This window comes from Peribacillus sp. NPDC097675 (genome assembly GCF_050277655.1).
Lineage (GTDB): Bacteria > Bacillota > Bacilli > Bacillales > DSM-1321 > Peribacillus.
Genome location: NZ_JBNNSK010000017.1, coordinates 1 through 57,671, shown reverse-complemented (window position 1 = coordinate 57,671; position 57,671 = coordinate 1). Strand labels below are relative to the sequence as shown.

45 protein-coding genes, 1 pseudogene and 3 riboswitches (1 of these 49 running past the window's edge) are annotated in these 57,671 nt (G+C 37.9%); of the genes and pseudogenes, 36 read left to right on the top strand and 10 right to left on the bottom strand.

What is annotated here, in order from left to right:
* The 9 genes from groL to ACQKL5_RS19765 form a co-directional block, all read left to right on the top strand.
* On the top strand, positions 1-626 hold the end of the coding sequence (gene groL / locus ACQKL5_RS19805) for a chaperonin GroEL (protein WP_402959449.1). Its footprint begins 1,006 nt before the window's first position; only the last 626 of its 1,632 coding nucleotides appear in the window; the start codon falls outside the window, past its left edge; it ends in the stop codon at positions 624-626.
* A gap of 272 nt (positions 627-898) precedes the next feature.
* Complete coding sequence (locus ACQKL5_RS19800) at positions 899-1,057, top strand: helix-turn-helix domain-containing protein (protein WP_427610584.1); 159 nt, start codon at positions 899-901, stop codon at positions 1,055-1,057.
* Positions 1,058-1,084: 27 nt separating this feature from the next.
* Positions 1,085-2,698, top strand: coding sequence for a hypothetical protein (locus tag ACQKL5_RS19795; RefSeq protein WP_427610583.1), 1,614 nt, complete (start codon positions 1,085-1,087; stop codon positions 2,696-2,698).
* Positions 2,699-2,996: 298 nt separating this feature from the next.
* Positions 2,997-3,554 carry a hypothetical protein gene (locus ACQKL5_RS19790; RefSeq protein ID WP_427610582.1) on the top strand — a complete coding sequence of 186 codons (558 nt, stop codon included), beginning with the start codon at positions 2,997-2,999 and terminating at the stop codon, positions 3,552-3,554.
* A complete protein-coding gene (locus tag ACQKL5_RS19785) occupies positions 3,554-5,287 on the top strand; it encodes a DNA primase family protein (protein WP_427610581.1) in 1,734 nt (577 codons plus the stop codon). The genes ACQKL5_RS19790 and ACQKL5_RS19785 overlap by 1 nt, the downstream gene beginning before the upstream one ends.
* 119 nt (positions 5,288-5,406) lie before the next feature.
* Positions 5,407-5,598, top strand: a complete 192-nt coding sequence (locus ACQKL5_RS19780; RefSeq protein ID WP_427610580.1) for a helix-turn-helix transcriptional regulator — start codon at positions 5,407-5,409, stop codon at positions 5,596-5,598.
* Between the two features lie 64 nt (positions 5,599-5,662).
* The gene (locus ACQKL5_RS19775; protein ID WP_427610579.1) at positions 5,663-6,835 is read left to right on the top strand and encodes a tyrosine-type recombinase/integrase; all 1,173 of its coding nucleotides are present in this window, start codon (positions 5,663-5,665) and stop codon (positions 6,833-6,835) included.
* 416 nt (positions 6,836-7,251) lie between these two features.
* Positions 7,252-7,761, top strand: a complete 510-nt coding sequence (locus ACQKL5_RS19770) for a JAB domain-containing protein (RefSeq protein ID WP_427610578.1) — start codon at positions 7,252-7,254, stop codon at positions 7,759-7,761.
* Between the two features lie 409 nt (positions 7,762-8,170).
* Positions 8,171-9,217, top strand: a complete 1,047-nt coding sequence (locus tag ACQKL5_RS19765) for a DNA cytosine methyltransferase (protein WP_427610577.1) — start codon at positions 8,171-8,173, stop codon at positions 9,215-9,217.
* 42 nt (positions 9,218-9,259) lie between these two features.
* Here ACQKL5_RS19765 and ACQKL5_RS19760 read toward each other — a convergent pair whose 3' ends face one another.
* Positions 9,260-9,766, bottom strand: a complete 507-nt coding sequence (locus ACQKL5_RS19760; protein WP_427610576.1) for an HNH endonuclease — start codon at positions 9,764-9,766, stop codon at positions 9,260-9,262.
* 777 nt (positions 9,767-10,543) lie between these two features.
* On the opposite strand from ACQKL5_RS19760, the gene ACQKL5_RS19755 reads away from it, so the two are divergent.
* Both ACQKL5_RS19755 and ACQKL5_RS19750 read left to right on the top strand, forming a co-directional pair.
* Positions 10,544-11,098 (top strand): lecithin retinol acyltransferase family protein, encoded by a 555-nt coding sequence (locus ACQKL5_RS19755; RefSeq protein ID WP_427610575.1) that lies wholly within the window; start codon positions 10,544-10,546, stop codon positions 11,096-11,098.
* Positions 11,099-11,521: 423 nt separating this feature from the next.
* Positions 11,522-12,208 (top strand): DUF1643 domain-containing protein, encoded by a 687-nt coding sequence (locus tag ACQKL5_RS19750; protein WP_427610574.1) that lies wholly within the window; start codon positions 11,522-11,524, stop codon positions 12,206-12,208.
* An 885-nt stretch (positions 12,209-13,093) separates the two neighbouring features.
* On the opposite strand, the gene ACQKL5_RS19745 is transcribed toward ACQKL5_RS19750, so the two are convergent.
* Together ACQKL5_RS19745 and ACQKL5_RS19740 are read right to left on the bottom strand one after the other, a co-directional pair.
* Positions 13,094-13,285, bottom strand: a complete 192-nt coding sequence (locus ACQKL5_RS19745) for a tyrosine-type recombinase/integrase (RefSeq protein ID WP_427610573.1) — start codon at positions 13,283-13,285, stop codon at positions 13,094-13,096.
* 220 nt (positions 13,286-13,505) lie between these two features.
* On the bottom strand, positions 13,506-13,673 hold the full coding sequence (locus tag ACQKL5_RS19740; RefSeq protein ID WP_427610572.1) for a hypothetical protein: 168 nt from the start codon (positions 13,671-13,673) through the stop codon (positions 13,506-13,508).
* A 586-nt stretch (positions 13,674-14,259) separates the two neighbouring features.
* Between ACQKL5_RS19740 and ACQKL5_RS19735 the strand changes: the two genes are divergently transcribed.
* From ACQKL5_RS19735 to ACQKL5_RS19725, 3 genes are all read left to right on the top strand, one after another.
* Complete coding sequence (locus ACQKL5_RS19735) at positions 14,260-14,544, top strand: hypothetical protein (RefSeq protein WP_427610571.1); 285 nt, start codon at positions 14,260-14,262, stop codon at positions 14,542-14,544.
* A 239-nt stretch (positions 14,545-14,783) separates the two neighbouring features.
* On the top strand, positions 14,784-15,359 hold the full coding sequence (locus ACQKL5_RS19730) for a histidine phosphatase family protein (protein ID WP_402961452.1): 576 nt from the start codon (positions 14,784-14,786) through the stop codon (positions 15,357-15,359).
* Positions 15,360-15,579: 220 nt separating this feature from the next.
* Complete coding sequence (locus tag ACQKL5_RS19725) at positions 15,580-16,008, top strand: hypothetical protein (RefSeq protein ID WP_427610570.1); 429 nt, start codon at positions 15,580-15,582, stop codon at positions 16,006-16,008.
* 132 nt (positions 16,009-16,140) lie between these two features.
* Here the strand turns inward: ACQKL5_RS19725 and ACQKL5_RS19720 are convergent, their stop codons facing one another.
* On the bottom strand, positions 16,141-16,713 hold the full coding sequence (locus ACQKL5_RS19720; protein WP_427610569.1) for a tyrosine-type recombinase/integrase: 573 nt from the start codon (positions 16,711-16,713) through the stop codon (positions 16,141-16,143).
* A gap of 345 nt (positions 16,714-17,058) precedes the next feature.
* On the opposite strand from ACQKL5_RS19720, the gene ACQKL5_RS19715 reads away from it, so the two are divergent.
* The 3 genes from ACQKL5_RS19715 to ACQKL5_RS19705 all read left to right on the top strand — a co-directional run bounded on the left by ACQKL5_RS19715 (position 17,059) and on the right by ACQKL5_RS19705 (position 19,151).
* Positions 17,059-17,421: a hypothetical protein gene (locus ACQKL5_RS19715; protein ID WP_427610568.1), complete on the top strand. Its 363-nt coding sequence runs from the start codon at positions 17,059-17,061 to the stop codon at positions 17,419-17,421.
* Between the two features lie 152 nt (positions 17,422-17,573).
* Positions 17,574-17,840 (top strand): CPCC family cysteine-rich protein, encoded by a 267-nt coding sequence (locus ACQKL5_RS19710; protein ID WP_427610567.1) that lies wholly within the window; start codon positions 17,574-17,576, stop codon positions 17,838-17,840.
* 381 nt (positions 17,841-18,221) lie between these two features.
* A complete protein-coding gene (locus ACQKL5_RS19705; protein WP_427610566.1) occupies positions 18,222-19,151 on the top strand; it encodes a DUF2268 domain-containing putative Zn-dependent protease in 930 nt (309 codons plus the stop codon).
* A 388-nt stretch (positions 19,152-19,539) separates the two neighbouring features.
* On the opposite strand, the gene ACQKL5_RS19700 is transcribed toward ACQKL5_RS19705, so the two are convergent.
* Positions 19,540-20,748 (bottom strand): MFS transporter, encoded by a 1,209-nt coding sequence (locus ACQKL5_RS19700; RefSeq protein ID WP_427610565.1) that lies wholly within the window; start codon positions 20,746-20,748, stop codon positions 19,540-19,542.
* A 13-nt stretch (positions 20,749-20,761) separates the two neighbouring features.
* On the bottom strand, positions 20,762-22,006 hold the full coding sequence (locus ACQKL5_RS19695; RefSeq protein WP_427610598.1) for a helix-turn-helix domain-containing protein: 1,245 nt from the start codon (positions 22,004-22,006) through the stop codon (positions 20,762-20,764).
* A 195-nt stretch (positions 22,007-22,201) separates the two neighbouring features.
* On the opposite strand from ACQKL5_RS19695, the gene ACQKL5_RS19690 reads away from it, so the two are divergent.
* Positions 22,202-22,360, top strand: coding sequence for a hypothetical protein (locus tag ACQKL5_RS19690; protein ID WP_427610564.1), 159 nt, complete (start codon positions 22,202-22,204; stop codon positions 22,358-22,360).
* 23 nt (positions 22,361-22,383) lie between these two features.
* On the opposite strand, the pseudogene ACQKL5_RS19685 reads toward ACQKL5_RS19690, so the two are convergent.
* Positions 22,384-22,669, bottom strand: a pseudogene (locus tag ACQKL5_RS19685) (hypothetical protein).
* 194 nt (positions 22,670-22,863) lie between these two features.
* Between ACQKL5_RS19685 and ACQKL5_RS19680 the strand changes: the two are divergent.
* From ACQKL5_RS19680 to ACQKL5_RS19660, 5 genes are all read left to right on the top strand, one after another.
* On the top strand, positions 22,864-24,420 hold the full coding sequence (locus ACQKL5_RS19680) for an ABC-F family ATP-binding cassette domain-containing protein (protein WP_427610563.1): 1,557 nt from the start codon (positions 22,864-22,866) through the stop codon (positions 24,418-24,420).
* Positions 24,421-24,782: 362 nt separating this feature from the next.
* The gene (locus ACQKL5_RS19675) at positions 24,783-27,674 is read left to right on the top strand and encodes an endo-1,4-beta-xylanase (RefSeq protein WP_427610562.1); all 2,892 of its coding nucleotides are present in this window, start codon (positions 24,783-24,785) and stop codon (positions 27,672-27,674) included.
* A gap of 249 nt (positions 27,675-27,923) precedes the next feature.
* On the top strand, positions 27,924-28,907 hold the full coding sequence (locus ACQKL5_RS19670) for a DUF305 domain-containing protein (RefSeq protein WP_427610561.1): 984 nt from the start codon (positions 27,924-27,926) through the stop codon (positions 28,905-28,907).
* A gap of 1,064 nt (positions 28,908-29,971) precedes the next feature.
* The gene (locus ACQKL5_RS19665) at positions 29,972-31,192 is read left to right on the top strand and encodes a quaternary amine ABC transporter ATP-binding protein (protein WP_427610560.1); all 1,221 of its coding nucleotides are present in this window, start codon (positions 29,972-29,974) and stop codon (positions 31,190-31,192) included.
* Positions 31,189-32,916, top strand: coding sequence for a glycine betaine ABC transporter substrate-binding protein (locus tag ACQKL5_RS19660; protein ID WP_427610559.1), 1,728 nt, complete (start codon positions 31,189-31,191; stop codon positions 32,914-32,916). The genes ACQKL5_RS19665 and ACQKL5_RS19660 overlap by 4 nt, the downstream gene beginning before the upstream one ends.
* Positions 32,917-32,969: 53 nt before the next feature.
* On the opposite strand, the gene ACQKL5_RS19655 is transcribed toward ACQKL5_RS19660, so the two are convergent.
* Positions 32,970-33,164 (bottom strand): hypothetical protein, encoded by a 195-nt coding sequence (locus tag ACQKL5_RS19655; protein WP_427610558.1) that lies wholly within the window; start codon positions 33,162-33,164, stop codon positions 32,970-32,972.
* Between the two features lie 685 nt (positions 33,165-33,849).
* Between ACQKL5_RS19655 and ACQKL5_RS19650 the strand changes: the two genes are divergently transcribed.
* The 6 genes from ACQKL5_RS19650 (at position 33,850) to essA (ending at position 43,812) form a co-directional block, all read left to right on the top strand.
* Positions 33,850-34,140, top strand: coding sequence for a WXG100 family type VII secretion target (locus ACQKL5_RS19650; RefSeq protein WP_427610557.1), 291 nt, complete (start codon positions 33,850-33,852; stop codon positions 34,138-34,140).
* Positions 34,141-34,232: 92 nt separating this feature from the next.
* Positions 34,233-34,472 carry an EsaB/YukD family protein gene (locus ACQKL5_RS19645; protein ID WP_427610597.1) on the top strand — a complete coding sequence of 80 codons (240 nt, stop codon included), beginning with the start codon at positions 34,233-34,235 and terminating at the stop codon, positions 34,470-34,472.
* Positions 34,473-34,541: 69 nt separating this feature from the next.
* Positions 34,542-35,912: a type VII secretion protein EssB gene (gene essB / locus ACQKL5_RS19640; RefSeq protein ID WP_427610556.1), complete on the top strand. Its 1,371-nt coding sequence runs from the start codon at positions 34,542-34,544 to the stop codon at positions 35,910-35,912.
* A 33-nt stretch (positions 35,913-35,945) separates the two neighbouring features.
* A complete protein-coding gene (gene essC / locus ACQKL5_RS19635) occupies positions 35,946-40,394 on the top strand; it encodes a type VII secretion protein EssC (protein WP_427610555.1) in 4,449 nt (1,482 codons plus the stop codon).
* Positions 40,395-40,412: 18 nt separating this feature from the next.
* A complete protein-coding gene (gene esaA, locus ACQKL5_RS19630; protein WP_427610554.1) occupies positions 40,413-43,343 on the top strand; it encodes a type VII secretion protein EsaA in 2,931 nt (976 codons plus the stop codon).
* Positions 43,330-43,812 (top strand): type VII secretion protein EssA, encoded by a 483-nt coding sequence (gene essA / locus ACQKL5_RS19625; RefSeq protein WP_427610553.1) that lies wholly within the window; start codon positions 43,330-43,332, stop codon positions 43,810-43,812. The genes esaA and essA overlap by 14 nt, the downstream gene beginning before the upstream one ends.
* Positions 43,813-44,047: 235 nt before the next feature.
* Here the strand turns inward: essA and ACQKL5_RS19620 are convergent, their stop codons facing one another.
* Together ACQKL5_RS19620 and ACQKL5_RS19615 are read right to left on the bottom strand one after the other, a co-directional pair.
* Positions 44,048-44,992, bottom strand: coding sequence for an ABC transporter substrate-binding protein (locus tag ACQKL5_RS19620; RefSeq protein ID WP_427610552.1), 945 nt, complete (start codon positions 44,990-44,992; stop codon positions 44,048-44,050).
* Positions 44,989-45,546 (bottom strand): hypothetical protein, encoded by a 558-nt coding sequence (locus ACQKL5_RS19615; RefSeq protein ID WP_427610596.1) that lies wholly within the window; start codon positions 45,544-45,546, stop codon positions 44,989-44,991. The genes ACQKL5_RS19620 and ACQKL5_RS19615 overlap by 4 nt, the downstream gene beginning before the upstream one ends.
* A gap of 158 nt (positions 45,547-45,704) precedes the next feature.
* Positions 45,705-45,924: riboswitch (cobalamin riboswitch) on the bottom strand.
* 188 nt (positions 45,925-46,112) lie between these two features.
* On the opposite strand from ACQKL5_RS19615, the gene ACQKL5_RS19610 reads away from it, so the two are divergent.
* The 7 genes from ACQKL5_RS19610 to ptsG all read left to right on the top strand — a co-directional run bounded on the left by ACQKL5_RS19610 (position 46,113) and on the right by ptsG (position 57,313).
* Positions 46,113-47,069 (top strand): AAA family ATPase, encoded by a 957-nt coding sequence (locus ACQKL5_RS19610; RefSeq protein ID WP_427610551.1) that lies wholly within the window; start codon positions 46,113-46,115, stop codon positions 47,067-47,069.
* Positions 47,070-47,077: 8 nt separating this feature from the next.
* The gene (locus ACQKL5_RS19605) at positions 47,078-48,253 is read left to right on the top strand and encodes a DUF58 domain-containing protein (protein WP_427610550.1); all 1,176 of its coding nucleotides are present in this window, start codon (positions 47,078-47,080) and stop codon (positions 48,251-48,253) included.
* Positions 48,243-50,456, top strand: coding sequence for a DUF4129 domain-containing transglutaminase family protein (locus ACQKL5_RS19600; protein ID WP_427610549.1), 2,214 nt, complete (start codon positions 48,243-48,245; stop codon positions 50,454-50,456). The genes ACQKL5_RS19605 and ACQKL5_RS19600 overlap by 11 nt, the downstream gene beginning before the upstream one ends.
* 35 nt (positions 50,457-50,491) lie before the next feature.
* A riboswitch (purine riboswitch) is annotated at positions 50,492-50,593 on the top strand.
* Positions 50,594-50,733: 140 nt separating this feature from the next.
* Positions 50,734-52,290, top strand: a complete 1,557-nt coding sequence (gene guaA / locus ACQKL5_RS19595) for a glutamine-hydrolyzing GMP synthase (protein WP_427610595.1) — start codon at positions 50,734-50,736, stop codon at positions 52,288-52,290.
* 235 nt (positions 52,291-52,525) lie between these two features.
* Positions 52,526-52,627: riboswitch (purine riboswitch) on the top strand.
* A 104-nt stretch (positions 52,628-52,731) separates the two neighbouring features.
* Positions 52,732-54,063, top strand: a complete 1,332-nt coding sequence (locus ACQKL5_RS19590; protein WP_427610548.1) for an NCS2 family permease — start codon at positions 52,732-52,734, stop codon at positions 54,061-54,063.
* A gap of 143 nt (positions 54,064-54,206) precedes the next feature.
* The gene (gene glcT / locus ACQKL5_RS19585) at positions 54,207-55,049 is read left to right on the top strand and encodes a glucose PTS transporter transcription antiterminator GlcT (protein WP_427610547.1); all 843 of its coding nucleotides are present in this window, start codon (positions 54,207-54,209) and stop codon (positions 55,047-55,049) included.
* Positions 55,050-55,243: 194 nt separating this feature from the next.
* Positions 55,244-57,313 (top strand): glucose-specific PTS transporter subunit IIBC, encoded by a 2,070-nt coding sequence (ptsG, locus tag ACQKL5_RS19580; protein WP_427610546.1) that lies wholly within the window; start codon positions 55,244-55,246, stop codon positions 57,311-57,313.
* Positions 57,314-57,671: the final 358 nt, after the last annotated feature.

The following is a 57,671-nucleotide window of genomic DNA, read 5'->3' as shown; positions in this document are numbered from 1 at the left end:
ACACAGCTCAAATTCAAGCTCGTGTAAACCAAATCCGTGTTCAATTAGAAGAAACAACTTCTGAATTCGACCGCGAAAAACTACAAGAACGCCTTGCTAAATTAGCTGGTGGTGTAGCCGTAATCAAAGTCGGAGCAGCTACTGAAACAGAACTAAAAGAACGTAAACTTCGTATTGAAGATGCATTGAACTCTACTCGTGCTGCTGTTGAAGAAGGTATCGTAGCCGGTGGTGGTACAGCTCTTCTAAACGTATACAATAAAGTTGCAGAAATCGAAGCAGAAGGCGACGTAGCAACAGGCGTGAAAATCGTTCTTCGTGCAATCGAAGAGCCGATTCGCCAAATCGCTCACAACGCTGGACTTGAAGGATCTGTAATCGTAGAACGCCTTAAAGGCGAAGCAATCGGTACTGGCTTCAATGCCGCTACTGGAGAATGGGTGAACATGATCGAAGCTGGTATCGTCGATCCTACTAAAGTAACTCGTTCAGCTCTACAAAACGCTGGATCTGTTGCGGCTATGTTCCTAACAACAGAAGCAGTTGTTGCTGACAAACCAGAACCTGCTGGCGCTGGCGGCGGAATGGGAATGCCTGATATGGGCGGAATGGGCGGCATGATGTAATTAGGGTCTTGAAACCCTTTATTACAAAGCTTTTCCTTAAAGTAAAAGCTATTTGACCACATTTTGACCACATATAAAAAAAGATCTCTCAGAATTTTTTCTGAGAGATCTTTTTTTTATAGTAAAGACGATTTTTATTTGTAAATGTATTTTTAATGATTGTTTAGAGAAGATACCACTTAATAATAACAGTTAATGTTATTTGTGTACATAATTGTTAAAATGTATTGGAGGATACAGACGTGTAGGATGATTATCATGAAGTTGTTAGAGTGGAAGAACTAGCCGATACTTTGAGAATCGGTTTATCAACTGCATATAGGCAAATTCGTGAGGGGAAGGTGGTTTCTTTTTGTGTTGGTAATTCCTATCGGATTGAGAGAGAAGTAATTAAAGATTTCATTATTATAAATACTCAGAAAAAGAAATAATCAACTTTAACTTCAGAAAGAAGTGGAATGAATTTGCACAACTTAAAGATTGATATTGACGAGAATCTTAAAGAGCGAGTATACAAATACGCTGGGTTTGGATTTTCAAACAATCTATTGTCAGGTCAAGAGTTGAATTATAAAAGCGTATTTGAAGCGATAGACCTGGGAACAGAATTTAAGCGAATATGTAGAGATTTCGAGTTAGATACCGATGTTGCAGCTGGATATATTAAAAAATACACACTACATCTAATAACCAAAGATGTAATAAACTTAAAATATCCCAGTAAGAAAATACTAATGAAACTAAAGGGACAAGAAATTAAGGGCCAAAAAATAACAGATATACTTGATGAAATTTTTTTTAAGATACCAAGAGATTTATTTGATCAGCTAAGTTATATTGATGGATTTTTTACTCCCGACCAAATTAATCAAAAGCTAGAAAATGAGTATGACTGGAATTCCAATGATGATGAAAGTACCTTAACACCTGAATCCAGAGAGAAGTGGGAAAATAATAAAAAAAAGGTAGGTTCATTCTATCCTTTGTATGTTAAATATGCATCAAGAAAATCAAGGTTAGCTCAATCTTTAGTAAAGCCGTTCAATAAAATCACAGATTTTGATAAAGAGTTTCTTAATAAGCAGATACACTTTACACGTTTTGTTAAGGCCTTAGAACAAGCAGAATTTGATACTTCTCAAGATGTTTGGTCATTTGAATACAATACTTTTTTATTTATGCTTCAAAAGATTGGCACATACAAAAATATTGATGAATTAGATAAAGAATATTTCCCTGTAGTAGCTTCATTCTTATTTGTAGGAGATATTCGTTTGAAGTTGTCATTAATAGATGCATTTTTTAAGAATAGTTCATGGTCTTACTTTAAGAATAAGCAATCTGAATTATTCCAAATATCGTTTATAATCGTTCCTTTTTTAAAGGAATTTATAACAAATAAATTAATGGAGCTTATTCCTGAGTCAGTAATTAAATCTAAAAGTAGCTTGGATAATGACCAAAATGAAATGAAAATAGTTGATTTAAAGAAAAAGCTGTATATTTATCAAACCTTTAAAAATGAAAAGTGTTATTGTGGAGAGAGTCTAGCCTCGGAATTTGGAATAAATACTAAAAATGAACTAACTGTTACCGAGGAGCTAAAGGTAGCTTGGAAGCAAATCGAACATGCTAGTGGTACTATCAATATGAATTTTAATAGTTTCTTTCAGAAATTTTTGAATCATTTAGCGGAATTCGATTCATTTTTAGATTCTTATAATGGGGAGGAGCTAACTCTAACTTTCAAAAGCTGGATAGAAGTGGGGATATACGAAGCTACTCAGGAGTATAGAGATACGTTAGTAAAAAATAAAAATAGCAGCAATCACTCTGAAACAAAAGATATGTCTGATTTAAATTTCAAAGGGAAATCTGATGAGGAATTGAAGAAATTATGGGTGTATGCTGAAGATAATAGGCAAATGCACCAAAAGAAGTTGAATAAAATTATAGGATATGAATTAGGGAAATTAGGTATTGATGTTAATAAGATTAAAGAAATTTCTAAAAAATATAACTGCTCAATCACTATTGAACCAACCAATGTTATCAATAAAACAATTTGGTAGTTATTTGGTAGCCATTTGATGACATGACGTAGACTAAAACGGTCTACGTCTTTTTTTGTTTAAAATGTATTTACTAAAGAGTTCAAAGTGATGTAGACGAAGTAGACGTTTTAATTAACTCTCTTATACATACATAATTTTAGTTATAAAAATATTTTTATAACTTTTGGATTTTTTAATTCCTTTATTAATCATGCTCTAATTAGGTTTTAGACTTATAAGATAAAATCCTAATTAGTTGCCCTTTTTATTCATGTTAAGTTTAGGGAGCAGTTAAGAAATTATTGGAGGTTAAAGGATGAAGACGATAAATCAAAAAAAATACCAAAAGTACATTAAGGAGGTGGTGGAAAACAATGAGAAAATGTCATTATTCTGCCATCAAAATGAAAGCAACACGATTATAATTGAAGGGAAAAGAGTGAAATTTCAAGGAATAATATTCGCCTATAGCAGAGGGGACTTTCACGTATGTTTTGGTCATGTTGGTGGAGAACCAATTTTTTATAGCAGTGATGATAGTTGTAAAGACCACTTATATATTATTATCGATCAGAGTAAGGATAAAAAAAGATTTCACATAAATTATAAAGACCAATATGTAACACACTCAGAAAAAGATTTCTATGAAGAAAGAGAAACTATATTCACGTATGTAGAGAATCAGAACTTTGCACAGCTTCAAGTATACGACTCATTTTTGAAACACAATAGATTCGGTGAATATTTTGCTGACACATTATCTACTATAGGCAGCGCAAGGTGTTTAGCATTAGGTCAGCTAGTAAATATAATTCCTGGAATTACTCAAGCAATTCCAGAACTTTATGAAAATAAAATTGGGGATGAATCATGATGAAAGAGGCAAAGTTGATTATTAACATAGATGAATCAGAAGAAGAGCTTTCCCAAATAGAATTATTTAATGAAACTCTAGAATTAATCCAAACAGAACAAATAAAAAATTCTAAACAACCAAACAAAAAACTTTTGGATAGAAAAAAAGAGGCTTTATCAAATTCGATAGATCCTAGTCAACATTACGAATATATTTTAAGTAATGATGCGGAGCAAGACTTTGGAATTTGGTCCAAACAAGAAACAGACTTACCTGATGTCTATTTTAAGGAACGCGAGTCCGCAGATAAGAGAAAATCTAAGGACTGTCTTTTAGAAGGTAATCTAGCAAAAATTAAAGAAGAAGCAAAAAAGGAGCCGGGAAGTAAGCAACCTTTAGATTATCTAGTAACAACAAAATTCTTAGCCCAGAATATTGTTAAGTCATTCGCAGGACGGGTAAGACTGTATGATCAACAGTATGGCTACTTTAAAGAATTAAGTGAAATGGAACTTCATATAGCAGTTAAGGAGAGTCTCCCTAGAGAAATAGATATGAAACTTACAAAAAATAAAATTATTGAAGTTGCACACCGAATTAGAACGAGTCCAAAATTGCAAATAGAATATGATGCTTTTGATTGCAATGTCCATCTAATTAATTTTAGAGATGTAGTACTTGACACTAAAACAGGTAAGACCTATCCTCATAGTCCTGATTTTTTATTCACTAGTTTCATTGATGCCGACTATAGAGAAAGCCAAATTAAAATGATTAGACCAAATACCTCTACCAAGACCTATGGTCATTATCTAGATCAGTTTATTCAAGATTGTACTGATGGAGACTTAAATAAAGCCAAATCGTTACAGCAAGTCACAGGATACATTATAAGTAATGAATGGAGAGCGAAGAAGTTTTTTGTACTCATTGGTTTACCCCACACCGGAAAGAGTGTATGGCTCTCAATTTGGAGAGCATTAATTGGTAACGATCATACTTCTTCAATGTCTTTAAATCAAATTGGAAGTAATCGTTTTATGACTGCGGAATTATTTAAATCCAAGCTGAATATAACATCTGAATTAGATGAAAACGGGAAAATACAAGGAACATCTGTTATTAAAGCAGTCACTGGAGGAGATTTATTAACAGCTGAACGGAAAGGGGAGAATCCTTTTCATTTTTATGGACGTACAAAACTCGTAGCAGCGGGTAACTATATGCCTCCTATAAATAAACTAGATGGAACCTCGGCGTTTACTGACCGCTTGCATTTTTTGATGTTCAATCACCCTGTACGAGAAGAAAAGCGTGATAAAGAACTTCTAACTAAACTACTTAGTGATAATGAAAGGACAAAAATAATCCGTTGGGCATTGGAAGGTTTAGAAGAACTGAAACAACAAAATTTCATTTTTACAGAAAGTGATGATGCCAAGGAATTCAAAAAACACTACATTGGTGATTTAAATAATGTCCCTGATTTCATTCATGATATGTGTATTGTTGACATTAACAATTACGATTTAAAAGTTCAAAGAAGACATTTATACCCTTCATATATCGAATATTGCAAAGAAAACGGAATAAAAGCTTTGAGTAAATCTGAATTCTATACCGAAATTAAAAATCTGGGCGTTACAGAGGACAAATTGCGAATGTATGGATCAAATGGTTTAAGAGGATTTCGTGGTATAAGTTTAAGAATGACAAAATCTGAATGGATAAATGATGTTGATAATAATTAATACAAATACATCTACAATGTCTACATTATCTTCTTTTTAAAAGGAAGTAATTATCAGGTAGGTAAATAAGCAATTTGAAATATATATTATATACATATACTGAGGGAGTGAGTTGTTTAATGACACGGAATGACTATCCACTTATCTTACAAATAAAAGATGTAATAAAAATACTAGGTTTTTCTAAGTCGACAGTTTACTCTTTAGTCCAAGAACCTGATTTCCCGGTTTTACAAGTTAATAACCGTAAAGTCGTATACCGTGATGATTTCTTTGCATGGTTGGATAGCAAGCGTAAAATAATTTCTTGATTTTGTATAAGCGGGTGTAAATGAATTTACACCCGCTTATACAAAAAAATTAAGGAGGTAAATTATGCAAGGTTACTTTCGAAAAAGAGGAACCACATGGTCTTTCACAATTGATATAGGTATTGACCCAAAGACAGGAAAGAGGAAACAAAGGACTCGGTCTGGTTTTCGAACTAAAAAAGAGGCACAATTAGAAGCCGCTAAGTTACAACAGGAGCTTGGCCAAGGTACATTTATTAATGAGAAAGATACAATGTTTAAGGACTTTGTGAAGGATTGGTTAAAGCAATATCAAAACACTGTAAAAGTTAGCACGGTTAGAGTCCGTGACCACGAATCTAGAAAGTTACTAAACTATTTTGAAGGTTTGAAAGTAAAGCAGGTAACCAGAAAAATGTATCAAGATTCACTCTATAATCTGTTTGAAAAAGGTTATGCGCTAAATACAATTTCTGGTATTCATTCAACTGGAAGAATGATCTTTAAAAAAGCTGTAGAACTGGAAATTATTAAAAATGACCCAACTCAGTATGCAAAACTTCCTAGACCAGTAAAAACAGTTGAAGAACTTGAAAGTGAAGAGGAAATAGTTAAATACTTAGAAAAGGAGGAGCTGGCTCTTTTCCTAAGAACTGCTAAAGAAGAGGGGTTGGATCGTGATTATGAAATTTTTCTCACCTTAGCATACTCAGGACTAAGAGTTGGAGAGTTATGTGCATTAATGTGGAAAGACTTATCATTTGAAGATTACACAATCAGTGTAACCAAGACATATTATAATCCAAGTAACATTATAAAAGAGTATCAAATTTTACCACCTAAAACCAAAAAATCTAAAAGGACCATAGAACTTGACCCTATTGTATTAAAAGAACTGGAAAGACATAAAGCAAAGCAGAATGAACTTAAGATGCTGAACCGTAATATCTATTATGATAAAGATTTTGTATTTGCTAAAACTGGTAACTATCTTGGATATCCGGAACTTATTAAGACAATTCAGAATCGAATGGCCCGTCTATTAAAGTTATCAGGACTAAATCTTGCATTGACCCCTCACTCACTGCGTCATACACATACATCTTTACTTGCAGAGGCTGGAGTAGGCATACACGAAATAATGGAACGATTGGGGCATATTGAAGACGACATTACGAAGCGAGTATATCTACATGTTACAAAGACAATGAAGACAGAAGCATCTAAGAAATTTGGGGAGTTAATGAGGAACCTTTAAAGGTTTGTAAATATCCAAAAACCCCGGCCTTCTGTACTAGGCAGAAATCGTGGTTATTAAGGGTAAAGTTATTATGGTGGCACATAACAGGATTTAAACCTCAGATTCCACGCAGACAGCGTGGGATATTGACTTTCCTCTAGTGTTGGTCATTTCGAATTAATTATAAGTCTTTAGGACAACATATTTTTATTCTTCCATAAAGAATCTCGTTTTATTTTATTCCATTATTATTTAAAGTAAAATTCAGTTATTCATATATTGTTAATTAGAATAATAGTTTTAAAAGCCCCCTAATCTTTAGGCGGGGACTCTTTTCTATTTTGCAAAGGAGAGGATTAGTCAGCAATTGACTAATCCTTTTTTAATATTCTCTTTTGAAAATATAAATACAGCTTAAAAAAGGAGCAATGAAAATGAAAAGTTATGTAATATCAAAAAATGAGCAATTAGAATTACTCAGTGAAGGTCAGTTATTGAAGCAACCTGCTAAAAGAGTGAATATTGTCAGTCTGAAACTGGTAAAGGAACAAAGTTTTCTTTACCCTAAAAGAAATGTTAGGTCACCTGATGACGCTTATAAGCTTTTAATACAGTTTTTAGTCGATATAGACCGTGAATATTTTCTTGTTGTTTGCTTAGATACGAAGAATCAGCCGACGGCTATAAATATCTGTCATATAGGCAGTCTAAACGCAAGTATAGTCCATCCAAGGGAGGTACTCAAACCAGCAATACTATCAAATTCTGCTTCTATAATAGTTGCACATAATCACCCTAGTAATGATCCTACGCCAAGTAGAGAAGACATTGAGGTCACAAAAAGACTTGTTGAAGCGGGGAAGATTATAGGTATTGATGTTTTAGATCATCTTATAGTTTGCGCAGATAAATTTATATCATTAAAAGAAAGAGGATATTTGTAAAAATGTATATTGGTTATTCTAAAGGAAAATAACTGTTTAAATAGTCATAAATCATTATCCCAATATCAAAGGAATGTTTAAAACCAAAAACATTGTCTGTTCATATGATATAACAGTTAAGCAGTTATCAGGTGGAATGGGTTAATATGTTAGACGATTGTACTTTGCTTATGGTAAGGTGAACAGTACCATTTTTAATTAAATCCTTTATAGGGCTTTAATGAATCATGCTTGTATGGTACGCAGGAAGGTTTGAAATATATTAATATCAAGATGAAAAATATAACATATAATCTTGATGCATTGATTAAATTCAAAAATTATATATACTAAAATAAAGAACATATGAACTGTATTTTGAAACTTATGAACTTAAAAGAGAATCGCGTAGGTAAGGAGGGATAGCTGAATGCATACTATGATAGATTTATTTTCTGGAGCAGGAGGTATGTCTTTAGGTTTTGTACAAGCTGGTTTCAAGTCTATATATGCAGTAGAAAATAATAAATGGGCTGCCGAAACATATAAGGCGAACTTTGGAAATCACGTCGATATAAGAAGTATTGAAGAAATAGAGGAATTTCCCAAGGCTACTATAATTGTAGGCGGACCTCCTTGTCAAGGATTTAGTAAGTTGGGAAAACAATTAGAGGACGACCCTAGAAATCAGATGTGGCGTTATTTCTTAAAAGCAGTAGAGAAAGTTGATCCTTTAATTTTTGTAATAGAAAATGTTCCTGAGATACTAAAATCTGCTGAGTTTGAGGAGATAAAACGTAAGGCTGAGTCATTAGGTTATATTTTAGAAGCAGATATCCTACATGCTGCAAATTACGGAGTACCTCAGAAAAGGAGGAGGGCTATCATAATTGGTAGCAAAATAGGGAAACCGATTCTTCCTAAACCTACACACCATAATCCAGCAGCACATGACTTATTATCAATAGATTTAGCACCATGGGTAACTGTTAGAGAGGCATTTAAAGGCATAGCTAGTAAACCAAATAATGAAAATTGGCATATTGGTAGAAATCCTACAGAACTATCTATGGCAAGATATAAATATATACCAGAGGGCGGAAATCGCTTTGATTTACCTGAAGAATTAAAACCTAACTGTTGGAAACGTAAGACAACAGGCTCTACGGATGTATTTGGACGATTACGTTGGGGAGAACCATCTCTAACAATAAGAACAGAATTTTTTAAACCCGAAAAGGGAAGATACCTTCATCCAGAGGAACACAGACCAATAACTCATAGGGAGGCTGCTCGCCTACAAACTTTCCCAGATGAATTTGTTTTCGTGGGCTCTAGGATTGAGGTGGCTAAACAGATTGGCAATGCTGTACCGTGTAAACTAGCAAATTCTATAGCCTTATCAGTAAAAGAATTACTGGATAACAATAATAGAGAGAACGTAAAAGAAAATGAATTGGTTAACTCAGGATTATAGGTATCCAGAGTTAACCTGTTTTTTATATCCTTTATTAGTTTTTTAAGGAAAAGCTAATTCACAGTTAATACAGTCGTGGTGTATACAATCCCTACACTGTGCCTTCTTGCCTAAGTTACAATCCATGCAGAGGACTTGTAAGTTATCTGCGTTATTGTTTTTTGTTATCTCAAAAGGCACCTTGTGGTCAACATGTAGCACTATTCCAGGAAATAAATCTTTATTTTCGCCGCATAACTGGCATCTCCAATTATCTCTTCTTAGTACAGACATTCTGACACTTTGACTAGGTCGGGAAATCTTTTCCCCACTTGGAAAAGGTAGATGAAGCGTGTACCATCCCCTTCCACTTTGACCTCCATTTGTAAAATTTATTATCCAACCATCAGATCGAAGTTCTCTGAGCCTCCGTTGATAATTAAAATTTCTACCTGAGGCTTCAAAGAGTAGTTCGCCTTCAACCGGATTTTCAAGATTTTGGTATAATAAATTTAGCATTGCTTGATGGGCTTTTCCACGTTGGGTACCTGGAAAGTTATTAGAATCCATACTATATTCCTCATTCCTTATGATTTATGGTCAATATTCTTTTTCTTTAAATATAACCAAACATTTCTAATATTGTAAACTATGATTTTGCCAATCTATTTAATAAACAATTAGTGAGAAAGATATACTAAGAGCTAAGTGATTTGATAAAAATTATAAATATATATTATAAATTTGAATGTAAACCATCTCAATTCTAAGTACTTCGAATCGAAAATTATTTTATTCTAGGAGGTATTTTTTGATGAAATTCAGCAAAATGAATAAACCTTTTATAGAAAATCAATGGCTCAGAAGTCTTGAATTTTCTTATTGTTTCGACATAATAAGACAAATGAAGTGATGGAACAAGATGGTTTTTTTCCAAATGAAAAAAAGGCCACAAGAGTCGATGAGGTATCTGTGCGGTTAGAAAAGGAGTAGAGAAAAAGCAGTTGATCAAATAGAAGTTTTGGTCGGAAAGGTTTCCAAACTCTCTATCCTGCAATGAAACGTCATGGAACCGGCATGATTCATATGTATGAATTTATTGCTTTTTGGGAATGATGCTAAGGCAAGACTTAATCTGCAAAATAATCAAATAATAAAATTAGACATTCGAAGATGACAACTATGAAAGTAAATTAAAGTTTTAACTATATTAGCTCTATTTTGAGCTAGTTTAGTTAAATTTGGTTTGCTTCATTGGTGTCATCTTTTTGTGTTTTGGAAGGGGTGATAATTTAAAGGGATAGTCGGTTTAAGAGACTAAGAAAAAATTTAAGTTGGAGGTTAAAAATGTTAAGAGAACTTGTTGATTTAGTAACTTATGCTGTTACAGAACCAATTAAAATTGTGTTTCAGTTGGTGGACGAAGCTGTTGATACTTCTGTTGGAAAAACCTCTTTAAAATATCCAATTAGTAAAAATAGTAATGAACCGAGTTACGGATCTCCTATTTATACTGATATTGGTTTTTCAGCAAGTGGGCATTCTGGAATTTATGTTGGAAATAACCGAGTTATAGCACTGAATGGTATGGGAGATATTTCTGAAGTTACACTGTTAGACTTTGTTAGTCATCCAACTACTCTTTACCAACATATATATGTTCCTTATTATAAGCATTCTCTAGAATCGGCAATTGGATTTGCAATTGCAGGCGCTAGGGCAAAAGATATTTTAGGTGAGAAACGTGACTACAATGTCTTAATGGATAACTGTCATCAATTTTGTTCTGGTTGTTTAACTGGGGATTTTGAAAATGCTGACAATGCCTTATGGATGTTAAAACATACAGTAGAAAAGGAACATGGTGAGCCTATCTCTTGGCAAAAGTGGAAATGGCGTTAAGATTAGTAAGAAGGGCTCGGGTAATATGTGAAAATTCTAAAAAAAGAAGAAGCAAATATCCTTGCTTCTTCTTTTTTTGATAAGCATTATTCTACTTAATTATAACCTCAGATATGTTAAGTTTTCAGTCGTCTTATTATTTAAGCTGAGAATTTTTTATTTCTGAGGTTTATTGACTTCCAAATGATGTAATGTTGTTGAGAGTACTACTGCATGCTCAGCTTTAAATACTATTTTAACTGGACTACAACTGATTACTTTTAGTTTTAATTTAAATATACTGCTGTCCCATCCAACAATGTTATTGAAATTTAATACCATGTGGACTTTATCTTCAATCATCATGCTATAATTTCCCAATACGATGATAAAAATATTCAATATATATGAAATATGAAAAGGGTTAGTTAAATAGATTTTTAGTTGGGAAGTGTTGATTTGGCGTTTAGGGATGCGTTCCATTGTTATGGTCACTTTTATGATTTATTTTTAGCTAATCAGAAAATAGTAAAATGTAGAAGCGTTTTAGAAATAGTAAGGAAAAGTTCTAATATCTCCATTGATAGTGTAACTAATTTAAGACCCAATGCTATTGCAATAATGATGAACCCTGGGAAATCATATCCTTTAAGAAATACACCAGAACGAATAAATTTAGAATCGTTTGATATTAACTTTAATTTAAAACCTTTAGTTGCTACGTACCCTGATTATACTCAAGCAAGGATCATGAAATTAATGAATTATAAAAACTGGAATCATGTTAGGATTATAAATCTATCTGACATACGTGAACCTAACAGTAATAGGTTAGGTCAGTTAATAAAAAATTTTGAATTGGTAACTAGAACAAAAGTACATAGTATATTCTGTAATGAACGAAAGAGTGAAAGAGATGATGCTCTTTCAGAAGATATAGTCCCAATTTTGTTGGCATGGGGGGGGAAAGACTTTTTAGAGGAGCCTGCATCACAATGTCTTTGTATAGTAAGCACAAGAGAGATATTTGGTGTTCCTTCTATAGAGTCTGAAATCCACTTTCAACACCCTCTAACTAGAAGAGTATCATGGTATTCAAAGATGATTGAACTTCTTAGAAATTGTGAATAAAAAACTACAAAAAAAGAAATGATTTATATGCAAGGTTCAACACTTCAAATATTTTTTCCTTTTGAACCTCCTTGAGGAATTTAAATCTCATTTGTTCCTGAGTGGAGACAACTTAGATATCTTAGAAACAATGAAAGTGTTAGTTTCTATATTAGGGTTTCCTTCGTTTAATAAGGAGCATCATAGACCCTTATAATCCAGAGGGAATTATAGATAATTTATTCTTTTACAAGGATGAAGCGTTACAATCAAAAGAGGAGTACAGTGAAGAAGGTTTTGTGAAAATTGAAGGTTTCAAATAATAAAAGACCATTCAAACTGAATACACAGTTATTAAGTAAACAAACGTAATTCATTGGTTCAATATCAAGTAGTTAAATTAGATTGTGGAAGTTATGTATCTAAGACCATCCTTTTTCTTCATTAAGTCAAGCAGCTGCAGTTTTTTTTGGAGGATGAAAACGGATGGACATAATGGGGGTATAGATGGTGGTGTCACATTAGATAAAAAGAAAAAATATGTATTGAGTACCTATAACATTCAGTGTAAGTTAAACTTGAATTTTGTAGACCGATTAAGAAAGATAAATTCTAAGGATTTGATTTCATGACCTTAGATATTGGGGGCAATTTTTGTTTTACCTTCCATGGCTTGACCACAGATTGACCACGAACTTATCAAACTGAATGTACTGTTGTGGAATTGATGAACAAAAATAGTTTGAATGATAGATTGATTCAGATGTTTTACCACTCAAAAAACTTATAAAACTATTCTTGAGTCATGGGCGGCATGATGTAATTAGGGTCTTGAAACCCTTGAAGGATAAGGGTTTTGGAGTAAGATGAGAGTGGAATGCTAACATTTTGCTAACATAGAGGTAATTAACGGAGGCTTCTCATGAGTTCAGCGAACTTGTGAGAGGCTTCTTTTTTCATGTCTTGGGTGACGTGGAGATACACATTTTTCGTAATTTGGTCGTCAATATGACCGAGACGATCCATGATTTGTTCGAGTGACACACGAGCCTCAGCAAGAAGCGATGTATGGGTGTGCCTTAGACTATGCGGGGTCAAATCTTCATTCAGGCCGCTATTCTAAGTAGCCTTTTCATTCGGTCTCGAACATTCTTAATCACGATAGGATACCCGTAGTGTATTTCCATTTTGGCGAAAATAAAATCTTGGTTATAGTAAACATCTACTAACCGTTCGATTACTTCATCTTGAACCTTTTTATTTCTTCAAAGTATGGCTCCTTTTCAGACGTCACCATTATGAACAGGATGTATCATTTTTATTCTTTCTTGTTAGCGGGATATGAGTCTAATTCATTTAAAAGGTCCAACTGTAGTTGAATCTCAACGTTTGGAACAGGTATAGAAGAGGACTCAGGCTTGCGCATAACCAATACAGGTCGGATAGGGCCTCCCGGAAGATTAAGCTCTTGAATGATCTTGTTCATTCCATATTCTCCTTTCATAAAGTGTGAATAATGATATTACCTCTCTCGAAATTCCGTATTTTTCACACATATCATAAATTCGTATGCACTTCCTTTTCCTTTGATAAGATGTTTTTAATTTTTAGACAAAATAAAACCGCAGAATATGTTCATTCAAAAGAATGACATCATGTAACCTGCGGTTTTCGCTTGTTTTGGTTAATTTATAGAGTTGAATTTATGCTAATTCAAAAACCATTATATCTTGGGATTTTCCTATTTTAATAGCTAATCATTATTTTGTTTTAGAATTAATTTTCTTAACGTCGTCCCATTACACTTGTTAGAATTTCAACGTTTTTGCAAAGTATTGAATTAATAGTAATAAACGGCCTTTAGTGACAACCATTAATTAAACTATAATAAATTATGTAAATAATGTAAAATGATAAAAAGTTGGTAGAATCAAGGGACAAGAATACAGTGGTAATTAAGGTTAAAAATGTATCAATTGACTAATTAATTTTTAGGGAGTGTAGTGAAGGAAAGAGAGAAAAAATATTAATCAGGTCATAAAAATCGATGTAAGAGAAAGGAGACACATTAAGTGGCAATCGCAGTAGCGTTATGCATTTCAATTTTTGGTTCAATGCTTGCTCATCGACTAACTAAAGGAAAGTCGAGAAAAAGAAAATTAATCTTTTGGGGCATTACAACTATGATAGCGATAGCACCTTTCTTGTCTTTCACTATTGGTCTAACTTATGCACTTATCGTTAGAAGTGGTTGGGGAATTATAATAATGTGGTACCTGTTTCCTATAATCTTCATTATAGGGCTTGGTATATTATTGCTAGGTATCTTTAAGGAAAAACGAAGAGAAACTATATAGTTATTTTAACTAAACTCAATATAGATCGCAGTTGTGAGCTGTCTTAAGAGAGCCTTTTAACATATAGGCTAATTTTGTTCATACCGATAAGTTGAATTATGTAAAGTAGACGGCCATATTGGCCTCTCTTCCACTAACGGGGAAGGATGGTTCAACAAGGATTATCCTGAATCAATGGGGAATTAACTAAAAAAGGTAGTAACTTTTTTTGATGATAATAAGCGAAAAGGAGAGTCTAAATGGAGTTGGTATTTATTCGTCACGGTCAAGGAGAACATACATTAGATATACCTAGTAGCCTGCAAATAAAAGACCCTTCATTAACTACTAAAGGGGTAGAACAAGCAATATTATTAAGAAATCAAATTCCTTTAACTAAAAAAGATATTATTATTATAAGCCCTATTAGAAGAACGTTGGAAACAGCATTCATTTGGAGTGAAAATATAGACTGTCGCAAGATTGTAAGCCCATTAGTGTCTCCTAGGATGTTTCCCGTTTGTTCAGAATGGCATTCATTGCCTTGTGATAAAATAATTGATTTAGAAATAATTAAAAATGTTTATCCAACTTTTGAGATTGATAATAAGGTTCCTCTAAATATATGGTCTGATGGTATAAATACTTTGCCTGAAAACCAATTCATAAAACTAGCTGAAGAATTCATTGTGAATTGTAAGCAACTACAAAAAGAAAAGATTTATATAGTGTCACACGACGGTACCATTACTTCCTATCGTCAAATGATTTCTGGTCAAAGTCTCACTAGAAAAGATTTCCTACTAGAAACAGACTGGTTTCAAATTACTTGTTGAACTAACAGGGGCGTTAGTTGAACAGGGAGACATCTTAAAGGACCAAAAAGTGGTCCTTTTCTCTTTGTTAACGACCTCATGAATCTTCGGTAATACCGATAATAGAGGTTTATGTTAAGTGGATTCATTTTGCCCTTTATAACTAACAGGGCAGTGTGGTTTAAGAGTGACTATATAGTAATGTTAGTGGGGATGTCATATTAAGAAAAAAAAGTGGAGAATGATTTTTACTACCATTATTGTAGGTGTGCTTTTAATTTTGGGATCTATAATCATGTTGCCAGAAAGGTGGGCTCCAAGTTTATATCCAACCTATATTGAAACCATTGAAGCGAATTGGAATTTATCGTTACCAATTCCTGATAGTGAAAAAGATATATATAGTTCTAGAGTTGACTTTCATGGAGATGGGGAAGCGATTACTGAATTACTTTACGATAAGCCAATGGACATTCAAAAAATTAAGGATTTATCAAATAATTGGGTAAGTGGTGAGGAATTTAATATTACTGAATTACCTACTGGGGTCCAAGAATTAATAAGAGAGATAGATAAAAGTTCCAGTTATTTTTATTTGCAAGATAGTTATAATTTTATATTTTTTGAACTTAATGGAAATAAGCTAACAATTTATGAATCATATATATAACTGATAAATTTAGATACTATATATCTTTAATCAACTAACGGATGTGTTAGTTGATTAAGTCATTTTAAAAAGAACCAAATTTATTGGTCCTTTTGTTTATGTTAACTATTCACACGAATGGAAAATAGAATTTTAGTGAAAGGCACTAAATGTTTTTAAAACATTATTCGTTTCTTCTTCGGTAATACCGATATAACGCAAGGTAACGGAAGGGTGAGAGTGATGCAGGATCCGTTGCAACATGGCAATGTCCTTCGTGGACTTGTAAAACCAGTAGCCAAACGTTTTCCGTAACGTATGGTTGCCGACATGTTCCACACCCGCAAACTCTGCCGCCTTGTTTAGCTGCCTGTAGGCCTGCGTAGGGGTAATGGTGGGGTGTTCGCCCTTCCTGGACGGGAATAAATAGGGACTCTGGACGTTTTTTGCGTACGCAAAGACCTCCTCGAAGCAATTCGCGATATAGATGTCGCGGATTTTTTGCGTTTTGCCTTCCTTGACCCGAAGGATCTTATGCTGTTTGCCTTTGAGATCCAGGATTTGTTTCGTGGTGAGCTTGAGTAGGTCCCCGACCCGTAGGCCGGTCTCACATCCTACGACAAACAGGATATAATCACGCTCCGAACAGTGGCGCTTCAGCGCCCATTTCATATCTTCAAGTTGCTGCTGATCACGGATCGGCTGCACATCTTTTTGTTTTGTCATGATTCATCGACCTTTCTATCACATCTCAAAATCGGTCTTCCGAACCCTTATGTATCAAGGATTTGAATGTACGATTTTTTCTCTTTTTTTAGTATAAAGAGAGAAAACGAAAAAAGTCAATGAAATCAAGGAAATAAATGTATGATTATTAACAAAATCATACATTCAAAACCAAGTAAAAAAATTCCTATCTAGTACAATTATGACCAGTATTGTAACTCAAACTGTGGTCGTATATTATCACTGATCACATAGGTTTAAATATGAAAAAATGTTATAATTTAGAAGAGTTGAACAAAGAGAAATAGATTAAAGATTAAGAAAAAAGAGGAGGTAAAGAAAAAAATGTCACATTCAAAGAAAATGCCATTAGAAATTATTATGAATACTTTATCCCTATTAACTCTTACTCTAGGTTTCATACAAGTGTTTTATAAATGGAGTATTTCGGAAAATGGTGACGTAAAGAATTTTATAGCATTACCTCTAATAGCAGTTGTAGTTTGGGGGGCGTTTACATTCATTGAAAAGTCTGACGAAAATATTAATTTACCCATTTTTATAAATGAAGATAAAGATATAAATATTAGATATAACAGGTTGTTCGTGAATATTGTTAAAAATATTATTGTAATTGGATTGGTTGTTGTAAATTGGCGAGATTTAAGCTCTGTCACTAATCTACTAATAATAAATAGAGGTGCATAAGCGCCATCAAAAGGCAGCCTTTTGATGGTCTTTTTAATGTATGATTCTTACAATAATCATACATTCAAATTCAGATAAAAAATACCCTTGTTCAACTATTCTTAGGACAGAATAGTTGAACAAGGGTATGGTATAGGTATTGGGGTGATTGTTTGAAATATACTTGTCCATGTTGTGGTTATAAAACTTTAGATGAAGAACCTCCAGATACGTTTGATATTTGTGAAATCTGTTTTTGGGAAGATGATGGTTACCAATATAAACATCCAGATGACGATGGGGCAAATTATATTTCCTTTAGAGAAGCACAACAAAATTTCAAAAAATTTGGGGCTAAAGGTGAAAGAAGTTTACCTCATGTAAGAAAGCCTAATAAGTCCGATATAAAAGATCCAAATTGGAAACCTCTTGATTTTTAACTAACGGGGTGCATTAACGTCATAAAAGGGCTGCCAATTGGCGGCTTTTTCAATGTGTGATTTTTAATATAATCATACATTCAAATCCTTGATAAAAAATACCCTTCTTCAACTATTGAGGGAGTTTAGTTCAATAAGTTAAAAAGAAAAAATGGTATAATAAACCATAAAAGGGAGAGATATTTTATGACTAGTATAAAAACAAAAGAATATATATGTTCCTTTAGTATTTACTAGTGCTAGTTTAGGTGCATTATTAGGATTAATTTCATATGTGAAAGATTGGCTGTGAGGCAGCCAACATTGGGGGCTTTCTAACATAATCATACATTCATATTCAAGTGAAAAATACATAAAAGACAATTAGGAGTGGATAGGTAGTTGAAACTTAAAGTAAAGTTTGGTTTGTTCTTTTCAGCCCTAATACTAAGCTTAACAGCCGGTTGCACTAAAGAAACTAGCAAAGAAATTGAAACAATAGAATTCAAAGTACAGAATCAAGAGTTTGAGATTTTAGAAACAAATGATCTTTTTGTGAATTACCTCGAGAAGGTTGATAATACGAAAGATGCCAAAAAATTATATGAAAAAGAAATCATTCAACCAATCTATGATTCCTGCTTTAATGAAGGTGAATACATAAATATGGCTGAAGATTTTCTAATGAATCCTCCAACAGATTTATCATTACTTAGAACGAATGTGAAGAACTATGATTCAGAAACAATGATAAAAAATATCAAAGAATCCATAACTGAATCAGTCAGGTACTTACAGGGTAATAAGAAAACAACCATTTGTGTAATCCCTTCTAAACATAGTATCAATGACAATGATATATTAGGTTTGACCGTTGGCTCAGGAAAAATCTTGATGTATACACATCTGTTTGACTCAGATACTTCCATACAATCTACAATAGCTCATGAATATCACCATAGTGTATGGACCGATAAATATCTTGAATCTTCACCTAGCGATACTGTATTAGATAACATTGTCTTTGAGGGAAAAGCTAAAATGTTTGAGGAAAAGGTACTAGGTAATATAGCTGTTGATATGTCTTATGATAAAGAGCGCTGGCTTACAATCGAAGATGATTTGTTTAAAGAAGACTTCGAAAGATCACTAGAAATCATAGAAGGCAACGGTATTGAACTACCTATACTTTATGGTTACAGCGAAGGTTATAAAATGATTAAGTCTTATTTAGAGGAATTCCCAGATACAAGCATTAAAGAATGGACAAAATTGGACGCAAAGACTATTTATGAAAAGGGTAAATATAAAGAGAAATATTATAAAGATTAAAAATTATTTTTTAGACTTTTTCTCTCTAAGCTATTCTCTAAGCTATTCATGTTTGTCTAAAACTATTTTAGGGGTTGATAAAATTAAAAATACTTAAATGTTCGACACGAGGCCAGATTCCTAGATCAGGGGTTATGTTAACTTAAAGAAATAAAAAGGTTGTCCATAACTTGGGATAGCTTTAGGAGTTATTTTGCACTTTATATATATTAAAGTCCAATTCTCAACACAATTTGAGAATTGGACTTTTCGTTACAACGGAAAAAATGCATTTGTAGAATATAGCTCATGATATTTGATTGAAGCCCTATGTTGGGTATTAGTATGTGGTTTATAGGTGAAACCCTGCCTTTTCCATTAAAGTATGGAGTTCTAGCAGTTTTCATTTTCACTTTACTTCGTCCAAAGCAAACTGTTTTGTGGGGAGGGCTATATAGTAGTATAAATATACAGCTAATATTAGTGCAAGCGATGAAAAAATTACTGTTACTGTTTGTAAAGAAAACCATTCAGCGAGAATGCCAATGACAAACGTCAAAATGATTTGAGCAATGCTTTGCAGAAGATCCAGTGAACTACCAAAGCGTCCCATCAGTTCAGGAGGAATTGTTTTTTGATACATAGTTGAGTATCCAGTATTACTAAATGCCATAAAGAAACCAAGTGTTATAAAGCTTATGGCTGCTAACCATAGCACGTTAGAAGCATAGAAGAGTAAATAACTTAACATCGTTAAGGAAAAGCCCGCGCCAATATACGTATGTAGTGAGAGCTTTTTAACCAGTGCTGTTACACATAATCCACCTAGGATTGCCCCAATTCCAGCAACACTTACAACGATTCCATATGTCGCATCCGTTGTATGTAAAACATCTTTTAAAAAGGTCATTTCTTGAGAATCCAGTGCAAAAGCAACCATCAAGGCAGTAATATACACTGCAAAAAAAGTTAGTAGCTTTGGCTTTTTTCGTATAAAGGACCAGACTTGTGAAAAATCATCACGAATGACGCTAAATGACAAACGACTCCTTCTATCAGTTACTTCATTTTCGATGTCCGGTAATGAGGCAATCGCCCATGCACAGACAAAGAATGTAAGGCCATTCATCCACATTGCTACACCTGTACTACTAATTGCGATGATTGCTCCAGCAAGTGCTGGGCCAATCATAAAAGAACCATAACTCAACGTACTGTTCAAAGCATTAAATCTTAGTTTGTCTTCATCTTTTACAAGCTTTGTAATGACATAAGTGCTGCTTGGGCCAAAGAAACTGCTTGCAATGTTCGTAAGAAAAATGAAGCTATAAATGCCCCAAATTGATGGTGAAAAAGGCATGATGCTAACAATGATTCCTCGGACAATATCGCTATATACCATCAAGCGCTTTTTATCATGGCGATCAATTATAGATCCCACAAAAAAGTTACTAAAAATGCGAGCGATTGGACCTGCAATATAAATACCTGCCACTGCTGCTGGTGAATGTGTTAACTGCCAAACTGCCAAGTTCAATGCAATTAGATAAATCCAATTTCCTAAATTAGAAAAGCCAAGCCCTCCTAATAACAAACCATATTGTTTGAAAAATTTCATCCTATCTCTCCTTTTAGCTACCCATACGCTGGCGCACTTTTTCACTAGCGTTAAATGCATACTTGAAGCAAATACTTACCTGCTTATATGCATGGAAATCTTCATAAAATGCTGCCCATAATGGTGCATAATACAAGGTTAAAGAATAATATTCTTGCCTCTTAAAGTAAGGGAAAACAACCTCTTCTTGCTCTTTCAACTTAGTAAGAGTGAAATTTCGTTCACTTGCATATTTCAATAAATCCCATTGATATTGATGATGAAGTACATCAAATTGTTCCCTTGGATATTTTTTAAACAGCTTATTTAGCGTTTCTTCATCCCCTTTTTGATAACTAGCCCGCATCCAATTAATAACTGTATGTAAATCCTCTTGAAAGCTATTTGCTTTCTTATAAAATGACATCGCTTCCGTGAATAAGTGCTGACATTCATAGCAGTAGGCAATGTTATTATAAAGAGTACTCCACTGACTAGGTGTTTGTATTGCTGAAACATTTCTCAACAAATCTTTGCCTGCTTCAAACTCCACTAACGCTTCTGGGAATCTATGTAAATCATTCAGAATAACTCCCTTCATAGAAAAGAGCTTCAATTGGAATAAAGGTTTGTATTGATGGGAGAAAGTCTTTGTCGCGCGATTGATGTAATATAGTGCTTGTTGGAATGAATAATAGCGATGGTGGGCAAAAGCTAAGTGATAAAAATAATTCGCTTGTTCAAAGCGACTGGCAACATTCATATAATTACTGACATGTTGTTGTTCTTCTCTTATGATGATCTCTTGGAACTCTAAGAATGATAAATGAGCATTCGTTGTAATCGCAATATACAATTGTGTTCCTCTATCTTGATGCCACGTGATAAACGGTTCAATTTTCATAAGTAGCGCTCTAGCTTCTACTAGCATATCAATGGATAATAAATACCGACTATAAATCAATCCAGCTATTAAATCGTTTTCTATTTGAAAGGTTTCTGTTTGAAATGACTCCAACCTTACAACTTCATTTTTTTTAAGAATTTCATTCGATAATAATTTTGAATAGATGCTTTCAAGAAAAGAACGTTTTGTCGCCAATTTATCTTTTTCTTGAACCAAATTGACGCTTAGGCGTGCTAACAACAATTCGTATACAGTTTTCTCCGCAATAACAATACCATTTTCAATACGACTTAAATAAGACGGTGTACAAATTCCTACAGATACATCATCTTGCTTTAATCGTTGTTGCTGACGATGATATTTTATCAGCATCCCCAATTTTTTGCCTCATTATCAGTCACAGTTGCCACCTCCAATTTCATTTTAACAAATTATTCAAATTATTTATTGTGCATATCACGGCATTTACAAGGATTAATCTTTCAATTTACATCGCACTTACACAAATTGAATAACTTAGCGAAAATGGTGATATTTTTTGAGTGAGGGTCTGAATAGAGGTTTTCCATGAGTTCTTTGAAATTTTGGGAAGCCTCTTTTTTACATGAAAATAAACAAGCATTGTGTCTTCATCCTTGTGCCACAATCGTTTCATTATTTGTGGAAGACTTACCCCTGCTTCAGCTAAGAGAGGGCATCAAGCCGCATATGCGAAAGCAATATTGAAACAACGTATTTCGTCTTTATCTTTATTTTTTCCTCTTTTGTATTTCCTCTGTCACGACAAAAGCAAGATCAACATTTCCAATTAAGAATAATACTTCCGATACTTCACCGGCTTCATCTTTTGGTACGGTTAATTCGATGGCTTCTCTCAATGCCAGGTTCGCCGCTTTGGTTGGGATAGGTACGTAGAAGGATTGCTTCAGGTTCGAGATCATGATTGATGCACCACTGCCAAAAGACGAGGATCATCATCTTTTCTTGACCTTGGTAGTTTTCGATGATTTTTTCTTCCAATTCTTTCTGATTCATATAAATTCTCCTTTGAAGGATTTAACAAGACTATTATACAACCGTCCCTTTGTTTCCATATTTGTTCCATACGACTATTCCATTTTCTATGTTATAGTTCAATATTGAACTATAAAAATCAGATGAACGATTTTATAAGTATTTCCTAAACTAAACGAAACAAAATAAAATGAAATTTAAATGAGGTTAAATATATGAGTGTATTAACGGTTACAGACCTATACCACGGTTTTGGCGATCGTACGATCTTTGATAATGTTTCCTTCCGCTTGTTAAAAGGTGAACATATAGCTTTAATTGGGGCAAATGGCGAAGGTAAATCGACGTTTATGAATATCATTACAGGGCAACTTCAGCCTGACGATGGAAAAATAGAGTGGTCAAAGCACCAACGAGTCGGTTATCTTGATCAACATACGGTTTTACAAAAGGGAATTACAATCCGTGACGTATTAAAAACGGCTTTTCAATATCTCTTTGACGTTGAAACGAATATTAATACCATTTATGAAAAGATTTCAGACGTAACACCTGAAGAAATGGAAAAGTTGTTAGAGGAAGTTGGGACATTACAGGACATATTAACAAATAATGATTTCTATATTATTGATTCTAAGGTAGACGAAGTGGCACGTGGTCTTGGACTTGATGGTATAGGATTAGAAAAAGATGTTAATGATTTAAGCGGTGGGCAACGAACGAAGGTTTTATTAGCTAAGCTTTTACTTGAGAAACCAGATATTCTTCTTTTAGATGAGCCTACAAACTATTTAGACGAACAACACATTGAATGGTTAAGACGTTACCTGCAAGAATACGATAACGCTTTTTTATTAATTTCTCATGATATTCCATTTCTTAATAGCGTTGCAAATGTGATCTACCATTTAGAAAACCAGAAATTAAATCGCTACGTGGGTGATTACAACCATTTCCTTATTGCCTATGAAGCTAAAAAAATACAAGTTGAAGCTGCCTTTAAGAGACAACAATCAGAAATTGCTAGTTTAAAAGATTTTGTAGCTCGTAATAAGGCAAGGGCATCTACCAGCAGCCTTGCCATGTCGAGACAGAAAAAACTCGATAAAATGGATGTTATTGAAATAGCACAGGAACGACCAAAACCTGATTTCAACTTTAAAGAAGCAAGAACCTCAGGTAAATTAATTGTTGAGACGAAAGAATTTGTCATTGGGTACGATGAGCCACTTTCAAAGCCATTAAATCTATATATAGAGCGTGGACAAAAAGTGGCTTTAGTTGGAGCAAATGGGATTGGTAAGACTACACTCCTTCGCAGCATGCTCGGAGAAATAAGATCTCTTTCTGGTTCACTTGAACGCGGTGAACATCAGTATATTGGGTATTTTGAACAAGAAGTGAAAACGAAAAATCAAAACACGTGCATCGAAGAAATATCGAATACGTTTCCTCAGTTAAGCCAAGGACAGGTACGCGCTGCTCTTGCGAGATGTGGGTTAACTAGAAAACATATTGAAAGTAAAATATCCGTATTAAGTGGTGGAGAGCAATCGAAAGTCCGGTTATGCAAGCTCCTTAACCAAGAAAGTAATATTCTTGTTTTTGATGAGCCAACCAACCATTTGGATAAAGATGCAAAAGCTGAGCTAAAACGAGCTTTAAAATCTTATAAGGGAAGCGTGATCCTTATCTCTCATGAACCTGATTTTTATCAAGACGTAGTAACAGATATTTGGGACGTAGAATCATGGACAACGAAAACTATCTAAACTTGAACGATCCGAGTTGGGGTCGCCATTTTAAAGTGGAAGGTCTCCCATCAGTTTACTGAACTGATGGGAGGCCTTCCTTTTTTTATTTATTATTATTGGTAAAAGAAAGGGATTAGCCTTCTTGTGTCAAATACTACCATTTGTATGCAGATTACAAGATAAACTAGTAATTACAGGAGAGGAGATGAAGCTAGTCCGTTAATTAATTGTAGAACCTGTCATGGGACTGTCGTTGATGCAGAGAAAATTTGGTGCCCAGAAAAGGCAAAAGGACATGTCATGTATGGACTATTTGCCTGCATTGGGTAAGGGAAAATAGCATAAAGAAGAGGAATTAAAATTAAGAAAGGAATGATTTTTTGAAGAGAAAAGCTAGAAAACTACCAATGTTTTTTCTAACGCTGGCTTTTACGATGATTTTTTTTACTGGTACCGCAATGCAGGTCACTAATGCCTCAGCGACTGAGGTTAAGGATGCTTCAAGGGAAGAGGTATTGTCACTGAAAGATGTCTACAAAGACTATTTCCTTATCGGGAATACTGTTAGTCCGGGCGATTTAACAGATTCAGCAAAGTATGATTTCATGAAATTCCACTATAATGCGCTGACGCCTGAAAATGCTACGAAACCGGACTCCATTTGGCCCAATGCAACTGGCAATCCGTCATTCACAGCAGCCGACAAAATGTTAACTCAAGTCAAAGCTGACGGTTTCTATACGATTGGACACGCGTTGGCGTGGCATAATCAGTCGGCTGGCTGGCCACCAAGTGGTTTGAATTATACCGAGGCCCGGGCCAGTTTACAAAAGTATATTTCGACAGTCGCCGGCCACTATAGCCAGGGTCCTTATAAGCTCAACACCTGGGATGTTGTTAACGAAGCAATGAGGGATAATCCAGAAAACCCGACCGACTGGCGGAAAGCGCTTCGCTCTGACATTAATCCCATAGAACGTCCTTCCAGATGGTTTGATGCTTATGCTAACGGTGGTAATGGTTGGGAGTATATCTATGATTCCTTCTTGTTCGCGCGTGAGGCTGACCCGGACGCCATTCTCTACTACAATGATTTTAACGACGAAGAAATCCCCAACAAAGCAATCGCAATTGCCTCAATGGTCAAGGAGCTCAACAAGAAATACGCGAATGAACACCCTGAGGCAAATGGCAGGAAATTGATTGAGGGCATTGGGATACAAGGGCATTACAACCTCAGACTCAATGTGAATAATTTAGAGGAAGTTTTAAAGATATACAGTGAAACAGGTTTGGAGATTAGCGTAACCGAACTCGACGTACAATTTAACGGTACTTCATCCGAGGTTCAACCTACCAAAGAGCAATATAAGGAGCAAGCGGTATTGTACGCCAAGCTGTTCATGTTATATAAAAAGTACTCCGATAATATAGAACGCGTTACATTCTGGGGTGTGGCCGATAACAACAGCTGGCGCAGCACGGGTTACCCGCTGCCATTCGACTCCAAGCGTGCCCCTAAAGAAGCGTATTGGGCCATAATAAATCCGGAGGCCTATCTAGGGCTTGAAGAGTTGCCGCCAAAGCTCACCTCGTTTAAATTCGGTGCTGATGTTTTCAATGTAGAAGATAAAAAAGAATTTGATGTTAACGTCCCAACCGGCGTGTCAAGCATTGACTTCTCTGCGGCCAACGTCGCACATAAATACGACGATAAAGTTGACGTCAGCGTGAAACTCAACCCGGCAAGTGGCGCGGTGAGTGCCGGGAAGCCAGCCGTGGCGACGGTAGAGATAGCCAGGAAGGAAAACCCGAATATTTCAACGAAGTATACGATAAACTTCGGACATATGACCGGTGAATGGGAGAAGGACCAAAACTATTCGGATACGGGCTTCCGCTCCTCCGTCAATATCCGCTTCAGTGATGGTAAAAGTAAACTCAAACTATTTCAGGCGTTCTATAATAAGGACGACGGTAAGCAAGCCATGCTCAACAGTAAGGAATTTAAGCCCTTGCCAAAACATACAGGTGGCAGGCTCACTATTCAAACAGATAAGAGTATAGACCCTGATGATTTGAAAAATTTGACCCTGAAGAAATCTCTTTGGGATCAAAACTGGATGCCAATTATTCCGGCGCGTGTTAAAGACTTCAATACTCCGGAAAACTTTTGGAGATTGGCCAAAACGATCGAATCCGGTAAGACATATATTGTTGTCTCATCCAACTCAAGCTTGGCCCTGACCAACAGGAATGTACCATCTATCCCGGCCACTGGCGGTGTGACCAACGCCAAACGAGGGATTGCCGGGACTCCTGTCACTATAGAGGACGGCATTATTAAAGAACCGAAGCAGATTCAGGATAATATGAGATTTATCTTTAAAGAGAGTGCCAGCCCCGATCCTGGACCATTCACAAAAGCAAAGGGCTACACGGGATACACAATGTTAAGTCTGGTTCACGGAGGTCTTGTCGCCCCCACTATTTTGTGGCGGGATTTGAGCAATGACGATACGGCTCCTTTACGGACAGACACAACTATTGGTGACCGTGCACTAGATCGAGCGGTATGGTTTAATACGGGTATAGACCCCAAAACAGGCGAGACGACACTATTTTCCCATACTGGTTCAAGCCATTACACTTATGCGCTGCATGGAAATGAAAGCGGTTTCGTTGGCCAAGGAGGAACGGGGCCATTGGGAAATTATACAGACAACAGTCGTGTTAAGCTGTATGAGTACGTGTCCAACTATCTATACGAAGACTCAAAAAGTCTTGGCATAAAAATTAGCCTTGCACCGGTGGAGCGTATCGTGAAAGAGCGGGATGCCAAAATCCCCGTCACAGCGGAAGTCCCTGACGGTTCCAAAGCGGTATTGGTAAAGGACGGTGTTTCAGTAGCTACCGCAAAATTCGCCAAAGGCAAAGCAACGATCAGCGTTAAAGGTAGCGATGTGGACGCCGGCTCGAATTATGCAGTCGTTATCAATGATGGTACCAAAATACTTGGTGCGGTAATTCTCCCGGTAGTCACTGTCGACAAGGCGACGCCGTTGGCTACGGTAGAGAAACTGAATGGTAAGCAGAACAGACTGAAAGTCAGCGTTAAAGAATTGCACTCCGATGGTTCTACGGAGAACTTCTCTGAAGAGATACTAATCAAGAATAATGCCACGGACGTATATCAAGTGGGACCATATAAAGTTTATGTGGAGACCAAGGGCAACGACAAAATTCGAAATTGTTATATTGTGAAGGAGTAATTAGCAACTTAGGAAACAACCTCCTTTGATCAATAAACAACTGATGACGATTTTCGATTAGCTCCCCTTGTAAGCACGGGCTCGATGAAGGGTTGGCATGAGGTAAAATGACGCTTAGTAAATAGCTTTTGAAATGGAAGGCTTCCTATCAGTTTATTGAACTGATAGGAGGCCTTTTTCTATTGTATTAAATGATTTTACAATTCTATTTCTCCCTAAAAAGAATAGCTCTCTACATATCCTAACAGTATGAAGTTATACCCAACATCTCAGGCTCTTACATCGAAAGTACGTGCTGTCCCATCAGCCGCATCCAAATCGAATGCCGGTTCGAAAAAAATGGTGTTAAAGGCACGTCCAACTAGTTATGCATATGAATTCAAAGAAGTAGGGCTATTTAAAGAAGACTTGTTACCACCTTTCTATGAGTATATGAAAAAAGGCTGTGAAGATAGCTTCGCGGCTAAAGAGTATGAAGATATAGAGTGTTTAAAACAAGAGTTTGGCAATCTTGAAGGTGAGCGGGTTAACGTGGTTTGTATAAATTCAGTCTCCATTTTGCATAATAAAATAAGCGGAAATTTAGGAGGCAAACAATATATGAAGTTGCGTATTCGAACGACTTGTATAGGATTTTTTATATTAATCTTATGTATGTTCAATATTCAAGCACAGGCAAAGGAAGGACCTGAAGAAAAAGCGTATTATGATAATTATCGAAGTATATTGCAAGTCATGAAAAAAGGGATGGAGCAAGCTCCCAAAACGGGTGATTCCAGTCTTGATTTCCTATATGAAATGATCCCGCATCACGAGGCTGCCGTATCGATGGCTGAAAATATCTTGAAATATGGCCATAATGAAGAGGTCAAGATGATTGCTTCAAACATTATAAGAGACCAGCTTGCCGGTATTGGTAAACTGGAAGCTCTTAAAGATAAAATAAAAAAGAATCCGCAAGTGAACGAACATGCAGAGGCGTCTTACTTAAAAGCGTATAATAACATCTATCAAACCATGATCCTGTCGATGCAAAATGCCAAACCAACGGGAAATATCGATAAAGATTTCCTTGAAGAAATGATTCCGCATCATGAAGGTGCCATCAAAATGTCCCAAAATATCTTGAAGTATACTCAAAATGCTGAACTTAAAACCATTCTCCAGAACATTATTACCACTCAACAAAAACAGCTTACGGAAATGAAAAATCTTTTAAAGACTATAAATTAATGGGCAATTTAGAGAAATAAAACTTCACTATCTATGGAAAAGCTAGAAGGGTATAGATAAAATATGGAAAGGCTTTTCATCAGTTACCTGTTGAGAAGCCTTTCCTGTTTTGAAAAATAGTCAGGTTTCTTTTTTGCAAATGGTAAAGTAATGCTTTACTATGAATTTCAGATTCAAACCTCTTGATTTTCCGAATGGAAATTCCATCAAATTACCCACTAAAATTATCCAGTACTTTCGTATGCCTTGACCCAAATCTCGGGTTGTATTTACCTTTTTTAAAAAACTTTTTTAAGCCGGTTTTATCATGATTTCTGACGCTTTTTATGTAAGGGCTTAATCCACTGGTATGTCAGCGATGAGGCATCAATCTATCTTCTTATGATTAATGGACATTTACATTGCCTTTAAGACAGTCATCTTAAGGGTTTGTAATCCGCATCATTTGAATCTTAATTCAATCTTTGTTAAGGTTATTAAGTACTTTAGAGATAAACGTTTAGTCCTACGGATGGGACGAACAATAAAATCTAAGTAAAAAACCATTTAAATGTCAGTCGGTATACACCGTTTCTGCAACTATCCTCAGTTGTGATTGCTCCTTTTTTTCTCTACTTGAAATGCTCAATAAATCACACGTAAATGATCAAGCGATGAATATTGGTCCGTGTAAACGTGTTTTTCTTAAGGTGTTTTATTGTCTCGTACAGAAATCACCGTTTAGGTTTGACCACTTTGTCTGCATTAGGGACATATTTTAGTGTGGTCTAAGAAAAACTCTATATGCTATCCATATATTCTATTGCACCTCTTTTTTCTACTAAAAAAACTCAATTCATTTACACATATGACCAGAACAAATTATGTGAATGTTAAGTACTTTCAGTGCGTTTTGGTATTTAGTGTAGCGTAGGACCCTTAATTTACGTCATTCCCCCTTTTGACGTTCGTGTGAAAGTGACAGGAAAAACTAGTGTAAGAGAGTACAATCATAACCACTCATCATAAGGAAAATAGCAGAACTGAACATCATATGGTCAACAACATCATAATGAGGTGACTGAATGAAGCCATATGTAGAGGTCAGAAATGTTTCGAAAATTTTTGGGAAATCTCCAAAGGCCGCCACAGATTTATTAAAGCAAGGCAAAACAAAGAAAGAAATTTTGAAAGAAACGGGCCAAACAGTTGGTGTGAATAATGTTAATTTTGAAATTTATCCTGGTGAAATCTTCGTCATCATGGGGTTATCCGGAAGTGGGAAATCTACTTTAATCCGGATGTTCAATCGTTTAATTGATCCAACATTGGGCGAAATCTTAATTGAAAATGAAGATATAGTGAAGATGAATGCCGCCCGATTAAGAAAAGTAAGGCAGCAGAAAATCAGTATGGTATTTCAAAACTTTGCTTTATTCCCACATAAAACGATTTTGGAAAATGCCGAATACGGGTTGGAAATTCAAAAAGTCGATTCAAAGGTCCGACATGAAAAAGCCATGAGTGCCCTTGAAGCTGTTGGATTAAAAGGCTATGAAGAACAGTATCCATCACAGCTAAGCGGAGGTATGCAGCAAAGGGTTGGACTTGCACGAGCACTTGCAAGCGACACAGATGTTTTATTGATGGATGAAGCCTTCAGTGCGCTTGATCCGTTGATCCGTAAAGATATGCAGGACGAATTGCTTGAAATTCAAGAGCAATATAAAAAGACGATCATCTTTATTACCCATGATCTTGATGAAGCATTAAGAATTGGGGATCGAATCGCGCTAATGAAAGATGGAAGTGTCATCCAACTGGGAACTCCGGAGCAAATTATGATGAACCCAGCTAATGAGTTTGTCGAAAAGTTTGTTGAAGATGTGGATCTGTCCAAGGTACTTACTGCATCGCATGTGATGAAGCGACCAGAGAAAATCGCTGTTGACCGCGGTCCAAGGGTAGCTCTTGAAATCATGCGTAAACAAGGATATTCCAGCATTTTCGTCGTGGATCGAAAACAGACTTTATTAGGCGCTGTATCTGCTGAACAAGCACGCCAGGCATTGAGCAATGACCAAACGATCTCTGAAGTGATGTCATCGGATATCCTCACAGTTCCTGAGGATGAACTACTTGTAAATCTTATGGATGACATGGCAACATCTAGCCTGCCCATTTCGGTCATCGATGATAAGAGAAGATTAAAAGGGATTATTGTCCGTGGTGCCGTCATTGGTGCTTTGGCAGGAAATAAAGATTCATTGAATGAATTGACAGAGTTGGAGAGTGATATTCAATGAATATACCAAAAATACCTTTAGGCGCGTGGGTCGATTCTTTAGTGGACTGGATCACAATTGCATTTTCCGGATTATTTACTCTAATAACGAATACGATCGAAGGGTTATTAAACCTTTTGGTAGATGTGATGAGTATAGGACCATCTATCGTATTAATCATTGTCTTAACGCTTATAGTTGCATATACAAGCAAATGGCCATTGGGGATATTTACGCTGGTCAGTTTATTATTAATTGATAATCTAGGATATTGGGACTCTAGCATTCAAACGATCGCTATCGTCCTATTATCAGGTTTCCTCACCATTCTGGTAGGGATTCCAATCGGTATCTGGAGTGCACAAAGTAAGACGGTAAGGAGAATTGTGACACCCGTTCTGGATTTCATGCAAACGATGCCTGCATTCGTTTACTTGATTCCGGCCATTCTGTTCTTTGGAATAGGGGTTGTACCAGGGATCATTGCTTCATTTATTTTTGCAATTGCTCCAACGATTCGAATGACGAGTCTTGGCATTCAGGAAGTACCTAATGATTTAATCGAAGCAACAGACGCGTTCGGTTCAACAAGCAGCCAGAAACTATTCAAAGTACAATTGCCATTGGCCATGCCAACGATTATGGCAGGGGTTAACCAAAGCATCATGCTTGCTCTTTCTATGGTTGTTACGGCTTCCTTGGTTGGTGCACCTGGGCTTGGGGCAGAAGTGTATCGCGCAGTAAGCCAAATTAATGTCGGACAAGGCTTTGAAGCAGGCCTATCCATCGTTATCATTGCCATCATTCTTGATCGCATTACACAAAACCTGCGTAAACCAGCATATGGACGGCTTCTTAGCAAGAAAGTATTCTTCTCGGTTATAGCTATCCTCGTTGTGGGTGCTGCATTATTTACGATCTTGAAGAAAGAAGAAGTCATACAAGGTGATGCAAACAGCTTTGGTGAAGAGACGAATTATCAAATTATCGGTATCGAGCCGGGTGCCGGTTTGATGAAATTAACTAAAACGGCTATTGAAGATTATGATTTGGACAACTGGAATCTTGTCGAAGGTTCTTCAGCCGCGATGGTTGCGGAATTGAAGAAAGCGATTGATAAGAAAGAACCGATTATCGTTACGGGTTGGTCACCGCATTGGATGTTCTCGACATATGATTTGAAATATCTTGAAGATCCAAATGGATCATTTGGCGGGGAAGAAAACATAAATACAATCGTTCGACAAGGACTCGAAAAGGATGCGCCAGGCGCTTATAAAATCCTGGATCAATTCTTCTGGGAGACAGAGGATATGGAAGATGTAATGGTCGAAGTTGCTGGAGGGAAATCTCCATCTGAAGCAGCGGAAAAATGGATCAGTGCCAATCCTGATAAAGTGTCTAAATGGACAAAAGGTGCAAAAGCAGGAAATGGCGAAAGTATCAATCTTGTGTATGTTGCCTGGGATACGGAAATTGCCAGTACAAATGTGATAGGCAAGGTTCTCGAAAAGAATGGCTATGATGTAACATTAAGCCAAGTTGAAGTGGGACCAATGTTTGCTGGTGTAGCCAATGGAAGTGCGGATGCATTTGTTGCGGCATGGCTTCCAGGAACGCATCTTGAATATTACAATAAATACAAAAAAGATATCATCGATCTTGGACCAAACCTTAAAGGAACGAAGAATGGATTGGTTGTGCCAGATTACGTCGATATTGATTCTGTTGAAGACTTGAAATAAAAGAAAGAGGGATTTTCATTGATGAAAATCCCTCTTTTTTTGCGTTCTATAAACTAGTCAGGCTTCACTTTAATGGAAACGAATTTATTCTTCAACTCATCGTCCGTTACTTCAATTTTGCCCCTCAAGTCTTCAGATAGTAATACATAGCTTTTGACACCGATAAACTCCGAATCGGAAACAACGAAGAATCTGGCTCCTTTTTTATAAATCGAGGAAAAGTCTTCTGTTAACTTATACATTTTCATCTTTTTTTCCACCTTGGCTATTGTTGAAACAAAATAAAACCGCTATTCCATGGTCATTATTAGGATGGAGAGAAGGTTGCTTTCATTATAAAGAGAATTCTTTCATTAAAATAGGGGGAAAGGCAAAACGTGGATAAAGTTTTAAATGAGGGCGCCAAACGTATCTCCTGGATTTACATAGTAGTGAGAGGTTGCGTATCATTTAACTCCTCCTTTTTTCAAACGCCTTTATTGGTGTTCCTTCAATAGAAATAGCTGTAGCTTCTTTTAGTAGCAACTATTTTCTTTCCTACTTTTTTATTTTTTGAAAGATTCATATGTAAGCATCCTCCCGGTATCTCCTCCTGAATCCGTGTTAGCTCTTTAATCAAACGATTGATTAAAACAAAGATGGAGGTGCAAAAGTCTTCTTTTACAATGGAAAATACGAAAAAACCCTAATAAAGAAAAAAGTAGTAGGTATATGGATGGTTATTCAGTTGAATATATGGAAAAATAATATAATTTACACAGAAAGTGGTTTATAAATGTATAAAACAGGTAATTAGACTTCTGTAATGGTAAATTCAGGATTGTATTAATAATCAAATATTACCATTTTTTGAGTATAACTATTATTTATATGGCAAATATTGTATGGGTTTATTAAAATGTAACTAAATACCGTATAGGGAGGAATTTAAAAATGTCACAAATTCGCGTAACTCCATCAGAACTTAAGGACGTAGCTAGACAGTATGATAACGAAAGCCAACAAGTCACAGATATTATTGGGCGTTTGGATAAAATGAGAGATCATTTAGTGGGTATTTGGGAAGGTGCCTCAAGCCAAGCCTTCGTTGGTCAGTATGAAGAATTAAAACCATCATTTAATGATATGGCTCGTTTATTAAATGAGGTATCACAACAATTGACGAAATCAGCTCAAATTCTTGAAGATACAGATAATCAAATTGCTAGCCAAATTCGCGGATAATTAGAAAATAATTGAGATAGAGGCTTTAGGAGGAAGCGCCGTGAATCTAATTGTAGATTGTGGCGCTTTTTGCTTTAAAAGAGGTGATTGGCATTTATATTCAATTAACAATTGATTTAAAGAGATATACAGGGGAAGTTTTCGATCTTCAAGTGTCCAATTACCGATCCGTCAAAAAGGTTGTGGAAATCGTCTGGCAGGTAAAAGGAATTCCGGATGCACCGCGTGATGGTTATTGGGTACGGGTTCAAAATAAGGAGTTTGTTTGTTCCGGTTACGACACATTAGTGGATAGTGGTATTACGACAGGGGACCGGCTCGAGATCCTTTAATGAAGAGGAATGCCCTACATATAGGAAAAAAGTCTAAAGCCCTTTAGCAGGGGCAAAGGAGTACATAGAATGGGTGAGAAAAAATCATCGTATTTGGAAATACAAAGTGATGCTGTAATGAAGAAAAATGATGATGGGTATTCGTTTATTTTCCAGCGTGCTAAATTATCGATGCAGAATCCGTTGGAATTACAGCTGATTCAGGAAGTAGATTCTGTTCTTCATAAAAATATAGAAGTATCAGAGGATGAGGTGCAAATCAGCATTGTACCACCAGCCTCTTTTTTTGCTTTTGACGAGGCCGGAAAAAAAAGTCCATTGAATAGGTGGATGGCTTGCTATCAAATTATCAAGAAGATTAGGAGACATGAGTTAACCCGTTTACAGGTAATCGTGTGTCCAGAGAATCTAGTATTCGATCAAGGGCTTACTCCCTACTTCCTTCATTATGGTGTAAAAGAGAGTCTTCCACCATATGAGGAAGATGCGAACCAACTCTTTGAGGAGACAAAATCGACGATAGCAGCTCTTGTTGATAGGCAGCATACATTCGATCAATATCTTCTTTATCATAAAACTCTTAAACTATCGAAAGAAACTCAAGGCATTTTAGCAGAGGAGACTTGGGAAGGGCTGACCTTGTCTGTTCAAAACCGGATAGCATTTTTGGAAAAGGAACAAAAAACCTTTATACATATTCCAGAAAAGAAGTGGAAAATTGAGCGTTACACTCTATGGGGAATAGGAATTATCTTAGTCCCATTAGTAGTCTTTACGATTTATACATTATTCTTTTCCAATCCAAAGCAGGAGGCCTATGTGGAAAGTGGGGAGAACTTTTTAAAGCAGGAATATAGCCAAGTCATTGATCGATTAGAACATTTCAATCCTGAGAAAATGCCATATGTTGTTCAGTATGAGCTTTCCAAATCTTATGTCACTACTCATGGATCATTGATGGACTTTCAGAAGGAAAATATTTTAAAGGCCATTACCTTGCAGACCGATAGCCAATATCTTCTTTACTGGATATACATTGGCCGAGGCTTAAGTGAGGATGCAATCAATGTAGCAAGGATTATGGAAGACCGGGAATTGATTATGTATGGTCTTTTAACACAGAAGGAACAAATTAAATCGAATGAGAAATTGACTGGCGAAGAAAAAGAGACGCAAGTGAAAGAATTGGATACGGAGCTTAAAGAATATGAAAAAGAAATGGAAGAATTTCAAAAACAGCTTGAAGAGGCCAATCTATTGGAACAAGAAGACCAGCCATCCACGGAGTCCAATAGAGAAAGCGTAGTGGAACCGGAAGCCAAACCGGCTATAAAAGAAGATGAAGAGAAGCAGGAGGCTGCTTCTAAAGGAAAAAAAGATAGCAAGGAAGCTTCGGGAAAATCAGCTAAAGAAAATGAGAAAGAGGATAGCAAAGATTGAGAGCTTACGAGTCCTTTGCAGAGGTGAGAATAAATGAGTTCACTATGGATTTTCTGTAAGAAGACATTCCAATCTTATACGATTAGGGATATGCAAGCGGGTCCAATCACGATTGGATCATCCGAACAGGATACTATCACAATCTATTCAATTCCATTCCTCCACGGCCATATTGAGTTGAGGAAAGATGATGAGCTTGATCAATATACGGTAAGTAGAGGAGAAGAGAGGATAGGGGAGGTAAAGCCTTACCAGTCCTACACTTTTCATGAAGGTCAAGAAGCTGTTGATATCTTTTACGCACCAGGGGAACTGGATGAAAGCCTTTATTATATAGGTCACTTGAAAGAGGTATCGGTATCGGACCGTTCGGGAGCAACGATTTGCAAAAAGGGAGGCAACGATACGGACTTTTCCATTGTTCGCCGTAAAGAAAAGTGGTTGCTCGTACCTAGGGAAGGCCGGCTTTTCCTGAATGGCGTAAAAGTTACGGAATTGACGGCCATTGAAAATGGTGATTTGATTTGTTCGCCATATATGTTACTGAGGGTACTTGAAGGTGATACATTAATGGTCAAAAGTGCGGACCGTTATGAAACCACGTTAACTAGGATCATGCAGCCGATATCCGAAATGAAAAAAAGCTATCCACAGTATCGCCGGACTCCACGGATGATTTACGAATTGCCGGATGAGAAAGTGACAATCTCATTTCCAAGTCAAGAATCGGAAGACCAGAATCGGGGGCTATGGCTAATCCTTATGCCTCCATTGATGATGCTGATTGTCATGGGAGTTGTCATGATTGTTCAGCCGCGTGGGATCTTCATCCTCATTTCGATTGTAATGTTCACCACTACCATGGTGACCTCTACGGTGCAATACTTCAAAGATAAAAAGAAGCAGAAGCACAGAGCTGAAAGGCGTCTGCGCGTTTATACGAGGTATCTCGAACAAAAGCGTGAAGAGTTACAAGAACTCTCGGCACAGCAAAAGAAAGTTTTGCTCTACCATTACCCTTCTTTTGAAAAAATGAAGCAACTGACGGATCGGATTAGCGATCGAATATGGGAGCGGACGATGGAAAGTGAAGACTTTCTCCACTTTAGGGTCGGTACGGCGTCGATTCCATCAAGTTATGAGGTCAAGGTAAACAGCAGTGATATGTCGAACCGAGATATTGATGATTTACTTGAACAGTCGCAGGAACTTGTGGATGTATACAAGAGCCTTGACGATCTTCCATTAACCATTGATTTGGCTAGTGGCTCTATGGGGCTAGTGGGGAAGGAAACCGTCGTCAAACGGGAGCTGCAGCAGATGATTGGTCAATTGGCTTTCTTCCATAGCTATCATGATGTCCGGTTCGTGGCGATTTTCCCGGAAAAGGATTATGAGGAATGGGAATGGATGAAATGGCTACCTCATTTCCAATTGCCGCATGCCTACGCGAAAGGCTTTATTTATAATGAGCAATCTCGTGATCAGCTATTGTCATCGATCTATCAATTGCTTAGAGAAAGGGATCTGGATGAGAATAAAGGAAAAGTGAGGTTTACGCCTCATTTCGTATTCATTGTTACAGACCGTACTTTGATTTCGGAACATGTCATTCTTGAATATTTAGAAGGCAAGTCCGAACAGCTCGGCATATCAACTATCTTTGCGGCAGATTCCAAAGAGAGTTTGACAGAGAACGTCCATACGCTTGTGAAGTATATCAATGATCGTGATGGTGAAATCTTGATTCAGCAAAAGAAAGCCGTTCATACGCCCTTCAGGCTTGACGAGCATAAACGGGAAGGTAATGAGGGATATGCCCGGTTATTGCGGTCGCTTGATCATCAAAAAGGGATGAATAACTCCATCCCTGAAACCGTTTCGTTCTTGGAACTTTTAAAAGCTCGTGAAGTTAAGGATCTGCCAATCGGCCAGAATTGGCTGACGAATCAGTCCTCCAAGTCGTTAGCGGTGCCGATTGGACTGAAAGGAAAGACAGATAGAGTGGAGTTAAACTTACACGAAAAAGCACACGGTCCCCATGGCTTAGTCGCAGGGACGACGGGCTCCGGAAAAAGTGAATTGTTGCAGACTTATATCTTGTCGCTTGCCGTTCACTATCATCCCCATGAAGTGGCGTTTCTGCTGATTGACTATAAAGGAGGGGGAATGGCACAGCCATTCAAGCAAATTCCCCATCTACTTGGAGTCATCACGAATATTGAAGGAAGCAAGAACTTCAGTGCCCGGGCACTTGCCTCGATCAATAGCGAGCTGAAGAAACGACAGCGTCTGTTTGATCGTTATGAGGTCAATCATATCAATGATTACACGGACTTATATAAAGAAGGAAAAGCCGATAAGCCATTGCCGCACTTATTCCTGATTTCAGATGAGTTTGCCGAACTTAAAAATGAAGAACCTGATTTCATCCGTGAATTGGTCAGTACGGCACGGATCGGACGGAGCCTGGGTGTTCACTTGATTTTGGCTACGCAAAAGCCAGGAGGCGTGATTGATAACCAGATTTGGAGTAATGCCCGTTTTAAGATTTCCTTAAAGGTACAGGATGCCAATGATAGTAAAGAAATCTTGAAAAATAGCGATGCTGCGAACATCACCGTCACCGGCCGTGGCTATTTACAGGTAGGAAATAACGAGGTGTACGAACTGTTTCAATCTGCGTGGAGCGGTGCCCCTTATATGGAAGATACAGTGGGGGCGGAGGATGAAGTAGCGCTTGTTACGGATCTCGGGCTTGTCCAGATATCCAATGTAACGGAGGAAGTTACTTCGATACGAAAAGAAAAAATCAGCGAAATTGAAGCTGTGGCTGACCATATTGTAGCGACGCAGAATGAAATGCAGATTCCAAAACTGGCTAGTCCTTGGCTGCCTCCTCTATCGGACCGCCTATCAAGAAACAATCAAATAAGCCATACGGAAAACCAGTTCCATCTTGGATTAAAAGACGAGCCCGAATTGCAGAGCCAGACGGATTATGTGTACAACTGGATAGAGGATGGAAACATTGGGATTTTCGGATCTTCCGGCTATGGCAAGTCAACGACGGTATTGACGCTTCTCTTTAATTTCATCGAACAATTTTCACCTGAAGAATTGCATTATTACATTTTCGATTTTGGGAACAGTGCACTGCTGCCACTTCGCCAGCTGCCACACACAGGAGATTATTTCAGATTGGATGAGATGAGGAAAATAGAGAAGTTCATGTTGTTCATGAGGACGGAGATGGAAAGAAGGAAACAGCTTTTCTCTGAACGGGAACTTAGCAATATCAAGCTTTATAACGCTCTAGTGGAAGATAAGTTACCGATTATCTACATCGTCATCGATAATTTCGACTTGGTGAAGGATGAAATGCCAGATCAGGAGGCACAATTCATCCAGTTTGCTCGTGACGGACAATCTCTTGGGGTGTTTATGATTTTGACCGCTACAAGAATTAATGCCATCCGTCAGCCAATGATGAATAGTTTAAAAACGAAGGTCGTTCATTACTTAATGGACAGCTCGGAACAGTATTCCGTTTTAGGCAGGACGCCTTATGAAAATGAACCAGTACCTGGTAGGGCATTGGTGAAAACAGACCAGACCTATCTGATGCAGGTGTATCTGCCAGCAGATGGAAAAGATGATGTAGCTGTTTTGGAAGCAATGAAACAGATGGTGGCGGAAAACAAGACAAGATACAAAAATCATGCTAAGCCGCCAGCCATTCCAATGTTGCCAAATCGCCTAGACTTCGCGTCATTCAAGACGTACTATTCACCATCTACCAAGACAGGAATCATACCAATCGGGCTTTCGGAGGAGAGCGTATCCCCTGTATGGGTAGATTTGCATGCCAACCCATTCTTACTTATTGTCGGTCAGTCACGTAAAGGAAAAACAAACATGCTCAAAGTGGTTTTGGATACGCTTCTTCCCCAGACGATCGGTGAAGTTGGCATATTTGATGGAGTGGATCGCGGTCTATCACCTTATGCAAGCAGAGAGACCGTACAGTACGTAGAAACGAAAGATCAGATTACAGATTGGCTCGATCACATCACGGAAATATTTGAGGACCGTGAACGCCAGTATTTAGAGGCCTTGGAACAGAAGCCAATGAAACAGCTTGATTTTTCATCCGTCATCTTCGTTATCGACAGCATTTCAAGGTTCCAGCAAGCGATTGATGGAAGAATTCAGGACAAAATAAGCGGCCTAATAAAACAATACAGCCACTTAGGTTTTTCATTGATGGTGGCTGGAAATGCGAATGACTTCACGAAGGGATATGATTCCCTGACGACGGAATTGAAACAGATTAGGCAGGCAATTTTGCTTCTGAAAAAATCGGATCAGAGTTTATATACGCTCTCGTATTCAAGAAAAGAAGAAGAAATACAGCCAGGGTACGGTTATTTTGTTCTAAATGGCAGGGAAAGTAAAATTCAGATTCCATTAAGTGAATAAGAAGGAGGGAGAAAGCAGTTGAATAAGACAATACAGCCGTTGCTACTAATTGGAAAGATACTTGTAATCATTGCTCTGCCCATCTTGTTTTTTTCTTATATTGGTCAAAACCCGATGAAAAAAACAGAAACGGCCTCCCGTGAAATTGCCATTGTCAATGAAGATAATGGGGCTGAATATAACAAGAACCAGATACAAGTCGGCTCAGAGCTCGTCACCACATTGGATAAAAACTCCGAGTATGATTGGGTTGTCGTCAACAGAAGTGCCGCAGAAAATGGACTGGCTAATAAAAAGTACGATGCAATTATTTACTTCCCATCGGACTTTTCCAAGAACATTTATACCTTTACTGAAGAACAACCAGTCAAAGCGGGGGTTAAGTATAAAGTTCAGACAAGCTTGAATGCGGAAAATATGGAAAAGGTGCAAAAAGAGTTAGAGAAGACCAAGAATAAAATGAATAAGCATATTTCCACGCAATACTGGAGCTATGTATCTCAATCGGTAGAGGATATCCGCAAAAAGTTCGATAATGTTTTGACAAAGGAAATCGCTTTCCAAAACACGATGTATAAGTTTTATACCCCAAGCTCGGAAAGTCTGGCTGGGGAAATCAAACAACATAAAGATATGCTCAAGGGAGTTTTTGCTTCCACGAAGAGTGCAGGGGAAACCACCAATGAAGCATTAGGTGAAATGGGAAAAACCAAAGCCCAAATGGCCTCTTTCGTGGAGGAAGTTATGACTTTTGAGGAATACCAGAAAGCGCAAAGTGCTCTTTTTGCTTTGACATCCACCCAAAATCAGCAGTTGGTCATGGATAGCATCCAAGCGTATGATGGGGTGCTGAATGAGGGAGTCCAGACGATACCGGATATCCAAAAGGATACCAAACCGGGATTTAGTCTGAATGAACAAGGCATGAATGAGAACGTGGTGATGATGCAAGAAGAAATTGAAAGTAGCACTAGTAACCTGGAGGATTTCTCCACCAGCATGAAAGAAAAACAGGTGGAACAAATCTCGAAAATAAAGAATGAACAACAAAGCTCGATTGATCAATTTAAACAATCGGAAGAGGCTGGGCTTAACAAGCTTCAGTCAACTTTATTGGAGCAACGTGTAAGCTTGGCCAACAGCTCGGGGGATAAAGATCCAATTGGTGGAGGCGGTACACCGATAGAAGATGTTGATACCGGGGGAAATGGGGATTCAAAAGCTGCTCCTTCAAAAAAGGAAGCAATCGATGATATCTCACTTCAAGTGTTACTGGATAAAATCAATGGTATGAATACCTCGCTTGAAAATTTAGTGCCGGCAGAGGGCAGTGAAGGTACAAAAGAGCAAATTAGTTCCCTTGCTAGCAGTCTACAAGAAGAAATCAATACAATGAGCGGGACCTTGAATGACAGAACGAAGAATTATAATCAAGCAGTTATAGAGTTCAATGCATTGATAGATTCATATAATAAGTTACTAACGAATTATAAGAAATTACAAGACGATTACCAAAAGCTAGGTAAAGATTATCAGGATTTGGGGAATCAATGGGAAAAATCGCAGAATGATATTCAAAAATTACAGGATATCCAAAGTATGACCATCAATGAGACCCTTAAAGAAATTAAAAAAGCGGAAGAGGAATTATTGAAAAAAGTAGGCGGTGAAAGACGGGCAGCTCTAGTGGATGTCTTCAATCGTTCGATTGCGAGCCGCGATTCAAATGCCCTTCTAGCTTATTATGGTTCGCTTTCTTCTTATGGAGAGCTTGCTGAAAGAGTGAATAATACGAAAGAAAATTTGGATGAAGTATTCAGCGCCAATATGATTGAACTAGAGAATCTGAAAAATGGTGTCGCCGGTATTGTCGATGAACAGGCGAAACTTGTTCAATCAAGCCTGCTGGATGTGGAAGAAGACTTCGGTTTACTTTCAAGCTCAATACTCGAATTCATTGCAGAATATGATGAGAATGTTGAGGTGGAGCATGCTGCCACACTAGAAGAATTATCGGCGATAACAGCGAAAACTCAAGAAGTAACGGCTAACTTAACAGGTAATATGGAGACTCCTGAAATGGAAGAGGCCCCTGTTGGAAGCCTGGATGGAGAAATGTTCGTATCTCTTCAAGATACCACGGCAACCACGGTTAGCTTTATTTCAGAACTTGTTAATTCCGTTGCGGAGCGTCAAGACACGGTTACGAAGGATACATCCGACCTACAAGCAAAAGTGGGATCGGTTCAGCAAAGAGCGGATGAACTTAATGAAAATTGGGCTCAAAACGTTGATTCCACGAAGAAAATCAAAACGGATGTTTACAGTGTATTGAATAATACGTTAGTGGATGATCAGTCGAACGGGTATGTGTACGAATATTTAGCGAATCCTGTTCAAATCAGCGGGGAGGTATTGCAACAAGAAAAGGTTAATATCCCGCCAATCGTGATGTTAGTAATCATCCTAATATCGGGATTACTGATTGGTTTCTTCTTGCACCATTATGCATCCGTTCCGGTGCTGGTGCATGCAGCCTTATTCACATTACTGAACTTAATCGTCGGTTTGATTATCAGCATGTATGGGCTGAAGATTTATCCGCTTGGTGATATGCAGGCGATTAAATGGACCGTTTTCACTGTCCTGCTTTTATTCTTCTGTTCAGCATTCACACAGCTTGCCTTTGCGATAGGACCATTTGTCGGGGCAATTCTGGTCATTGGTTTAATCAGTTTCTTCACCATTCCATTATTAGACCTGATCATGCCTAATTTCAATGTCGACCATCCGGTAGCCAATGTGTATATGTCCATTCAATTCGGGAATCAGTTGGCCTTTATCCCAGCCACTGTCATTTTGATTATATTAACACTGATTGCTGCGACTCTTCCATATGTGATGAAGCGTCTTGCGATTAAAAGAGAGATGGCTCATGAAGTGGAGTAAACAGATCCTTCTCCTATTATTCATTATCCTCTTGTTTCAGCCCGTTCATGGTCTGGCCCAAGAGGATCCCATCGAGGAGCCAAATGTGTATCAGGAAAAGGATATCAATATTCAAACTGAATATTTTCATGATGAGGAGTTATTGAAACAGAAGCAGAAAATCCCGGAAGAAGTAAAAGGCCTTACCTTTGAAAGAGGAAAGTATGATGTCATAGACTCGATAGAAGATTCCCTTTTTCTTTCTCCTGTAACGGAGGATAATAATATCATTGCTTCCAAAGCGGAAGAAATGGGGTTGTTTTCTTCAGAAGCCCCCATTAGAAAGAGAAGTTTAGAAGAAGAGAGATCCTTCTTGAAGTTTGATTTATCAATCCTATTGGGGATTGTATTAGGAATTGCCGTGTTGTGTTTGTTTGTAGTCCTTATCCCGAGAATGGGTAAGTTGAATCAAGAAGGAGATAAGAAATGAAGAACCCGACTCCAAATTTTGGAGTCGGGTTTTTCTTATTTTGAAAGAGTGATTAGGAGACCTAAAAGAAGGGCGATGGTAAAGACCCATATAAAGAATTTTTTATACATATTCATTACCTCGAATCGTCAAAATGGGATAATTCATTTTATCAAATGAAAGGGTATAAACAAAATGCATAAAAACTAGAACACCAAACCCGCATGTTTAATTTCATGCGGGTTTGGTGTTTCCTTTATTTGAATAATTGCGGATATACGGTCTTGGCGGTTAGTTCTACAGCTTCCCCGATGCGCGGTCCAGGACGTGACATGACGTCTTCGTTAAGCTGATATACTTGATTTTTCTTCACTGCGTCGACATCTCCCCAGCCTTTGCGGGATTTGATTTCATTCACTGCATTTTCCACATAGCCAACGGTTGTAATAATGGTATTTGGGTTGCGCTTGATGACTTCTTCATCAGCTATTTTCGCCCAGCCCTTTTGGTCGACAAAGATATTTTCGATACCGGCAGAAGCTAAGATCTCTTGTTGGAAGGTTTCCGCTCCTGCTGTATAAATTTCAGGAGAAGGGCTGATTTCAAAATATGTTTTCTCTTTAGAATCAACACTCGCCACTTTGTCTTCAACATCTTTGATTTGTGTTTGAATTGTCTGGACTAATTCATTCCCTTTTTTCTTTACGCCCATGACCTCGGCGATTTGATTGATGTCTCCATATACATCATCGAAATTCACTGCTGATTTTATGATAAAAATAGGGATTCCCGCATCTTCAAGCGGCTTCAATGCTGCTTCATCGCCTATTGTATAGGCCATGATGAGATCTGGTTTTAAAGCGATGATTTTTTCGGAATTAATCGTCATCGAATCGGAAACACGTTCAACTTCCTTAGCTTTTTCAGGATAATTATCATAATCCGTAGCTCCAATCACTTTATCGCCTACACCTAGGGCATATAAAATCTCTGTATTACTTGGTTGAAGGGAAACGACGGTTTCCGGGATTTTATCAAAGGTGATTTCTTTACCACTATCATCGGTAACGGTATAGGCTTTGAACTCTTCTGTTGTAGCTTTTTTTTCTGTGGACTTTTGCTCATCATTTGTGGCGCATCCTGTAAGGAAAAGGACCACCATCAGAAGGGCGATCCAACTGAACCTTAACGTTCTTTTCATGATTTATTCCTCCACTTTCTTTTCATCGGTTTGGTTGGATATGATTTGCTGATAAAAGGAATCTCTTTAACGCCCAACTGTTTATTGACATAGACAGCCATCACGAAAAGAACATTAGCCAGCAAATGAGCATAATCAAAAAGGATAGACGGTACCTCTTTTTCCGTACTGACTATATGCAGGGCCCGGACAGATTTTTTGGCTTCGCTGCGGCAGGTGTGCAAAATGCAGGAAACCGTTGAGCCTTGCGGAAGCACGAATGTTTCGATGCTTTCTTTTACTTCAGCTACATAAAAGTCATAAATGTCACTAAGACGGTTTAGATCGGATTCGGCTATGGCTAATTTTCCACGGACAGAACCATTTAAGTGATAAGCCATCGGCAACAGTTCCATTAAATCACTGTAAACTTCAGGAATCTCTTTCGTTAACGAAGCTGCCAGTCCCATCTGTGTCGTCAATGAATCGGTACGGATTTCATAATCGACGGTCGAGGCCGTTTCGCGCATGAATGGGTAACATACAAAACGAAGATCTTTCTTTGTCAAAATGATTCCTCCTTTTCTGGTAGTGTGAATGGCCTATGCATTGCAGTTCGTCGGCAAAAGAAAAAGCCGACCAAAGGTATTGGTCGGCAAACGGACATCTATGTATCTAGAATTAGAAAAAAGATGGAAGAGTGCCGTACAATCCTCTTAACTTCCGAAGAGCAAAATACGATAAAAAAAAGGCAGGTCTCCTGGCTCGTGCGTCTTTTTACTCTAAGAACCTTCCCATTTGATATGAATGAATGGTATCGTGCGTGCGGATTCATCCTCAAACAGTGGTATATTCCTTATTTCATTAGCACTTACAGTTGCGGAAACAGCTTCGGTTTTACACCGAATTCCCTATTAAGCTGACAAGTCAGCACCTATTTTCTGCATGGTTCATATTCACTTAGCACCATTTTAGCATACCTAATTGCATAAATAGTGAAAAAATTTCAAAGAATATAGCTTATAGGATAAATTATCTAGTAAACTCACTTTATAGGATTAAATTGGAGGTTATTGTAAAAAGGATGTCGAATATATAAGAGTTGAACTTGAATGATTTATGAAAGCATGGGAGGTAGAGGATGGTTTATAAACAGGTGAATCAAAAAATGGATATGATTCTAGAAAATATAGAAAAGGTCATTATTGGGAAAAGGGATATAGCTGAATTGAGTCTTGTGGCTCTCCTTTCCGGGGGACATGTCTTGTTGGAGGATGTGCCAGGTGTGGGTAAGACCGTCATGGTCCGGGCCCTTGCTAAGTCCATCGGTGCAGATTTCAAACGGATACAATTCACACCCGACTTGCTGCCGTCTGATGTAACGGGTGTGTCGATCTTCAACCCAAAGGAACAGGAATTTATTTTCAGGCCGGGACCAATCATGGGCCATATTATCTTGGCTGATGAAATCAACCGAACATCGCCGAAAACGCAATCCGCCCTGCTTGAGGGGATGGAAGAGGCAAGTGTGACGGTCGATGGGGTGACAAGGAAATTGGAACAGCCATTTTTCGTCATGGCTACTCAAAATCCAATAGATTACGAAGGTACATACCCTCTTCCAGAGGCGCAGTTGGATCGCTTTCTATTAAAAATGAAAATGGGTTATCCGGAAGTAGCAGAAGAGATTGAGGTACTGCACCGGGCTCAATATACCGCACCGATTGAAGAGTTGCAATCCGTCATTACTTTAGAAGAGTTGAAAGATTTGCAGGTAGAGGCGAAGTCCGTGATAGTGGATGAGACTATAAAGAAGTATATCGTCGAGCTCGCCAATCACTCTCGTAAACATGAAAGTGTGTATCTTGGGGTCAGCCCTCGTGGCTCAATTGCCCTTATGAAGGCATCCCAAGCCTATGCGCTTTTGAATGGAAGGGATTATGTCCTACCAGATGATGTGCAGCACTTGGTTCCATATGTCTTTGCCCATCGTCTAATTCTTAATCCTGAAGCGAATTATGCAGGGGTGAATGCTGACATGGTGATTCATGAAATTGTGGCTACGACAGAGGTGCCAGTGAAGAGGGCAGTGACCTAATGGGGAGCATGTTTACCTTATTAAAGAAAAATAGAAGGGTTAGCGGCATTGTTTTACTTTTGCTACTTTCTTTCAGTTTTGCGATGTTTCAAGGTGGATTCATCAGCTGGTTCATTTTCTATACTTTTTTGCCGTTTGCTGTGTACTCTATGATTCTGATGTTTTACCCGCTGCAAGCTTTTGATGTGGAGAGAAGAATAAGTAAACAGGAATTCCAGGCTGGGGATTCTGTGGAAATAACATTGGTATTTTCTCGTAAAAACCGACTACCTCTTTTGTATATGGTAGTAGAAGAGGAGTTACCGATGGAATTGACAAAAAGAACACTTTTGATTCCAGGATTTAAACAGTCTTTCAATTTGACATATACCTTGGATAACCTGCCACGGGGTGAACATTTCTTGCATGCGGTTCGCTTTAGCATAGGGGACTTTTTTGGACTCTATAGAAAGGAAGCGACAGTGCGTTCCCCTTTGAAAATTACCGTTTTTCCGACGTATCAGGAGTTACCTTACAAGAGCTTGGAAAATGTATTCACTCAAGGCCAAGTAGGGTCTACGAAAAAAAGGCAGCGGGAACATTCAGTAGTATCAGGAATTAGAGAGTATCAGCCAGGTGATCAATTGTCTTGGATAAATTGGAAGGCTACAGCCAGAACAAGTGAAATCATGACAAAGGAATTTGAGGAACAGAAAAGCCGTGATACATTCATCATGCTTGATGAGTACGCTTCTCCCTTTTTCGAGGAAGCTATCATACTTACGGCTTCCTTGGTACATACCTTGATAAAAAAGGGCATGGATGTTGGTTTGGTTAGTACCGGATCGAAGGAGGTCATACCGGCTAGAGGAGGAAGTAAACAGAGAAGGAAAATCTTTTACCAGCTCACAAAAGCCAAAGCAACGAGCCTAAATGTTTGGAATGGCAAGTTGCAGAAGGGAATCGTGCCTTCGAATGCTTCTCTAATATTTGTGATCACCGATTTAACGATGGAAAAGCTAGAAGGAGTGAGTGCGTTCGGAGGAAACCAAATGACGTTGTTATGCGTGAAAAGCCAGGATGATTTCACGATTGAAGAAAAAAATGCGAGATTGGCAGCTTTAGCGCGTGGAATAAAGCTTAGCTTCTTTGAGCAGGGACACCTTCTAAATGAACGAACTGAGGTGAAGGCAAATGAACGCTGATACTACCAAAATGGAAAGGTGGATGTCAGTTCTCTTATATGCATTTGGCCTTCTATTAATTACCGAATGGTTACGACCTGTAGAGAAGCTTACTGATACGGGAGATATCCTGATTTTTGTTGTGTTTGTGGTCCTTTCCTTACTTTTACACTATTTTCGCATTCATTGGATTGTGCGCTTTATCCTCGTGAGTGCCTTTATATTAATCGCCATCCAGTTCTTTTATTCGTCCGTCCCTTTCATGACATTCAAATGGCTTACTGGAGATTTACTGGACTTAACGGCTAACTTTTCGAATGTTTATGCGGGGAAGTGGGAGATGCTTTCTAACCCCTTTCGAACGCTTTTATTTTTCGTGCTTCTTTGGCTTGTGACGTATTTGGTACATTACTGGGTGACAGTAAGGCGAAACATTTTTTTGCTTTATATGCTAACGGTTATTTTTATATCAGTTCTTGATACATTCACTCCCTATGATGGGGATGCGGCGATTGTCAGGATCATCATTATCGGTTTTTCGATGCTTGGTGTGTTGGCGATGTTACGCTTGTCCATACAAGAGCGGTTTGTTTTTTCAGGAGGCCCATTCAAGAAGTGGATCTTCATGTTATCCGGGATGATCTTATTAAGCGCCCTAGTCGGATTTTCTGCACCGAAGTTTTCTCCTAAGTGGCCGGACCCTGTACCGTTTATCGTTTCTTATTCCGATAAAGTGACAGGAAATGATGATGATAGTGATTCCCTAGATAAGCGGGTGGGATACGATGAAGATGATTCTTCTCTTGGAGGGTCAATCGAACCGGATAACACGGTCGTTTTTTACAATACGGCAACGACCGGACATTATTGGAAGGTGGAAAACAAAGATATCTACACCGGAAAAGGCTGGGTGGGTGTAGATGCTATGGAAGAGTATATCATGCTCTCTAATGGGCAGGATTTGACTGGCATAGAAGAACTTGAGGTTCCTGAAGTGTTGCAAACAAAAGAAATGAATACAACTGTAAATATGCTAGAAAGCTATTCTCACATTCTTCATCCACAATCAGGTTACTTGAAAAGGATAGAGGCCGAGAACGTGGATTGGTTTAAGTATTATAAAAATACGGATAAGTACCTCACAGAAAAACAAAACAGCAAGAGCCCTATTACTAAAGAATATGACCTGGTCTATGAAATGCCCAGGTACGATCTGGCTGAATTAAGAAAAGTTACTGAACAGGATGAAACGATGGATGCCCTCATGGAAAACAATACGCAGCTTCCAGAGGGATTGCCAGCTCGTATCTATGACTTGGCCAACGAACTTACGGTGAATGAGAACAATTGGTACGATAAAGCAAAGGCGATTGAAAACCATTTTGACGGCCCTGAGTTTAGGTATTCTAAAGAAGATATTCCATACCCAGGTGATAATCAGGATTATGTGGACCAATTCTTGTTTGAGACCCAAATTGGGTATTGCGATAATTATTCAACGGCGATGGTCATTTTATTAAGAGCTGCCAATATACCGGCAAGGTGGGTAAAGGGATATACTGAAGGGGAAAGATCAATCTATAAGGGTGAGTCTGCGTATAAAGTTACAAATAATAATGCTCATTCATGGGTGGAGGTTTATTTTTCGGAATTGGGATGGGTACCGTTTGAACCGACAAAAGGATTTAATGGGCCAACGGAATTTTATAATTCTGATCTCAATACGCAAAACACCGAGAAAACCGAGCCGGCAGCTAAAGAGATTGTTAAGCAGAATGAGACACAGACTAGAGAGCGTCAAGATACACCTGAAAAAGATTCAGGATCAACTAAGGTAAACGCTCTTCTAAATCAGAAAACTATGTTGGGGTGGAGTGCCGCAATCTTATTAAGCATAACCATCCTGGTTGCTGTAGGGTATCTTTATAGAAGGAAATGGCTTCCTTTTGTCTATATACTCCGTTCCAAAAAGATATCCGGTCCATATTTTGTCCAGGCTTACGAATTATTATTGAAGCAGTTAAGCCGTGCAGGGGTAGGGCGTCCTGATGGGCAAACATTGCGGGAATATGCAGCCTATGTGGATGCTGTTTATGAGACGGAATCGATGCGGAAAATGACCGAACGGTACGAAATGATGATTTACCGTGGAAATCTAGAAGAAGGTGAATGGGAACACTTTCGGAGCAGCTGGGAAACCCTTATGAAAAAAACTAGCTCTTGACCATGTTTTTATTATATTGATACAATGATACAATAACTTAAACTAATAATGTCCTTCATATATCCTCGATAATATGGATCGAAAGTTTCTACCGAATCACCGTAAATGATTTGACTATGAAGGCGGATTTACAGGAAAGCTGAAAATCTGCCTTCGTATATACTTTTTTTGTATATCATCGTGGGTGGATTTTTAGTTTTCCTTTTTTTTTGATACTATTTTTTATATGAAAACATCACTCGTTTTCGGGTGAATTACATTGATAGAGGTGACGTTTGTGCCGGGGAAAACAGAATTGCAAAAAAACCAAGAAATGATCGTAGTACTTGATTTCGGAAGCCAATATAATCAATTGATTACACGACGTATTCGTGAATTCGGTGTTTACAGTGAGCTTCACCCTCATACCATTACAATGGAAGAACTACAGGAAATGAATCCAACAGGGATCATTTTTTCAGGTGGCCCTAACAGTGTATATGATGCAAGTGCATTTGGCTGTGATGAGCGTATTTTCGATTTAGGTCTTCCGATTTTCGGTATTTGTTATGGCATGCAGCTGATGACGAAACATTTTGGCGGAAAAGTGGAACGCGCCAAAAACCGTGAATACGGAAAAGCGACTCTTACGGTTCAAAATGAATCTAAATTATTCGGTGATCTTCCGAAAGAACAAATTGTCTGGATGAGCCACGGTGACTTGGTTGTCGAAACCCCTGAAGGTTTCACGGTCGATGGAACGAATCCGTCTTGTCCTATTTCGGCAATGAGTGATGAGTCACGTAAATTATATGCCGTTCAATTCCACCCAGAAGTACGTCACTCTGTACACGGCAATGAAATCCTGAAAAACTTCGTATTTGGAGTTTGTGGATGTAAAGGTGACTGGTCCATGGAAAATTTCGTTGAAATTGAAATGGAAAAAATCCGTCAAACAGTCGGCGACAAAAAAGTTTTATGTGCCTTGAGTGGTGGGGTGGATTCGTCCGTAGTGGCGGTATTAATTCATAAAGCGATTGGCGATCAACTAACATGTATCTTCGTTGATCATGGCTTACTGCGTAAAGGTGAAGCGGAAAGTGTTATGAAAACCTTCAGTGACGGCTTTAATATGAACGTCATTAAAGTGGATGCAAAAGAACGTTTCTTATCCAAACTTGCTGGCGTTTCCGATCCGGAACAGAAACGTAAAATCATCGGTAACGAGTTTATCTACGTGTTCGATGATGAAGCAACGAAACTAGAAGGCATCGATTTCCTTGCACAAGGTACGCTTTACACGGATATCATTGAAAGCGGTACGGCAACGGCACAAACGATTAAATCACATCATAATGTCGGCGGTCTACCGGAAGATATGCAATTCAAATTAATTGAACCATTGAATACATTATTCAAGGATGAGGTACGTGCATTAGGAAGCGAGATGGGCATTCCTGATGAAATCGTTTGGCGTCAGCCGTTCCCGGGTCCTGGTTTGGGAATTCGTGTATTGGGTGAAATTTCAGATGAAAAGCTTGAAATCGTCCGTGAGTCCGATTATATCTTACGTGAGGAAATCAAGAAGAATGGCTTAGAACGTGAAATTTGGCAATACTTCACGGTCCTTCCTAACATTCGTAGTGTAGGAGTAATGGGAGATGCCCGTACGTATGATTACACCATCGGTATTCGTGCCGTCACATCAATTGATGGAATGACTTCCGACTGGGCCCGTATTCCTTGGGAAGTGCTTGAAATCATCTCAACAAGAATCGTCAATGAAGTGGATCATGTAAACCGCGTCGTATATGACATAACATCTAAGCCACCAGCAACGATTGAGTGGGAATAATTAAAAACAACATTGAACCAGTGAAGGGTTTCCCCTTAGCTGGTTTTTTTATGGGGATTTATTATTTATTGTAATCATAATTTTAAAAAAACAAGATAATTACAGGGAATTAACATTAGATTTATCATAAAATATAAAAACGTATCACTTAAAGGCGAACGATAAATAAATATTTAAATAAATTATTCGTATTACATATTGACGGATATTTTGTGGACTGGTACACTATACCTATATAGTAAATGAATATAATTGTCGTATAAAATCGGGAATATGGCCCGAAAGTTTCTACCAAGCTGCCGTTAACAGCTTGACTACGATGTGAATGAAATGGTGAGGTAGGTAGTTCATCAATTCTTTCCATATTAGTAGTTGAGCCCCGTTCGGAAGTGAACGGGGCATTTTCTTATTCATACGAACTGATGATAGGGGAGACTCAATATGAAAAATTACTTTCGTTTTAATGAACTGGGTACTAACTATCGACGGGAAATACTTGGAGGATTAACTACATTCCTCGCCATGGCATATATTCTGGTTGTAAACCCGGTGATGTTAACATTACAGGGCATTGAGGACTACCCTGATGAATTGAGAATGGATTATGGAGCAGTGTTTGTCGCCACGGCATTGGCTGCCGCAATTGGTTCCATTTTGATGGGGCTCATAGCCAGGTATCCGATTTCTCTTGCTCCAGGCATGGGGCTTAATGCATTTTTTGCTTTTACCGTAGTACTTGGTTTCGGTATCCCATGGCAAACAGCTTTAACGGGTGTTTTAATTTCTGGACTCATATTTGTTCTACTTTCTTTATCCGGTATTCGTGAGAAGATCATTAATGCCATTCCAGTTGAACTGAAGTATGCGGTCGGAGCTGGAATTGGACTATTCATTACCTTTGTAGGGTTTCAGAACGCAGGAATCATCACGAATGATGATAGCGTACTAGTCGGTCTAGGTGATTTAACAAAGGGAAGTACGTTGCTAGCCGTATTTGGAATTATTGTTACCGTCATTTTGATGACTAGAGGGGTCAAAAGCGGCGTATTCATCGGCATGGTGATCACGGCTGTAGTTGGAATGATATTTGGGCAAGTTCCAGTGCCTGAGAAGATCGTTGGAGCAATACCGAGCATTGCGCCAACTTTCGGAGTGGCATTCGATGCTTTCGGAAGTCCTGGTGAACTTTTTACAGGGCAGATGCTCATCGTGATTTTAACCTTCTTGTTTGTGGCGTTCTTTGATACGGCCGGTACGTTGGTGGCTGTCGCTCAGCAGGCAGGGTTAATGAAGAATAATGTTCTACCGAGAGCGGGGAAAGGTTTGCTTGCTGATTCTCTGTCCATTGTCTCAGGTGCCATCCTTGGTACATCGACGACCACATCTTATGTCGAGTCAACGGCGGGTGTCGCTGCGGGTGCTCGGAGTGGTTTTGCGGCAGTGGTAACAGGATTGCTGTTCGTTCTATCTCTTTTCTTCTTCCCGTTACTTTCCGTTGTGACATCAGCGGTAACTGCACCAGCGTTAGTCATTGTAGGGGTGCTCATGGCTTCCTCGCTTAAAAATATTGACTGGCATAAGTTTGAAGTGGCGGTACCTGCCTTCTTCACGGTTATCATGATGCCCATGACCTATTCGATTGCAACAGGTATTGCCTGCGGATTTATCTTTTATCCCATTACGATGACAATGAAGGGGAGAGCGAAAGAAGTCCATCCGATTATGTGGGGTCTTGGCGTCGTCTTCCTTCTATATTTCATCTTCCTAAAGTAATAAAAAAAACAAGAGTAAATGGATGGGGGCCTATTTTAGGCCTCTTTTCTCGTGTTGTAAGGTGAAGGACTTTACGTGTATAGTATAGATATAAAATGTTTTGTAATGGATGGGATAATTTTTTCGAAAAAAGAGGGAGATTAATGAATGGTTTTTTCGTTGAAAAGGTATTGAATAATAATGTCGTGATAGCTAATCATCCTATGTATGGTGAGGTCGTTTCAATTGGAAAGGGCCTAGGATTTAATCGAAAAAAAGGCGATGAACTAAGTCCAGAACTCGCGGAGAAGACGTTTGTTTTGAAAAGTGAGAAGGAGCAGGAAAATTATAAAAAGTTATTGCCAAAGATTGATCAAAATCTTCAAGCTGCCATTATCGAATCCATTCTTTTGATAAACAATAGAGTTCCTGGAAACCTTAACGAGCATATACATGCAGGTTTAACCGATCATTTGCTATTCGCCCTGCAACGGGTTTCGCAAGGGATGACCATAAAAAACCCATTTTTAAAAGAAACGATCACCCTGTATCCATTTGAGCATACCATCGCTGTCGAGGTTATTGACCTCATTCAAGACAAAACCGGTATAGGGCTTCCCCAAGGTGAGATTGGATTCATCACCCTTCATATTCACAGTGCCATAGCGAATAAGGATGTATCGGATGTCAACCAGTATTCGCAACTGGTTTTTCAATTGATTCAAGTTATAGAAGAACAACTAAATGTTCATATAAATAAAGATAGTATCGATTATTCACGACTCATTCGACATTTAAGATTTATGATGGACCGAGTCCAATCAGGAGAAATAGTAGATGAACCTGAAAAAATCGCTTTGCTATTGAAAGAAGAATATCCTGTATGCTACAATTTAGCTTGGAAGCTAATAAAAATCATGCAGCAGCAATTAGGCAAACCGGTTTGTGATGCGGAAGCTGTCTACTTAACGATGCATATTCAACGATTGCAAAAAAAAAATAAATAAACATTAACCTACGTGTTACTGATTCGATCAGGCATAAGTAAGGAGAATGATTGAGAATGGAACAGGGTAATCTATACCCATCGTCCTTTTTCGGTCCTATCTTTATTTATGCCTTTTTTGTATACAACAAAAGGGATAATTGCAGCGGAATGTAACCGTTTTTATTAGTGAAAAACAAATGAGGAGGAAACAATATGTTTAAGAAGTTGTTTGGTGTCTTGCAGAAAATCGGTAAATCATTGATGCTTCCTGTTGCTATTTTACCTGCTGCGGGTATCTTATTGGCATTCGGTAATGCTTTGCACAATGAGACGTTGTTGGACATCGCGCCGTTTTTAGCAAATGGCGGTGTGGAGATGGTTGCCTCCGTCATGGAAAATGCCGGGAATATCATTTTTGGAAATCTTCCGCTGTTATTTGCGGTAGGGGTAGCCATTGGTTTGGCAGGTGGAGATGGAGTTGCTGGTCTTGCCGCAATCATTGGATTCTTGATCATGAATGTGACCATGGGAACTATTCTTGGGATTGAAGTTGGAGATTTGGAAGGAAGTGCCACATATACTAGCGTTCTTGGTATTCCGACACTTGGTACAGGTGTATTCGGAGGTATCATAGTTGGTGTAATGGCAGCGGTTTTATATAATAAATTTTATGAGATAGAATTACCACCATATCTAGGATTCTTTGCAGGCAAGCGTTTTGTGCCGATTGTCACGGCTGCTAGTGCAGTTGTGCTTGGGTTGATCATGATTTTGGTTTGGCCGACCATTCAATCGGGATTAAATTCATTTTCAGAAAATATGCTAGGTGCTAACTTGACTATTGGTGCCTTTGTCTTTGGTGTTGTAGAGCGTGCGCTCATTCCATTCGGACTGCACCACATTTTCTATTCGCCTTTCTGGTATGAATTCGGTAGTTATGTTAATGATACAGGCAAAATTGTCAGAGGTGACCAAGCTATCTTTATGGCTCAGATCAAAGATGGTGTACAAGATTTAACAGCAGGTACATTCATGACTGGGAAATATCCTTTCATGATGTTCGGTTTACCGGCAGCGGCTTTGGCAATTTATCACGAAGCTCGACCGGAAAAGAAGAAATTTGTTGGGGGACTGATGGTTTCCGCTGCACTTACATCATTTTTGACGGGGATTACTGAACCACTTGAATTTACGTTCTTATTTGTTGCGCCAGTTCTATTTGGTATTCACTGTATATTTGCAGGTTTATCATTCATGACGATGCATTTACTGAACGTCAAAATTGGGATGACGTTCTCCGGTGGTTTAATTGATTATGTACTGTTTGGTTTGATTAATCCGCAGACAAATGCTTGGATAGTTATCCCGGTTGGTTTGGTATTAGCGGTAATATACTATTTTGGTTTCCGTTTTGCTATACGGAAGTTTAATCTTAAAACGCCTGGACGAGAAGTAGAAGAAGATGAGGATGGAATTGAAGCTTCTTCTAGTAAATCAGGAAGCCTTCCTGGAGATATCTTGGAAGCGATGGGCGGTAAAGAAAACATCGCACACTTGGATGCTTGTATCACTCGCCTTCGGGTATCGGTCAATGACATACAGCATGTTGATAAAAATAGATTGAAGAAACTTGGAGCAGCGGGTGTGCTAGAAGTCGGGAACAATGTGCAGGCTATATTTGGACCACGCTCTGAAACCATTAAGGGACAGATGAAAGATATAATGGATGGAAAACGACCTAGCAAGGTTGAGGTTCCTCCAGAAATAGGCGTGGAAAATCAAATTGAAGATATCATTCCGGAACCGCTTCGTACGAATGAACTGAATTCAGAGATTTTCATTTCTCCAATCAAGGGGGAATTGAAGCCAATCACTGAAGTGCCAGATGCGGTCTTCGCTGAAAAAATGATGGGTGATGGGTTTGCAATAGTTCCAGAGGATGGATTGATTGTCTCTCCTGTGGACGGGACGATTGTTAACTTGTTCCCAACTAAACACGCGATTGGTATTGTTTCCGATGCGGGACGTGAAATTTTGATCCACGTTGGAATCGATACGGTTAAATTGCAAGGTAAGGGTTTTGAAACTCTTGTAGCACAAGACGATAAAGTGAAAAGTGGGCAACCGCTACTTAAAGTCGATCTTGATTACATTAAGCAAAATGCCACTTCAATTATCACGCCGATTGTCTTCACCAACCTATCTGAAGGTGAAAGTATAAAAATTGAAAAGAACGGTAAGGTAGATAGTAAGGAGAGTAATATTATTTCAATAAATAAATAAGAAACAAAGAGATGAGGGGTAGCTAATGTGGCTACTCCTCATTTTTTGAATTTTAATAAATAGTAGGTAGTCAAAAAGGGAAGAAAAAAACAAGAAAAGTATTTGTTATTTCAATTGACTTGTCCTATTAACTCATGCTATTATATTAACTACACCGAAACACGACATATCGACGAGAAAAGAAATAATAAAAACTTGTTGACATGTTAGTTTGAAAGTGTTATGATAATAAAGTCGCTAAGAGAGAGACGCACAATTAACATATTGCTCTTTGAAAACTGAACAAAACAAAGCGCCAACGTAAATTTTGAGTGAGCACACACTATAAAAAAGCAAAATGAGCAAGTCAAACATTTCT

Excerpts from the sequence above, each read along its gene's own strand:
- ACQKL5_RS19795 (WP_427610583.1), top strand. The coding sequence starts at position 1,085 with ATGAATTTGCACAACTTAAAGATTGATATTGACGAGAATCTTAAAGAG.
- ACQKL5_RS19790 (WP_427610582.1), top strand. The coding sequence starts at position 2,997 with ATGAAGACGATAAATCAAAAAAAATACCAAAAGTACATTAAGGAGGTG.
- ACQKL5_RS19785 (WP_427610581.1), top strand. The coding sequence starts at position 3,554 with ATGAAAGAGGCAAAGTTGATTATTAACATAGATGAATCAGAAGAAGAG.
- ACQKL5_RS19780 (WP_427610580.1), top strand. The coding sequence starts at position 5,407 with ATGACACGGAATGACTATCCACTTATCTTACAAATAAAAGATGTAATA.
- ACQKL5_RS19775 (WP_427610579.1), top strand. The coding sequence starts at position 5,663 with ATGCAAGGTTACTTTCGAAAAAGAGGAACCACATGGTCTTTCACAATT.
- ACQKL5_RS19770 (WP_427610578.1), top strand. The coding sequence starts at position 7,252 with ATGAAAAGTTATGTAATATCAAAAAATGAGCAATTAGAATTACTCAGT.
- ACQKL5_RS19765 (WP_427610577.1), top strand. The coding sequence starts at position 8,171 with ATGCATACTATGATAGATTTATTTTCTGGAGCAGGAGGTATGTCTTTA.
- ACQKL5_RS19760 (WP_427610576.1), bottom strand. The coding sequence starts at position 9,766 with ATGGATTCTAATAACTTTCCAGGTACCCAACGTGGAAAAGCCCATCAA.
- ACQKL5_RS19755 (WP_427610575.1), top strand. The coding sequence starts at position 10,544 with ATGTTAAGAGAACTTGTTGATTTAGTAACTTATGCTGTTACAGAACCA.
- ACQKL5_RS19740 (WP_427610572.1), bottom strand. The coding sequence starts at position 13,673 with ATGAACAAGATCATTCAAGAGCTTAATCTTCCGGGAGGCCCTATCCGA.
- ACQKL5_RS19730 (WP_402961452.1), top strand. The coding sequence starts at position 14,784 with ATGGAGTTGGTATTTATTCGTCACGGTCAAGGAGAACATACATTAGAT.
- ACQKL5_RS19725 (WP_427610570.1), top strand. The coding sequence starts at position 15,580 with ATGATTTTTACTACCATTATTGTAGGTGTGCTTTTAATTTTGGGATCT.
- ACQKL5_RS19720 (WP_427610569.1), bottom strand. The coding sequence starts at position 16,713 with ATGACAAAACAAAAAGATGTGCAGCCGATCCGTGATCAGCAGCAACTT.
- ACQKL5_RS19715 (WP_427610568.1), top strand. The coding sequence starts at position 17,059 with ATGTCACATTCAAAGAAAATGCCATTAGAAATTATTATGAATACTTTA.
- ACQKL5_RS19700 (WP_427610565.1), bottom strand. The coding sequence starts at position 20,748 with ATGAAATTTTTCAAACAATATGGTTTGTTATTAGGAGGGCTTGGCTTT.
- ACQKL5_RS19695 (WP_427610598.1), bottom strand. The coding sequence starts at position 22,006 with ATGCTGATAAAATATCATCGTCAGCAACAACGATTAAAGCAAGATGAT.
- ACQKL5_RS19690 (WP_427610564.1), top strand. The coding sequence starts at position 22,202 with ATGAGTTCTTTGAAATTTTGGGAAGCCTCTTTTTTACATGAAAATAAA.
- ACQKL5_RS19680 (WP_427610563.1), top strand. The coding sequence starts at position 22,864 with ATGAGTGTATTAACGGTTACAGACCTATACCACGGTTTTGGCGATCGT.
- ACQKL5_RS19670 (WP_427610561.1), top strand. The coding sequence starts at position 27,924 with ATGAAGTTATACCCAACATCTCAGGCTCTTACATCGAAAGTACGTGCT.
- ACQKL5_RS19665 (WP_427610560.1), top strand. The coding sequence starts at position 29,972 with ATGAAGCCATATGTAGAGGTCAGAAATGTTTCGAAAATTTTTGGGAAA.
- ACQKL5_RS19660 (WP_427610559.1), top strand. The coding sequence starts at position 31,189 with ATGAATATACCAAAAATACCTTTAGGCGCGTGGGTCGATTCTTTAGTG.
- ACQKL5_RS19655 (WP_427610558.1), bottom strand. The coding sequence starts at position 33,164 with ATGAAAATGTATAAGTTAACAGAAGACTTTTCCTCGATTTATAAAAAA.
- ACQKL5_RS19650 (WP_427610557.1), top strand. The coding sequence starts at position 33,850 with ATGTCACAAATTCGCGTAACTCCATCAGAACTTAAGGACGTAGCTAGA.
- essB (WP_427610556.1), top strand. The coding sequence starts at position 34,542 with ATGGGTGAGAAAAAATCATCGTATTTGGAAATACAAAGTGATGCTGTA.
- essC (WP_427610555.1), top strand. The coding sequence starts at position 35,946 with ATGAGTTCACTATGGATTTTCTGTAAGAAGACATTCCAATCTTATACG.
- essA (WP_427610553.1), top strand. The coding sequence starts at position 43,330 with ATGAAGTGGAGTAAACAGATCCTTCTCCTATTATTCATTATCCTCTTG.
- ACQKL5_RS19620 (WP_427610552.1), bottom strand. The coding sequence starts at position 44,992 with ATGAAAAGAACGTTAAGGTTCAGTTGGATCGCCCTTCTGATGGTGGTC.
- ACQKL5_RS19610 (WP_427610551.1), top strand. The coding sequence starts at position 46,113 with ATGGTTTATAAACAGGTGAATCAAAAAATGGATATGATTCTAGAAAAT.
- ACQKL5_RS19605 (WP_427610550.1), top strand. The coding sequence starts at position 47,078 with ATGTTTACCTTATTAAAGAAAAATAGAAGGGTTAGCGGCATTGTTTTA.
- ACQKL5_RS19600 (WP_427610549.1), top strand. The coding sequence starts at position 48,243 with ATGAACGCTGATACTACCAAAATGGAAAGGTGGATGTCAGTTCTCTTA.
- ACQKL5_RS19590 (WP_427610548.1), top strand. The coding sequence starts at position 52,732 with ATGAAAAATTACTTTCGTTTTAATGAACTGGGTACTAACTATCGACGG.
- glcT (WP_427610547.1), top strand. The coding sequence starts at position 54,207 with ATGAATGGTTTTTTCGTTGAAAAGGTATTGAATAATAATGTCGTGATA.
- ptsG (WP_427610546.1), top strand. The coding sequence starts at position 55,244 with ATGTTTAAGAAGTTGTTTGGTGTCTTGCAGAAAATCGGTAAATCATTG.